Origin of the sequence: Variovorax sp. LjRoot130, assembly GCF_964253755.1 — a bacterium.
Classification (GTDB): Bacteria; Pseudomonadota; Gammaproteobacteria; order Burkholderiales; family Burkholderiaceae_C; genus Variovorax.
On sequence record NZ_CAXURM020000001.1, the window covers coordinates 1,850,223 to 1,903,150 of the forward strand.

At 67.6% G+C, this 52,928-nt stretch carries 62 protein-coding genes (2 of these 62 cut by a window edge); 23 read left to right on the forward strand and 39 right to left on the reverse strand.

What is annotated here, in order from left to right; genetic code table 11:
* The 7 genes from ACSQ86_RS09370 to ACSQ86_RS09400 all read right to left on the reverse strand — a co-directional run.
* Window positions 1–172, reverse strand: partial view of a glycerophosphodiester phosphodiesterase gene (locus ACSQ86_RS09370; protein WP_436303441.1) — the start only. It extends 827 nt beyond the left edge of the window; only the first 172 of its 999 coding nucleotides appear in the window; it begins with the start codon at window positions 170–172; the stop codon falls past the left edge of the window.
* Window positions 169–708, reverse strand: coding sequence for a DUF1439 domain-containing protein (locus tag ACSQ86_RS09375; RefSeq protein ID WP_436303442.1), 540 nt, complete (start codon window positions 706–708; stop codon window positions 169–171). The genes ACSQ86_RS09370 and ACSQ86_RS09375 overlap by 4 nt, the downstream gene beginning before the upstream one ends.
* Window positions 709–814: 106 nt before the next feature.
* Window positions 815–1,582, reverse strand: a complete 768-nt coding sequence (locus ACSQ86_RS09380; RefSeq protein WP_436303444.1) for an amino acid ABC transporter ATP-binding protein — start codon at window positions 1,580–1,582, stop codon at window positions 815–817.
* On the reverse strand, window positions 1,566–2,219 hold the full coding sequence (locus ACSQ86_RS09385) for an amino acid ABC transporter permease (RefSeq protein WP_093102241.1): 654 nt from the start codon (window positions 2,217–2,219) through the stop codon (window positions 1,566–1,568). The genes ACSQ86_RS09380 and ACSQ86_RS09385 overlap by 17 nt, the downstream gene beginning before the upstream one ends.
* Window positions 2,220–2,221: 2 nt before the next feature.
* Complete coding sequence (locus ACSQ86_RS09390; protein WP_093102243.1) at window positions 2,222–2,884, reverse strand: amino acid ABC transporter permease; 663 nt, start codon at window positions 2,882–2,884, stop codon at window positions 2,222–2,224.
* Between the two features lie 12 nt (window positions 2,885–2,896).
* Window positions 2,897–3,688 (reverse strand): transporter substrate-binding domain-containing protein, encoded by a 792-nt coding sequence (locus ACSQ86_RS09395; protein ID WP_436290698.1) that lies wholly within the window; start codon window positions 3,686–3,688, stop codon window positions 2,897–2,899.
* A complete protein-coding gene (locus ACSQ86_RS09400; protein WP_093102671.1) occupies window positions 3,685–4,434 on the reverse strand; it encodes a GntR family transcriptional regulator in 750 nt (249 codons plus the stop codon). Before ACSQ86_RS09400 ends, ACSQ86_RS09395 begins: the two co-directional genes overlap by 4 nt.
* A 154-nt stretch (window positions 4,435–4,588) precedes the next feature.
* On the opposite strand from ACSQ86_RS09400, the gene ACSQ86_RS09405 reads away from it, so the two are divergent.
* Window positions 4,589–7,090: a CHASE domain-containing protein gene (locus ACSQ86_RS09405; protein WP_436308790.1), complete on the forward strand. Its 2,502-nt coding sequence runs from the start codon at window positions 4,589–4,591 to the stop codon at window positions 7,088–7,090.
* 10 nt (window positions 7,091–7,100) lie between these two features.
* Here ACSQ86_RS09405 and ACSQ86_RS09410 read toward each other — a convergent pair whose 3' ends face one another.
* The 6 genes from ACSQ86_RS09410 to ACSQ86_RS09435 form a co-directional block, all read right to left on the reverse strand.
* Entirely contained in the window at window positions 7,101–8,366 is a 1,266-nt protein-coding gene (locus tag ACSQ86_RS09410; protein WP_436308791.1) for a glycosyltransferase family 2 protein, read from the reverse strand.
* Between the two features lie 125 nt (window positions 8,367–8,491).
* Window positions 8,492–9,556, reverse strand: a complete 1,065-nt coding sequence (locus ACSQ86_RS09415; RefSeq protein WP_436303448.1) for a HEAT repeat domain-containing protein — start codon at window positions 9,554–9,556, stop codon at window positions 8,492–8,494.
* Entirely contained in the window at window positions 9,537–10,295 is a 759-nt protein-coding gene (locus ACSQ86_RS09420) for a YaiO family outer membrane beta-barrel protein (protein WP_436303449.1), read from the reverse strand. The genes ACSQ86_RS09415 and ACSQ86_RS09420 overlap by 20 nt, the downstream gene beginning before the upstream one ends.
* A complete protein-coding gene (locus ACSQ86_RS09425; RefSeq protein ID WP_436303450.1) occupies window positions 10,292–10,687 on the reverse strand; it encodes a response regulator transcription factor in 396 nt (131 codons plus the stop codon). Before ACSQ86_RS09425 ends, ACSQ86_RS09420 begins: the two co-directional genes overlap by 4 nt.
* A 212-nt stretch (window positions 10,688–10,899) precedes the next feature.
* Window positions 10,900–11,865, reverse strand: coding sequence for a Bug family tripartite tricarboxylate transporter substrate binding protein (locus tag ACSQ86_RS09430; protein ID WP_436303451.1), 966 nt, complete (start codon window positions 11,863–11,865; stop codon window positions 10,900–10,902).
* A gap of 55 nt (window positions 11,866–11,920) precedes the next feature.
* Entirely contained in the window at window positions 11,921–12,361 is a 441-nt protein-coding gene (locus tag ACSQ86_RS09435) for an OsmC family protein (RefSeq protein WP_436303452.1), read from the reverse strand.
* Between the two features lie 150 nt (window positions 12,362–12,511).
* On the opposite strand from ACSQ86_RS09435, the gene ACSQ86_RS09440 reads away from it, so the two are divergent.
* Complete coding sequence (locus tag ACSQ86_RS09440) at window positions 12,512–14,212, forward strand: long-chain fatty acid--CoA ligase (RefSeq protein WP_436308792.1); 1,701 nt, start codon at window positions 12,512–12,514, stop codon at window positions 14,210–14,212.
* Here ACSQ86_RS09440 and ACSQ86_RS09445 read toward each other — a convergent pair.
* From ACSQ86_RS09445 to ACSQ86_RS09480, 8 genes are read right to left on the reverse strand one after another with little or no spacing between them, the layout of a single operon-like run.
* The gene (locus ACSQ86_RS09445; protein ID WP_436303454.1) at window positions 14,209–14,694 is read right to left on the reverse strand and encodes a RidA family protein; all 486 of its coding nucleotides are present in this window, start codon (window positions 14,692–14,694) and stop codon (window positions 14,209–14,211) included. The two genes, ACSQ86_RS09440 and ACSQ86_RS09445, sit on opposite strands and share 4 nt — an antisense overlap.
* Window positions 14,691–15,113 (reverse strand): GNAT family acetyltransferase, encoded by a 423-nt coding sequence (locus ACSQ86_RS09450; RefSeq protein ID WP_436303455.1) that lies wholly within the window; start codon window positions 15,111–15,113, stop codon window positions 14,691–14,693. The genes ACSQ86_RS09445 and ACSQ86_RS09450 overlap by 4 nt, the downstream gene beginning before the upstream one ends.
* Entirely contained in the window at window positions 15,110–15,676 is a 567-nt protein-coding gene (locus ACSQ86_RS09455) for a GNAT family N-acetyltransferase (RefSeq protein WP_436308793.1), read from the reverse strand. The genes ACSQ86_RS09450 and ACSQ86_RS09455 overlap by 4 nt, the downstream gene beginning before the upstream one ends.
* A 14-nt stretch (window positions 15,677–15,690) precedes the next feature.
* A complete protein-coding gene (locus ACSQ86_RS09460; protein ID WP_436308794.1) occupies window positions 15,691–16,110 on the reverse strand; it encodes a PaaI family thioesterase in 420 nt (139 codons plus the stop codon).
* A 27-nt stretch (window positions 16,111–16,137) separates the two neighbouring features.
* Window positions 16,138–16,545 carry a VOC family protein gene (locus ACSQ86_RS09465; RefSeq protein WP_093102268.1) on the reverse strand — a complete coding sequence of 136 codons (408 nt, stop codon included), beginning with the start codon at window positions 16,543–16,545 and terminating at the stop codon, window positions 16,138–16,140.
* The gene (locus ACSQ86_RS09470) at window positions 16,542–17,096 is read right to left on the reverse strand and encodes a GNAT family N-acetyltransferase (protein ID WP_436308795.1); all 555 of its coding nucleotides are present in this window, start codon (window positions 17,094–17,096) and stop codon (window positions 16,542–16,544) included. The genes ACSQ86_RS09465 and ACSQ86_RS09470 overlap by 4 nt, the downstream gene beginning before the upstream one ends.
* Window positions 17,077–17,559 (reverse strand): NUDIX hydrolase, encoded by a 483-nt coding sequence (locus ACSQ86_RS09475; protein WP_436308796.1) that lies wholly within the window; start codon window positions 17,557–17,559, stop codon window positions 17,077–17,079. The genes ACSQ86_RS09470 and ACSQ86_RS09475 overlap by 20 nt, the downstream gene beginning before the upstream one ends.
* A 22-nt stretch (window positions 17,560–17,581) precedes the next feature.
* The gene (locus ACSQ86_RS09480) at window positions 17,582–18,928 is read right to left on the reverse strand and encodes an NAD(P)/FAD-dependent oxidoreductase (RefSeq protein WP_436303458.1); all 1,347 of its coding nucleotides are present in this window, start codon (window positions 18,926–18,928) and stop codon (window positions 17,582–17,584) included.
* A 137-nt stretch (window positions 18,929–19,065) separates the two neighbouring features.
* Here ACSQ86_RS09480 and egtB point away from each other — a divergent pair, with 137 nt between their 5' ends.
* The 5 genes from egtB (at window position 19,066) to ACSQ86_RS09505 (ending at window position 22,903) form a co-directional block, all read left to right on the forward strand.
* Window positions 19,066–20,316, forward strand: coding sequence for an ergothioneine biosynthesis protein EgtB (gene egtB, locus ACSQ86_RS09485; RefSeq protein WP_436308797.1), 1,251 nt, complete (start codon window positions 19,066–19,068; stop codon window positions 20,314–20,316).
* Window positions 20,316–21,302: an L-histidine N(alpha)-methyltransferase gene (gene egtD / locus ACSQ86_RS09490; RefSeq protein WP_436303460.1), complete on the forward strand. Its 987-nt coding sequence runs from the start codon at window positions 20,316–20,318 to the stop codon at window positions 21,300–21,302. Before egtB ends, egtD begins: the two co-directional genes overlap by 1 nt.
* A 37-nt stretch (window positions 21,303–21,339) precedes the next feature.
* Entirely contained in the window at window positions 21,340–21,621 is a 282-nt protein-coding gene (locus tag ACSQ86_RS09495; protein WP_436308798.1) for a DUF427 domain-containing protein, read from the forward strand.
* Window positions 21,618–22,361, forward strand: coding sequence for a 2OG-Fe dioxygenase family protein (locus ACSQ86_RS09500; RefSeq protein ID WP_436290683.1), 744 nt, complete (start codon window positions 21,618–21,620; stop codon window positions 22,359–22,361). The genes ACSQ86_RS09495 and ACSQ86_RS09500 overlap by 4 nt, the downstream gene beginning before the upstream one ends.
* A gap of 104 nt (window positions 22,362–22,465) precedes the next feature.
* The gene (locus ACSQ86_RS09505; RefSeq protein WP_093102281.1) at window positions 22,466–22,903 is read left to right on the forward strand and encodes a universal stress protein; all 438 of its coding nucleotides are present in this window, start codon (window positions 22,466–22,468) and stop codon (window positions 22,901–22,903) included.
* Between the two features lie 22 nt (window positions 22,904–22,925).
* Here the strand turns inward: ACSQ86_RS09505 and ACSQ86_RS09510 are convergent, their stop codons facing one another.
* Window positions 22,926–23,567: an RluA family pseudouridine synthase gene (locus ACSQ86_RS09510; RefSeq protein WP_436290682.1), complete on the reverse strand. Its 642-nt coding sequence runs from the start codon at window positions 23,565–23,567 to the stop codon at window positions 22,926–22,928.
* Window positions 23,568–23,615: 48 nt separating this feature from the next.
* Between ACSQ86_RS09510 and ACSQ86_RS09515 the strand changes: the two genes are divergently transcribed.
* Window positions 23,616–24,854, forward strand: a complete 1,239-nt coding sequence (locus ACSQ86_RS09515; protein ID WP_436290681.1) for an MFS transporter — start codon at window positions 23,616–23,618, stop codon at window positions 24,852–24,854.
* On the opposite strand, the gene ACSQ86_RS09520 is transcribed toward ACSQ86_RS09515, so the two are convergent.
* Genes ACSQ86_RS09520 through ACSQ86_RS09530 form a run of 3 tightly spaced genes read right to left on the reverse strand, consistent with a single transcriptional unit; the run spans window position 24,843 to window position 25,524 of the window.
* Window positions 24,843–25,124, reverse strand: a complete 282-nt coding sequence (locus tag ACSQ86_RS09520) for a 2Fe-2S iron-sulfur cluster-binding protein (RefSeq protein WP_436290680.1) — start codon at window positions 25,122–25,124, stop codon at window positions 24,843–24,845. The two genes, ACSQ86_RS09515 and ACSQ86_RS09520, sit on opposite strands and share 12 nt — an antisense overlap.
* Complete coding sequence (locus tag ACSQ86_RS09525) at window positions 25,121–25,381, reverse strand: VF530 family DNA-binding protein (protein WP_093102286.1); 261 nt, start codon at window positions 25,379–25,381, stop codon at window positions 25,121–25,123. Before ACSQ86_RS09525 ends, ACSQ86_RS09520 begins: the two co-directional genes overlap by 4 nt.
* Window positions 25,378–25,524, reverse strand: coding sequence for a hypothetical protein (locus ACSQ86_RS09530; protein WP_170855465.1), 147 nt, complete (start codon window positions 25,522–25,524; stop codon window positions 25,378–25,380). Before ACSQ86_RS09530 ends, ACSQ86_RS09525 begins: the two co-directional genes overlap by 4 nt.
* Before the next feature lie 94 nt (window positions 25,525–25,618).
* On the opposite strand from ACSQ86_RS09530, the gene ACSQ86_RS09535 reads away from it, so the two are divergent.
* Window positions 25,619–26,134 (forward strand): GNAT family N-acetyltransferase, encoded by a 516-nt coding sequence (locus ACSQ86_RS09535; protein ID WP_093102287.1) that lies wholly within the window; start codon window positions 25,619–25,621, stop codon window positions 26,132–26,134.
* A 12-nt stretch (window positions 26,135–26,146) separates the two neighbouring features.
* Window positions 26,147–27,052: a DUF808 domain-containing protein gene (locus ACSQ86_RS09540; protein ID WP_436303462.1), complete on the forward strand. Its 906-nt coding sequence runs from the start codon at window positions 26,147–26,149 to the stop codon at window positions 27,050–27,052.
* On the opposite strand, the gene mnmH is transcribed toward ACSQ86_RS09540, so the two are convergent.
* Both mnmH and ACSQ86_RS09550 read right to left on the reverse strand, forming a co-directional pair.
* Window positions 27,039–28,100, reverse strand: a complete 1,062-nt coding sequence (mnmH, locus tag ACSQ86_RS09545; protein ID WP_436308799.1) for a tRNA 2-selenouridine(34) synthase MnmH — start codon at window positions 28,098–28,100, stop codon at window positions 27,039–27,041. The two genes, ACSQ86_RS09540 and mnmH, sit on opposite strands and share 14 nt — an antisense overlap.
* Window positions 28,100–28,321 (reverse strand): hypothetical protein, encoded by a 222-nt coding sequence (locus tag ACSQ86_RS09550; RefSeq protein WP_093102292.1) that lies wholly within the window; start codon window positions 28,319–28,321, stop codon window positions 28,100–28,102. Before ACSQ86_RS09550 ends, mnmH begins: the two co-directional genes overlap by 1 nt.
* A 130-nt stretch (window positions 28,322–28,451) precedes the next feature.
* On the opposite strand from ACSQ86_RS09550, the gene ACSQ86_RS09555 reads away from it, so the two are divergent.
* The 3 genes from ACSQ86_RS09555 (at window position 28,452) to ACSQ86_RS09565 (ending at window position 32,713) form a co-directional block, all read left to right on the forward strand.
* Window positions 28,452–31,400 (forward strand): autotransporter outer membrane beta-barrel domain-containing protein, encoded by a 2,949-nt coding sequence (locus ACSQ86_RS09555; RefSeq protein ID WP_436308800.1) that lies wholly within the window; start codon window positions 28,452–28,454, stop codon window positions 31,398–31,400.
* A gap of 81 nt (window positions 31,401–31,481) precedes the next feature.
* Window positions 31,482–31,901, forward strand: coding sequence for a hypothetical protein (locus tag ACSQ86_RS09560; protein WP_093102295.1), 420 nt, complete (start codon window positions 31,482–31,484; stop codon window positions 31,899–31,901).
* 14 nt (window positions 31,902–31,915) lie between these two features.
* Window positions 31,916–32,713, forward strand: coding sequence for an enoyl-CoA hydratase/isomerase family protein (locus ACSQ86_RS09565; protein ID WP_436303465.1), 798 nt, complete (start codon window positions 31,916–31,918; stop codon window positions 32,711–32,713).
* Here the strand turns inward: ACSQ86_RS09565 and ACSQ86_RS09570 are convergent.
* Both ACSQ86_RS09570 and ACSQ86_RS09575 read right to left on the reverse strand, forming a co-directional pair.
* Complete coding sequence (locus ACSQ86_RS09570) at window positions 32,710–33,828, reverse strand: M14 family metallopeptidase (protein ID WP_436308801.1); 1,119 nt, start codon at window positions 33,826–33,828, stop codon at window positions 32,710–32,712. The two genes, ACSQ86_RS09565 and ACSQ86_RS09570, sit on opposite strands and share 4 nt — an antisense overlap.
* Window positions 33,794–35,134 carry an MFS transporter gene (locus tag ACSQ86_RS09575; RefSeq protein ID WP_244503702.1) on the reverse strand — a complete coding sequence of 447 codons (1,341 nt, stop codon included), beginning with the start codon at window positions 35,132–35,134 and terminating at the stop codon, window positions 33,794–33,796. Before ACSQ86_RS09575 ends, ACSQ86_RS09570 begins: the two co-directional genes overlap by 35 nt.
* A 111-nt stretch (window positions 35,135–35,245) precedes the next feature.
* On the opposite strand from ACSQ86_RS09575, the gene ACSQ86_RS09580 reads away from it, so the two are divergent.
* Window positions 35,246–35,908: an alpha/beta hydrolase gene (locus ACSQ86_RS09580; RefSeq protein WP_093102299.1), complete on the forward strand. Its 663-nt coding sequence runs from the start codon at window positions 35,246–35,248 to the stop codon at window positions 35,906–35,908.
* Window positions 35,909–35,911: 3 nt separating this feature from the next.
* On the opposite strand, the gene ACSQ86_RS09585 is transcribed toward ACSQ86_RS09580, so the two are convergent.
* Window positions 35,912–37,132, reverse strand: coding sequence for a DUF2252 domain-containing protein (locus tag ACSQ86_RS09585; protein ID WP_436303467.1), 1,221 nt, complete (start codon window positions 37,130–37,132; stop codon window positions 35,912–35,914).
* A 144-nt stretch (window positions 37,133–37,276) separates the two neighbouring features.
* On the opposite strand from ACSQ86_RS09585, the gene gshA reads away from it, so the two are divergent.
* Window positions 37,277–38,857 carry a glutamate--cysteine ligase gene (gene gshA, locus ACSQ86_RS09590; RefSeq protein WP_436308802.1) on the forward strand — a complete coding sequence of 527 codons (1,581 nt, stop codon included), beginning with the start codon at window positions 37,277–37,279 and terminating at the stop codon, window positions 38,855–38,857.
* Here gshA and ACSQ86_RS09595 read toward each other — a convergent pair.
* Entirely contained in the window at window positions 38,835–39,866 is a 1,032-nt protein-coding gene (locus tag ACSQ86_RS09595) for an ornithine cyclodeaminase (protein WP_093102304.1), read from the reverse strand. The two genes, gshA and ACSQ86_RS09595, sit on opposite strands and share 23 nt — an antisense overlap.
* A 128-nt stretch (window positions 39,867–39,994) precedes the next feature.
* Here ACSQ86_RS09595 and ACSQ86_RS09600 point away from each other — a divergent pair, with 128 nt between their 5' ends.
* The 3 genes from ACSQ86_RS09600 (at window position 39,995) to ACSQ86_RS09610 (ending at window position 41,337) form a co-directional block, all read left to right on the forward strand.
* Window positions 39,995–40,375 carry a response regulator gene (locus ACSQ86_RS09600; RefSeq protein WP_093102305.1) on the forward strand — a complete coding sequence of 127 codons (381 nt, stop codon included), beginning with the start codon at window positions 39,995–39,997 and terminating at the stop codon, window positions 40,373–40,375.
* Window positions 40,376–40,478: 103 nt separating this feature from the next.
* Entirely contained in the window at window positions 40,479–40,892 is a 414-nt protein-coding gene (locus ACSQ86_RS09605; protein WP_436308803.1) for a nuclear transport factor 2 family protein, read from the forward strand.
* Window positions 40,882–41,337 carry a MerR family transcriptional regulator gene (locus ACSQ86_RS09610; protein WP_093102308.1) on the forward strand — a complete coding sequence of 152 codons (456 nt, stop codon included), beginning with the start codon at window positions 40,882–40,884 and terminating at the stop codon, window positions 41,335–41,337. Before ACSQ86_RS09605 ends, ACSQ86_RS09610 begins: the two co-directional genes overlap by 11 nt.
* Window positions 41,338–41,346: 9 nt before the next feature.
* On the opposite strand, the gene ACSQ86_RS09615 is transcribed toward ACSQ86_RS09610, so the two are convergent.
* Entirely contained in the window at window positions 41,347–41,703 is a 357-nt protein-coding gene (locus ACSQ86_RS09615) for an HPF/RaiA family ribosome-associated protein (RefSeq protein WP_093102310.1), read from the reverse strand.
* Between the two features lie 108 nt (window positions 41,704–41,811).
* On the opposite strand from ACSQ86_RS09615, the gene ACSQ86_RS09620 reads away from it, so the two are divergent.
* A complete protein-coding gene (locus tag ACSQ86_RS09620; RefSeq protein WP_436303470.1) occupies window positions 41,812–42,720 on the forward strand; it encodes an aminotransferase class IV in 909 nt (302 codons plus the stop codon).
* Window position 42,721: 1 nt separating this feature from the next.
* Here ACSQ86_RS09620 and bamE read toward each other — a convergent pair whose 3' ends face one another.
* Entirely contained in the window at window positions 42,722–43,312 is a 591-nt protein-coding gene (gene bamE / locus ACSQ86_RS09625) for an outer membrane protein assembly factor BamE domain-containing protein (RefSeq protein WP_436303471.1), read from the reverse strand.
* 83 nt (window positions 43,313–43,395) lie between these two features.
* Window positions 43,396–44,571, reverse strand: a complete 1,176-nt coding sequence (locus tag ACSQ86_RS09630) for an acyltransferase family protein (protein WP_436308804.1) — start codon at window positions 44,569–44,571, stop codon at window positions 43,396–43,398.
* 153 nt (window positions 44,572–44,724) lie between these two features.
* Between ACSQ86_RS09630 and ACSQ86_RS09635 the strand changes: the two genes are divergently transcribed.
* Both ACSQ86_RS09635 and ylqF read left to right on the forward strand, forming a co-directional pair.
* On the forward strand, window positions 44,725–45,594 hold the full coding sequence (locus ACSQ86_RS09635; protein ID WP_436308805.1) for a LytTR family DNA-binding domain-containing protein: 870 nt from the start codon (window positions 44,725–44,727) through the stop codon (window positions 45,592–45,594).
* A 59-nt stretch (window positions 45,595–45,653) separates the two neighbouring features.
* A complete protein-coding gene (gene ylqF, locus ACSQ86_RS09640; RefSeq protein ID WP_436290666.1) occupies window positions 45,654–46,604 on the forward strand; it encodes a ribosome biogenesis GTPase YlqF in 951 nt (316 codons plus the stop codon).
* Here the strand turns inward: ylqF and ACSQ86_RS09645 are convergent.
* The 3 genes from ACSQ86_RS09645 to ACSQ86_RS09655 are packed head-to-tail and all read right to left on the reverse strand — an operon-like array spanning window position 46,601 to window position 49,198.
* The gene (locus tag ACSQ86_RS09645) at window positions 46,601–47,521 is read right to left on the reverse strand and encodes an RNA polymerase sigma factor (RefSeq protein WP_436308806.1); all 921 of its coding nucleotides are present in this window, start codon (window positions 47,519–47,521) and stop codon (window positions 46,601–46,603) included. The genes ylqF and ACSQ86_RS09645 overlap by 4 nt on opposite strands.
* On the reverse strand, window positions 47,502–47,807 hold the full coding sequence (locus ACSQ86_RS09650; protein ID WP_139191611.1) for a hypothetical protein: 306 nt from the start codon (window positions 47,805–47,807) through the stop codon (window positions 47,502–47,504). Before ACSQ86_RS09650 ends, ACSQ86_RS09645 begins: the two co-directional genes overlap by 20 nt.
* Entirely contained in the window at window positions 47,804–49,198 is a 1,395-nt protein-coding gene (locus ACSQ86_RS09655; protein WP_436308807.1) for an MFS transporter, read from the reverse strand. The genes ACSQ86_RS09650 and ACSQ86_RS09655 overlap by 4 nt, the downstream gene beginning before the upstream one ends.
* 117 nt (window positions 49,199–49,315) lie before the next feature.
* On the opposite strand from ACSQ86_RS09655, the gene ACSQ86_RS09660 reads away from it, so the two are divergent.
* Together ACSQ86_RS09660 and ACSQ86_RS09665 are read left to right on the forward strand one after the other, a co-directional pair.
* Window positions 49,316–50,476 (forward strand): DUF4172 domain-containing protein, encoded by a 1,161-nt coding sequence (locus tag ACSQ86_RS09660; RefSeq protein ID WP_436308808.1) that lies wholly within the window; start codon window positions 49,316–49,318, stop codon window positions 50,474–50,476.
* A 123-nt stretch (window positions 50,477–50,599) separates the two neighbouring features.
* Window positions 50,600–50,887, forward strand: a complete 288-nt coding sequence (locus tag ACSQ86_RS09665; RefSeq protein ID WP_093102325.1) for a putative quinol monooxygenase — start codon at window positions 50,600–50,602, stop codon at window positions 50,885–50,887.
* On the opposite strand, the gene ACSQ86_RS09670 is transcribed toward ACSQ86_RS09665, so the two are convergent.
* Together ACSQ86_RS09670 and ACSQ86_RS09675 are read right to left on the reverse strand one after the other, a co-directional pair.
* Window positions 50,884–52,092: a restriction endonuclease subunit S gene (locus ACSQ86_RS09670; protein WP_436303477.1), complete on the reverse strand. Its 1,209-nt coding sequence runs from the start codon at window positions 52,090–52,092 to the stop codon at window positions 50,884–50,886. The two genes, ACSQ86_RS09665 and ACSQ86_RS09670, sit on opposite strands and share 4 nt — an antisense overlap.
* Window positions 52,089–52,928 carry the 3' portion of an HsdM family class I SAM-dependent methyltransferase gene (locus ACSQ86_RS09675; protein ID WP_436308809.1) on the reverse strand. 828 nt of this gene lie beyond the right edge of the window, so 840 of the gene's 1,668 nt are visible here — the last part of the coding sequence; the start codon falls outside the window, past its right edge; it ends in the stop codon at window positions 52,089–52,091. The genes ACSQ86_RS09670 and ACSQ86_RS09675 overlap by 4 nt, the downstream gene beginning before the upstream one ends.

The following is a 52,928-nucleotide window of genomic DNA, read 5'->3' on the forward strand; positions in this document are numbered from 1 at the left end:
CCAGGTCCATCGCGTTCGAGAAGGCGGCCAGCGTGTTCTCGGGTGCGAGGGCGCGGCCGCCGCGATGGGCTTGCAGGTCGAAGGCGCGCTTCGCGCCGGGGCCTGGCGAAACGCAGGCCGTGAGCAGCGAGGCCGCGATCAGCCAAGGCGCGAGGCGAGGGGTGAACTTCATTTGAGTTCTACCTTGATGCCGTCCTGTTGCACGGTGATGTCACCGATCTCGTAGGTCTTGCGGCCCACGGTCAGCTCCTCGGCGGTGAAGGTGCGCAGTGGCTGGCCATGCAGCAGCTCCTGCGCGACCAGCGCGCCGATCTGCTGCAGGCGTTCGGCGTCGCGCCCGGTCACGCCCTGCAGTTCGAGCCGTTCGGCCTTGGGCCGGTCGAGCCGCAGCGCACGCGTCGGTGCGTCGTACTTGAGCGCACTGCTGACCGAAACCACGCCTTCGACGGTGGACGGGCGCAACAGCGGGCTTGCAATGGAGAGCACGGCAGTGATCGCCGCGCGATTGGCACTCGCATCGAGGCCCAGCTGCGGGTCGCGCAGGCCGACGGTGAAGATCTCGGCATAGCGCTGCTGCACCGGAAAGCGCTTTGCGATCTGGGCCTGCAACTCCTCGCGGCTCGCGGTGTACTCGCTGGTGAAGAAGTTGAAGCCGGCGAGCACCGCGAAAGGCGCCGGCACTGCGGCGGCACCCAGCAGGGCGCGCAAGAGAAGGCGGCGGGAAACGAGTGAAGAGCGGTTGCGCATACCGCTCGGAGCTTGCCACAGGCGGGAGGGTTCCCTCCGCGCCCGGCCTAGGGCCTGTTAACAGGCCCTAGTCGTGCAGCGAGGAAAGGAACTGTTTCAATTCCGCCGTCTGCGGATTGCCGAACAGATCGGCCGGCGGCCCCATCTCGTGCACGCGCCCCTGGTGCATGAAGATCACGCGGTCGCTGACCTTGCGCGCGAAGCTCATCTCGTGCGTCACCATGAGCAGGGTCATGCCCTCGTCGGCCAGCGATTCGACCACGCGCAGCACCTCGCCCACCAGTTCGGGGTCGAGCGCCGAAGTGATCTCGTCGCACAGCAGCACGGCCGGCTCCATCGCGAGCGCGCGCGCGATCGCCACGCGCTGCTGCTGGCCGCCGGAGAGCTGGTCGGGCATGGCGTCGAACTTCTCGGCCAGGCCGACGCGCGCGAGCAGCTTGCGCGCCTGCGATGCGGCTTCCATGCCGCTGCGCTTCTTGACCAGCGTGGGCGCGAGCATCACGTTCTTGCCGACCGTCAGGTGCGGAAAGAGGTTGAAGCTCTGGAAGATCATGCCCACGTGCTGGCGCAGCTCGCGCATCGCCATCGCGCTCTCGTGCAGCAGCGGCTTGCCGTCCACCGTGAGTGAGCCGTCCTGGAACACCTCAAGGCCGTTGATGCAGCGCAGCAGCGTGCTCTTGCCCGAGCCGCTCTTGCCGATGATGGCGATCACCTCGCCGCGCTTGACGTCGAGGTCGATGCCTTTCAGCACCTCGTTGCTGCCGTAGGACTTGCGCAGCGCGGTGATGCGCACGATGGGCGCCGCGAGGGCAGGAGCTTCAGCGACGAGCGCCATGGATCTTCCTTTCGAGGTTCTTGGCGTACAGGCTCACCGGGAAGCACAGCACGAAGTAGAGCAGGGCGACGCAGCTGAACACCACGAAGGGCTTGAAGGTTGCGTTCGAGATCATGCTCCCGGCCTTGGTGAGTTCGACGAAGCCGATCACCGAGGCCAGGGCGGTGCCCTTGATCACCTGCACCAGGAAGCCCACCGTAGGCGCGACCGCGATGCGCGTGGCCTGCGGCAGGATCACGTGGCGCATCTGCTCGCCGAAGCTCAGCGCGAGGCTGCCCGAGGCTTCCCATTGGCCCTTGGGAATGGAGGCCACGCAGCCGCGCCAGATCTCGGTGAGGAAGGCGCTGGTGTAGAGCGTGAGCGCCACCGCAGCGGCGGTCCAGGCCGACACCTCGATGCCGAAGAGCGCGATGCCGAAGTAGGCCAGGAACAATTGCATCAGCAGCGGCGTGCCCTGGAACAGCTGCACGTAGAGACCGATCAGCCGCTCGGCGAGGCGCCCGCCCGACAAGCGTACGAAGAGCAGCACGGCGCCCACGAAGCCACCGCCGACGAAGGCGATCAGCGACAGCACCACGGTCCAGCGCAAGGCCAAGAGCAGGTTGCGCAGGATGTCCCAGAGGGAGAACTCGACCATGGCTACTTTCCGAAGAAGAACTTCGGCCCCGCCCAGTTGAGCAGCCGACGCGCGCCCACCGAGAGCGCCAGGTAGATCGCCGTCGCGATGATGAAGGCCTCGAAAGCGCGGAAGTTGCGGCTCTGGATCAGATTGGCCGCATAGCTCAGCTCTTCGGTGGAAATCTGGCTGCATACGGCCGAGCCCAGCATCACGATGATGATCTGGCTCACCATCGCGGGCCATACCTTCTTCAGCGCGGGCGGGAGCACCACGCGGGTGAACACCTGCACCTTGTTGAGCGCCAGGCTGACCGCCGCTTCGATCTGCCCGCGCGGCGTGGCCTCGATGCCGGCGCGAATGATCTCGGTCGCATAGGCGCCGAGGTTCATCACCATTGCGATGACCGAGGCGACTTCGGGCGAGAGCTTGAATCCCGCCGCCGGCAGGCCGAAGAAGATGAAGAACAGCTGCACGATGAAGGGCGTGTTGCGGATCAGCTCGACGTAGCTGCCCACGATCCAGCGCAGCCAGGCCGGCCCGCTCGCGCGGGCCCAGGCGCAGGCGATGCCGACCACCATGCCGATGAGCGTGGCGACGAGCGTGAGGCCCAGCGTCCACACGATGCCCTTGACGAGCAGCGGCCATTGGCCGAGCACGGCCCCGAAGTCGAACTCGATGCCCATGGCAGTGCCGTGTCAGAGCGGCAGATCGCCGGCTTCTTTGCCGAGGTACTTCTTCGACAGGGCGTCGAGCGTGCCGTCTTTCTTGGCGGCCGCGATGATCTCGTTGACCTTGGCCTTCAGCGCGTCCTCGCCCTTGGCGATGCCGACGAAGCAGGGGCTGTCTTTCAGCAGCAGCTTGTACTCGGCGCCGAGCTGCGGGTTCTTCTGCATCATGTTGCCGGCCACCGCAGCGCTGGTGGCGATGGTTTGCGTCTGGCCCGCGACGAAGGCCGCGATGGTCGCGTTGTTGTCCTCGAAGCGCTTGTAGTCGACGTTGGCCGGCGCCACCTTGGCGAGCTCCTGGTCTTCCATGGCGCCGCGCGTCACGGCCACCGACTTGCCGCCCATGTCGGCGAAGCTCTTGATGCTCAGGCTCTTGGCGGCGTACACGGCCTGGAAGAAGGGCGCGTAGGCGGCGCTGAAGTCGATCACCTTTTCGCGCTCGGCGTTCTTGCCCAGCGTGGAAATCACGAGGTCGGCCTTCTTGGTCTGCAGATAGGGAATGCGGTTGGCGCTGGTGACCGGCACCAGCTCGACCTTGACGCCCAGCTTGGCGGCGATCAGCTTGGCCATCTCCACATCCAGGCCCTGCGGCGCCATGTCGGGGCCGACGAAGCCGTAGGGCGGGTAGTCGGTGGGAACCGCGACCTTGAGGGTCTTGGACTTGAGCACGTTGTCGAGCGCGCTCTGGGCCTGGGCGGCACCGGAGGCGAGCAGCGCGGCCGATGCCAGGGCCAGCGCGAATTGGCGTTTGGAAAATTTCATAACAGGGCTCCTAGGTAGGTCGATGAATCGGGATCACGCAAAAGCTGTGCCTTGGTCTTGTCGTCGGCAGGCGCGTGGCGCAGCGGTGCGAGCGCGTCGCGCAACTGGGCCAGCGGGTCGGTGGGGTGCTGCACGCGCAGCGCGGACTGCACCGTGCCGATGTGCTCGGTCATCAGCGCCTCGGCGCCAGCGGTGTCGCCGCGCTCCAGCGCCGCGACGATGCGCACGTGGTCCTCGCAGGACTGCGCCGCGTCGTGCGAGGACTGGTAGAGCATCGCGATCAAGGTGGTGCGCGCGGTGAAGTCGCGCAGCGTGTCGGCCAGAAGCGAATTGCCCAGACACTCGGCCAGGCAGACGTGGAAGTCGCCCAGCAGGTAGCTGCGGTTGCCGATGTCGCTGTCCTTGAGGGCGGCCTTCTCGCGCTTCAGATGTGCCTTGAGCGCGCGCAGGGCCTCCTTGTCGATCGGGCCGGCGCTGCGGATCAGGCCCGACTCGATCACGCGGCGCGCCTCGAAGGCTTCGCGCGCCTCGGCCTGCGAGGGCTCGATCACGAACCAGCCGCGGCGTGCGCTCACGGTCACGATGCCGCGCGCCGCCAGCCGCGTGAGCGCCTCCCGCACGATGGTGCGGCTGCAATCGAACAGCATCGCGAGTTGCTGCTCGCCCAGGCGCGAGCCGGGGGCGAGCTTCTGCGCCATCACCGCTTCAACGATGCGCGCACTGATCTCGGGAGCGGAAATGGCCATGGCTTGCATATCAGCAGTTTTCATGCCAACTGGTATGCAAGATCTGTGCACCAAATCGGGTGCTTGGCCCCCGGTTTGGTCAGGCTGGCCGTCGGAAACGGCCGTTTTGGGTGCATCGCTCCGGCAGAATGCGGTCGATGTCGTGGAGTCCAGAGTGAACAGGCCTTTTCGTGTGCGAGTGCTGTTGACCGGGGCGGTGCTCGCGCTTGGGCTGTTCTTGACCTTTGCCGCGGCGCGTTTGCAACAGCAGAACATCGACGCAGCCACCAGGGCAAAGTTTGAGCGCCAGGTGGAACTCGTTGAAGCAGAAATCGAGCGGCGGTTCCGGCAGCCGGTGCATGGACTCAATGGAGCGCGCGGGATCTTTGCCGTCAATCCGGCAGTCAGCAGAAACGCTTTTCGCGCCTACGTGAACTCCCGCAACCTGCAGGAGGAGTTTCCTGGTGTCCGTGGATTCGGCTTTGCTCAGCGTGTGAGCCGGGACGACTTGCCCGATTTCGTCGCCGCCGAGCGACGCGACGAAGCTCCCCATTTCACCGTGCGGACCGTCGGCAATGCGCCCGATCTGTACGTGATCAAATTCCTTGAACCCGTCGCGATCAGCCAACCGGCTCTGGGGTACGACATCGGGTCCGAAAGCACGCGCAGACAAGCGATCGAGCGTGCCGTGTCGACAGGGAGCCCCACGCTCAGCGGTCGCATCTTCCTGCAATCCGAAAGACAGCGCCCTGGCTTCCTCTACATGACGCCGGTGTATCGAAGCGGGAAGGATCCTGGCGTCATGCAACAGCGTCAGGCCGAATTGCTCGGGTTGCTGTTTTCCCCCATCGTGGCCGAAGACCTGCTCGCTGGCAGCGCGGGCGGCTCGGATCGGCAGATCGACTTTTCGTTGTACGACGGAGCTGCGGAGCCTGGCAATCTTCTCTTCGCCAGCAAATCTCTTGCTGGCACTCCCGGGGGGAGCACCCTGCACGCCGACGAAAGCACTTCGCGCAAGGCCGTGCAAGAAATGACTGCGCGGCTGCCGATCGGTGGCAGGCAGCTGACCCTTCGCGTGAACACCACGCCCGCCTTCGAGCACGACCTGGATCGCTGGATTCCGACGTCATTGCGCGTGGGCGGCGTGCTCGTGAGCCTTTTGTTGGCGCTCACCATGTGGTTGCTTGCCACAGGACGCGCACGTGCCTACGCACTGGCACAAGCTATGACGACCGATCTGGAGCGACTGGCGGCTGTCGTGCGGCACACCTCCAATTTGGTGGTGATCACCGATCGGGATTGCAAGATCCAGTGGGTCAATGACGCGTTCGCGAGCTTCTATGGCTATACGTTCGAAGATGCGCGCGGTCAAACACCGCTTCAGCTTCTGGGCAGCGGCAGGACCGATCCCGAGACTTACGCCGTCATGAATCGCGCTGCCGAGGCGCAGACGAGCTGTCGCGTCGAAGTCGTCAATCGATCGAAGGACGGGACGCACCACGCCATCGAACTGGAGGTGCAGCCCCGCCACGACGCCCAGGGTCGCTTGACGGGATTCATGGAAATCGGCCTTGACGTCACCACCCGAAAACACGCTGAAGAGCAGCTGCGCCGCAATCACGCGATGCTGAAAAGCATCATGGAGAACCTGCCTTGTGGCCTGAGTGTGTTTGACGGCCAACTGCATCTCGCCGCCAGCAATCAGCAGTTTCGCGAGCTGCTCGATCTGCCGGACGAACTCTTTTCAGGGCGATCGGTTCGCTTCGAGGACGTGGTTCGCAACAACGCCGCGCGCGGCGAGTACGGCCCCGGACCCGTCGAGGACATCGTGGCTGGAATGCTCGAACGTGCGCAGTATCCGACGCGCATGGTGTTCGAGCGAGAGCGGCACGACGGCAGACCGCTCGAAGTGCGCAGTGCACCGATGCCTGGAGGCGGGTTCGTCACGACCTACATGGACATCTCGGAGCGAAAGAAGATCGAGCGGATGCAGCATGAGTTCATCTCGACCGTCTCGCATGAACTGCGTACGCCGCTGACGGCGATCTACGGTTCGCTCAGCCTGCTGGGTTCGGAAACGGCGGGTCCGCTGCCGCCCGATGTCCAAGAGCTTGTCGCCGTCGCACACAAGAGCTGTGAGCGATTGATGCGCCTGATCAGTGATGTCCTCGATGTCGAGCGTATCCAGGCGGGGCTTATGCACTACGCGAAATCAAGGCAAGCGCTGGCGCCGCTCGTCGACCAGGCCGTTGGGGCCATGCGGGCCTATGCCGATCAGTTCCACGTATCGCTCGAATTTGAAAGCCGTCTCGACAATCTGTACGTCGAAGTGGACCCGGACCGCATCGTTCAAGTCCTGGTGAACCTCATTTCCAACGCGGTCAAGTTCTCCAAGCCCAACCATCCGGTATCCGTTCGGATGTCCATGGTCGACGGGCAAATCCGTGTCTGCGTGTCGGATCAGGGTATCGGGATCCCGGCGGAGTTCCGCCCGCGAATCTTCGATCGATTTGCTCAAGCCGACGGGTCGGACCGTCGAGCACAAGGGGGAACCGGTCTTGGCCTGAACATCTGCAAGAGCATCGTCGAGGCCCACGGCGGGCGTATCGACTACATCAGCACCGTGGGTGTCGGCACGGAGTTCTTCTTCGACCTGCCTGGGGTTTCCGGCCCCTGAGCGGCCGGTCTCATTGATCCTTCCAGTGGGCCTTGCGCTTCATCGTTCCCCAGCGGGCCTTGTGCCGCACGGCCCATCGAACCAGCCCAATGAATCTCCAGGTCGTGTTGAGCTGACGATAGCCGAAGTTTTCCAGAAGAGCGACCAGGCCCAGCAGCGCCACTTGCCGAAGCTTCGGGTACAGATGGAAAGACATCTCCTCGAGCAAGAGGCCTGATGCTGAAAGCAGGACGCCCAATCCCAGCGCCAGGAACATGAATGCGCCGAACGCGGCCCAAGAAACCAGCCCCTGCAGGGCTGCAAAAAGCAGGAGGACGCAGCCGGCGACTTCGATCAAAGGTCCTAGCCATTCAAACAGGACCATGAATGGAAAAGCAAGCCATCCGGGTGCCCCGCCGCGCGAGCTGAACATCAGGCCCCAGTTGCTGGTGAGGCTTTCGCAGAGGCCATGCTGCCATCGGATGCGTTGGTTTCGCAAGGTGGCCAAGTCTTCCGGGGCCTCGGTCCAGCAAACGGGCTCCGGGACGAATTCCATCCGGTAGGGCTGGCCGCGCTGGCGCAGGATGCGGTGCATGCGCACCACAAGTTCCATGTCTTCGCCGATGGTCCGCGTTCGGTAGCCACCCACTTCAACCACGGTGTTCGTGCGAAACAGCCCGAATGCGCCGGAGATGATCAGCATGGCGTTCAACTGTGACCACCCGAGCCGTCCGAACAGGAACGCGCGCAGGTATTCGACCACTTGGCAGAGTGCCAGGAAGTTGCGCGGCAACGCGACGCGTGTCAAGACGCCGTCTTGCACTTCGCAACCGTTCAATATCCGCACCGTTCCCCCGCTCGCCACCATCCGGGGATCACGCAGGAATGGTTTGACCACCCGCTGCAGGCTGTCTCGCTCGAGCACGGAGTCGGCATCGACGCCGCAGAACAACGGATAGCGTGCGGCGTTGATGCCTGCGTTGAGCGCATCCGCCTTTCCGCCGTTTTCCTTGTCTACCACGCGCAGGTTGCGAAAGCGCGGGGAACGATAGACCGCACGTATCGGTGCGGTCTGGAGGCGCAGTCGATAACTTTCGGGGAACGGGACGAGCGAAAACTCCTGCACCAGCATTTCCAGGGTCGCATCGCTCGAACCGTCATTGATGACGATCACCTCGAACTCCGAGTAGGTCAGCTGAAGCATGGAGCGCACCGACGCCGCGATGCTGGCCTGCTCGTTGAAGGCCGGCATCAGGATGCTGATGGCCGGCTCCAGTCCGGAGTAGATTTGCGGCAAGTCATCGAGCAGCTTGGCCTGGTTGTCCCGGTGGAGCCTGACGAGGCTCAGGAAATTGAGCGCGAGATAGGAGCCGTTCAGCAGAACGAAGTAGCCAAAGATGAACCACGTCGCGAGTTCAACGATCAGCTGCTGTGTGATAGGAGACCTCGTTCGGCAAAGACATGATCGAGCGCCAGTCGGCCCAACCGATCGTCGCTGAGGCGCTTGAGCCCGTCGAGACTTTCGTGTGCGAGGAACGGCAGGCTCACCAGCGCATGGGCTGCTCGGTAGCGGACCCACCATTCGCTGTCGCCGAGCATCGCAGCGAGTTGTGGAACGTCTGACGGGACGGCCACGTGAGCCAGGGCATGGACAGCCCGCACCCTGACACGCCAGTCGGTGTGCGCCAGATGCGAGAGCACGGCGGGCCGGACAGCGAAGGTATTCGCCAGGCGCAGCGCGGCCGCAATGATGGTGGGCTCTTTCTCCGAGTTGAGCAGGCCCAGCAGCGCAGCGTCGGGCAGTTGGGTGCGCAGCACTTCGAGCAACTGGAGGCCGCGCAGCTTCTGGGCGGACGGCAGCGCGGCGACCCTTGGAACAAGAAGCGACTCGAATGTGACGCGCGCTTCGCCCAGCATCCGCGCCAGCCGGGGAATTTCCCAATCCGGGCGATTCAGCACCGACGGCATGAGGTGGTGTGCTCCGGCGATGGGATCGATTTGAATCATCGCCCTGGCCGCGGTCAGCGATGCAATGGTTTCTTTAGTTTGGACAACGATCTGCAGCGCGGCCCAGGCCCTGCTATCGCGCAGATGGCCCAGCGTCAACATGGCGAGCAGGCGCTCGGTTGGATTCCCGTCCCGGAGCAGGCGGCGGGCCAGCTCATCGCAGCGCAGTTGAAGAGCGATCTCGTTCAAACGGACTGTGGCATCGCCACGCAAGGACTCCTGCATGTAGTTCCACAATTTGAGAAAGGCCATCTGATCTTGCAATCTAAGCGGCGGCAGCAAGTACTGCGCAGGGCCTGATAAGGCACCCAAAAGCGCGGGCTGCCAAATCGCCTTGAACTCCTTCTGCTCCCTCTCTTGCCGCTTCAGTCGTTCGCGCAGAGCAATGATCAGCCCGGCCAGCACCAGGTTAAGACCCAACACGGCAACTCCGGCGATGAGACCGAAGGCCACCAGCGGCTCAAAAGCTGTATTGAACACCGAGTCGAATTCCGCTTCGGGAGTAGAAGGTGCCCTGGCGAATTCGCTCCAGCGAGTACGTCAGGGCCCAGGCTGGATCGAACCAGTGCCGACCGGTCAAAGCCACGGTGCGGACGTCCGCCAATACCACGCGCTGCTCGCCGATCGCAGTCGCCTCCCGACCGGCCGCGAGGATCAGTCCCACGACATTCTTGTCTCCGTAGTAGTAGCTGCCCCGCAACTCGACCCCCTGCGCGTAGGTGCCCAGCGCTTGAGTTGGCCGCCATGCGACGGACCAGCTGAACGACGACACGTAGCGCTCCAGCCGCACGAGGCCCTGGCGGACCGTGGTGTTGTCATACGCGGTGGTCTTGAAGCCCCCGTGCAGCAGCCACGCGGGTGCGAACTCGTACTGGATCGCCGCCCCCAGCTCATGCCTGGGCAAGACGCGATGCGAGGGACTGAAGCTTGCTTCCATCGAGGCGACGAAGCGCGGGTCGAGCGGCACTGTGTAGGCCAGACCGGCCGAGGTGTCGTCAAGGCCGAACCGGTCTGTCCGCCTGACATTCATGGAGAGGAGTTCGCGCGGGCCGTACGCGCGGGCGAGCCGCAGCGACGTTTCCCGCCAGTCCGCGAATCCCTTGCTCAATGATTGGTGCTCGGCCGCGACTTCGATCGAATCCCCGTGATCGACGGGTCCGGCCCAGGCGGCGACGAGTGGCCCGGCAAACAGGATGCCGGCGACCGCACCACGCCTCACGAGGGTGCCTTTGCGTACCGGCGAACGCGCGCCAGCAGTTCGTTGGGAGCGAATGGCTTCTGGACGTAGTCGTTGGCACCTGCATCCAGCGCCCGCACCACGTCCTGCTCTTGCGTCTTGGCACTCAGCATCAAAATGGGGACGGACCGCCAGGTGATGCTGCCGCGGATCAGCCGGATGAGTTCGAAGCCGTCCACGAAGGGCAGCATGACGTCGAGCAAGGCGATGTGCGGCGGCGATTGAGCTTCGATGAACTCCTTGGCCTTGCGGCCGTCCCGCGCCAGGGCAACCTTGTACTGCTCCCGCTCCAGCATGAACTTCAACAGGTACGCAATATTCTCATCGTCCTCAACAACGAGAACCGAGGCCTGCTTCGTAGTCGGAAGGTTCATAAGAGATGGCGGATGTTTGGATCAGCGCTTGCAGTGGACGTCGATCTTCCAGCGATGGAAATTCTCCGCAGATTGTGCGGCCAAATAGCGCCCTCGCGCGCTGTCCGAAGCGCGCGCGAGTCGCGGCTCGCATTGCGAGTCCGCCGACGTGGAACACCGAGTTCCAGGGTAACGTCCAAATGAAAACTAATGCGCTATCTGCGACTCAACACCTAGTCCATCTTTGCACCGGAGGCCTTGACTGCCTTTTCCCAGCGCGGGGTTTCAGCCGCGAGGAACCTTGCGAAGTCCTCGCTATCGAGGAAAGCTGGGTCGGCGCCCTGACTCACCATGCGATCGCGCACCTCGGGGCTGGTTAGCACCTGCTTGAAGGCGTCGCTGAGCTTGGCCACCACGTCCTTCGGCGTGCCGGCCGGCGCAAGAAAACCGTAGAAGCCGACCACCTCGAAGCCCTTGATGCCGCTCTCGATCACGGTCGGGATATCGGGCAGGGCGGGATTGCGCGCGGCGCTGGTGACCGCGAGCGCGCGCACCTTGCCCTGCTTGTGATAGTTGGCTGCCTGCGGGATCGACTCGGCCATGAACTGGACCTGGCCGCCCATGAGGTCGGTGAAGGCCGGCGCGCTGCCGCGGTAGGGGATGTGGACCATGAAGAGGCCGGTGGCGGTCTTGAACATCTCCGGCACCAGGTGGCTGATGCCGCCGTTGCCGGCCGAGCCGTAGTTGATCTGCCCCGGGCGTGCCTTGGCATAGCGCACGAACTCCTGCAGGCTGTTGACCGGCAGCTTGGGCGTGACGAGCAGCGCCAGCGGCTGCATCGCGGTGCGCGCGATCGGCGTGAAGTCCTTCAGCGTGTTGTAGGGCAGCTTGCTGTAGAGCGCCCCGTTGATCACCGCCACGCCCGTGTTCGCCAGCATCAGCGTGTAGCCGTCGGCCGGACTCTTGGCCACCGCGTCGGCGCCCACCGATCCGCCCGCGCCGGGCTTGTAGTCGACCAGCACCGGCTGGCCGAGCACGGCCTGCAGCTTGTCGGTGAGCAGGCGCGCGTGCTGGTCCAGCGGACCTCCGGCCGGAAAGCCGATCACGACCTTGATGGGTTTTTCCGGAAAGGCGGCGGTGGCGTGGGCCGACGCCGCCATCCACAAGGCCGCGATGAGCGTCCTGGTGCTGCTGTTCATGTTCGTCCCCTCGTTGTGGCGGACGATCATAAACAGCGGCCCGCCGCCGCAGGCTTCAGCTGCGCAGCTTCGCCTTCAGGGTGATCTCGGGCACGCTGGCGAGCGCCTTGGAGAGCGGGCAGCCGGCCTTGGCGCCGGCCGCCAGTTCCTGGAACTTGGCGTCGTCGATACCGGGAATGGTGGCTTCGAGCTCGAGCTGGATGCGGTCGATCTTGAAGCCCGCGCCGTCGCGGGCCAGGCGCACCGCGGCCTTGGTGTCGATCGCGTCGGCCGTGAAGCCCGCGCCTTCGAGCGCGAAGGCCAGCGCCATCGTGAGGCAGCCGGCGTGTGCCGCGGCCAGGATCTCTTCGGGGTTGGTGCCGCGCTTGTCGTCCTCGAAGCGGCTGGTATAGCCGTAGGGGTAGTCCTTCAGCGCGCCGGTTTCGGTGCTGATCTGGCCCTTGCCGGCCTTGCCGGCGCCTTCCCAGTGAACGCTTGCGTGCTTGTCTGCTGCCATGTGAGCTCCTTTGGTGGGTGGGGTGGAACGACCTGCCGTTGTACGGCAGAACGCGCCGGGAGTCACCCAGGTGACGCCGTCGGGGCTTCCCCGATGCGAGGCGCGCGCCCGGCATCGTAGGCTCGGCGCTGATTGGAGACTGACCACCGTATGTACCGCCCGCACTACAAGTTCTGGCCAGAGCGCCTGCCTCGTTCGATCACCGTTCCCGCCACCTCGCTGTGGCACAACCTCGCCACTTCCGCGGCGCGCTTTCCGGACAAGGCGGCCATGGTCTTCTTCGGCCGCGAGACCCGCTACCGCGAGCTCGCCGACCAGGTCGAGCGCCTGGCCGGCACGCTGCATGCGCTGGGCGTGAAGCGCGGCGACCGCGTGATCCTCGACATGCAGAACTGCCCGCAGCTGGTGATCGCGCATTTCGCGATCCTCCGCGCCAATGCGGTGGTGGTGCCGGTCAATCCGATGAACCGCGCCGAGGAGCTGAAGCACTACATCACCGATCCGGATGCCAGGGTCGCCATCACCACCGGTGACCTGGCGCCCGAGCTCGCCAAGGCGAGCGACGCGCTCGCGCCCAAGGACCGGCTGGCGCACATGATCGTCACCCAGTTCACTGACGCCTTCGATGCCGACACCGGCGGCGACGAGGCGCCGCCGCCGGTGTGGCGCGACTGGCTGCTGGCGCGCCATCCGCTGCCCGCGCTGGCGGACGGCGCCGTCATGGCGTGGACCGATGCGCTGAACTCCGGGCATGCGCCGCCCGAGCACGTGGTCGGCGCCAACGACATGGCGCTCCTGCCCTACACCAGCGGCACCACGGGCCTGCCCAAGGGCTGCATCCACAACCATTCGAGCCCGATGCACAACGCCTTCGCGGGCCAGCTCTGGGGCCTGGGCTCGTGCGAGGCGGTGGTGCTGGCTGTGGTGCCGATGTTCCACATCACCGGCGTGGTGAGCATGATGCACACCACGATCCTGGTCGGAGGCACGCTGGTCATCATGCCGCGCTGGGACCGCGAGGTGGCGGGGCGCCTGATCTCGCGCCGCAAGGTCACGAGCTGGACCAACATCCCGACCATGGTCATCGACCTGATGGCCAGCCCCAACTTCGCGAACTTCGACCTCAGCAGCCTCACCTACATCGGCGGCGGCGGCGCGGCGATGCCGCAGGCGGTGGCGCAGCGGCTGCTGGAGCAGTACGGGCTGAAGTACCAGGAGGGCTACGGCCTCACCGAGACCGCGGCGCCCTCGCACACCAACCCTTTCGAGAACCCCAAGCAGCAGTGCCTGGGCATCCCCTACCTGAGCACCGATGCGCGCGTGGTCGACCCCGACACCTTGAAGGAGATGCCGATCGGCGAATCGGGCGAGATCATCATCCACGGCCCCGAGGTGTTCAAGGGCTACTGGAAGCGGCCCGACGCCACGGCCGCGGCCTTCGTCGATTTTGAGGGCAAGCGCTTCTTCCGCTCCGGCGACATGGGCCGCATGGACGAGGACGGCTACTTCTTCATGACCGACCGACTCAAGCGGATGATCAACGCCAGTGGCTTCAAGGTCTGGCCGGCCGAGGTCGAACTGCTGATGTTCCGCCACCCGGCGATCCAGGAAGCCTGCGTGATCTCCATGAAGGACGACTACCGCGGCGAGTCGGTCAAGGCCGTGGTGGTGCTGCGCGCCACGCACAAGAACACCACCGAAAAGGACATCATCGACTGGTGCCGCGAGAACATGGCGGTCTACAAGATTCCGCGCGCGGTGCAGTTCGTCGATGCGCTGCCCAAGAGCGGCAGCGGCAAGGTGATGTGGCGGCTGCTACAGGAGGCGCAGAGCAGGGGAACGGGGTCCTAGTCGCGGATTTCGACCTCGGCTTCGATCTCCACCGGAATGTCGAAGGGCAGCTCGGCCATGCCGACTGCGCTGCGTGCGTGCGCGCCGACCTCGCGCCCGTAGAGCTCGAGGATCAGGTCGGAGAAGCCGTTGATCACGGACGGCATGCGGTCGAAGCCCGGTGCCGCGTTGACCATGCCGAACACGCGGACCCAGGCCGTGATGCGGTCCAGGTCGCCGAGCGCGCGCTTCAGGCTGCCGAGCATGCCCAGCGCGGTCAGGCGCGCCGCCTCGTAACCATCTTCGAGCGTGAGCTCGCGCCCGACCTTGCCGAGCGGCTCGGCGAGCGAGCCGTCGGCATGCTGCGGTCCGTGGCCCGAGATCAGCGCCCGCTGTCCGACGATGCGCACCCAGGGAAAGGGCAGCACCGCGCCGGCGGGCATTGCAATCGGCGGCGGGAGAACCAGGCCCAGGGATTTGAGTTTGTTTTCGATGTGCGTCATGGGGTGTCGTGAATGAGCCGTCGTCCGAGGCTGACCACGTCGTCCCGCGTGTACCCGAGCTTGCGGTAGAACGCGATGACCTCGGCATTGGACGAGCGGATCAGCAGGTTGATCTTGGGGCAACCGCGTTCGATGAGCAACTGTTCCGCTTCCTGCATCAGCGCCCGGCCGATCGACAGCCTGCGATGCTGCGGCGATACCGCAAGGTAGTAGACCCAGCCGCGGTGGCCGTCGAAGCCGACCATCGCGGAGCCGAGCAGCGCGTCGTTCTCGGTGGCGACCAGAAAGAGCTCGGGCTGTTCGCCCAGCTTGCGCTGGATGTCGCGGTGCGGATCGTTCCACGGGCGCGTGAGGCCGCATGCGTGCCAGAGTGCGACGACGCTGCCTTCATCGGAGGGCTGGAAAGGGCGAATCTTCATTTATTCGAACGGCGTGGTGATGAAAGTTTGAGGCGCATCACGTGGCGGCGTTTGCCTTCGCGCCCCACCTCGGCGAAGCCTGCCTCCGCGAACACAGGCACGAAGCCCATGAAACGGTAGCTTGGCGAGTCGGCGTCCACGGGATAGGCTTCGATCATCTTCGCGCCATGCGACCGCGCGTGGCGCACCGCGGCGGCGATGAGCTGTCGCGAAATCCCCGTGCCGCGCAGTCTTCGGACGACGAAGAAGCAGGCGATCGACCAGATGCCGTCGTCGGCGCTCTGGTCGCCGACCAGGCGCCGGTAGGTCGAGCGCGGCGCAATGGAACACCACGCCACGGGCTCCTCGCCGGCATAGGCCAGCAGGCCCACCGGTGTGCCCGAGCAGACGCGCTCTTTCATCGCCGCCTTGCGGCTGGCGTCGTCCGCTTCCTTGGCTTCCGCGGACGATGCGCGCCAGGCCATGCACCAGCAATACTTGGGGCTTCCCTTGGCTTCGAACAGGCGCTCGAAGTCCGGCCAGCGCTCGGCGGAGACCTCGTGGAAGGCGAGCGGCTTTTCCACGGGGCTTTCGGCGCTCAGCCGCTCAGCTTGGCGTACAGAACCATCTGCGTACAACGGAAGAGGGCGATGGTCTTGCCCGTCTCCCGGTGCTTCACCACGGCATCCCATACCTGCGTCGTCTTGCCGAGATGGGCCGCGGTTGCCGTGCATTCGATGGTGCCGTCGCGCGCGGTGCCGAGATGGTTGGACTTGAGCTCGAGGGTCGTGAAGCCCGTCGCGCCTTCGGGCAGGTTGGCGACGCAGCCGTAGCCGCAGGAGGTGTCGGCCAAGGTGACCACGCTCCCCGCATGGAGGTAGCCGTTGGGCGCCATGAGCGATGTCTTCACGGCCAGTTCGGAACGCACTTCCGAGAGGCTCGCGTGCGTGATGACGATGCCGAGATGGCCGGGCAGGTTTTCTGCGCCGCGCTGGTTGAGTTGTTCGGGAGTCAACATGGGATGAACGCGATTCGATGGAAAGGATCAATTGTCGGGCGGTCCCTTGAGTTCGATCACGTTGCCCTCCGGATCGGTGATATAGATGGAAGGCCCCTCGCCCTCGGCGCCGTTTCGGGTCGCCAGCGGGCCGGCTTCGACCTTGTGGGCTTCGAGGTGGCGGCGAATGGCGGCCTCGTCGAAGGGCTCGACGCGAAAGCAGAAGTGATCGAGGTTGCGCCCCTCCTTGCCCGGCGCAGCACCGCCGGCGCGGCCGAGTTCGCCGTCCACCGGAACGAGGTCGACGAGCGAGCGCCCGGCGCGGAGCTGAACGAGGCCGATGGCATCCTGCCGCCGCTCGATCGTGCAGCCGAGCACCTCGCAGTAGAAGCGAAGCATCCGGTCGAGATCGATGACGCGCAGGACGAGGTGGTCGATGTCGCGGATGTGGATCATTGTGTGCTCCAGGTGGATGGGTCGCCGGTCGATCGCGTGCGCAGCATCAGCAGGGCAGGGCCGTCGGGCGTCATGACTTCTCCGTGCGCAACGAAGCCGGCCTTCGCGTAGCTACGGATGGCGCGCCCGTTGTCCGGCGAAGGATCGGTTTGCACTTTGCTGACCTCGGGGTCCAGAAACAGGCGGTCGACGAATGCGCGCACCATCGCGCTGCCGAGGCCCGCTCCGAGCTCTTCCGCGTTGGCAAGGAACTGGTCGATGCCGCGCGCACAGGGGTCGGTTTCTTCCTCCCACCAGCCGTCGCCGGAACCCATGACTACGTAGCACTGGATGAAGCCGATGGGGCGAGCTCCGAGCAGGGCGATATAGCCGTGCGTCGTGTCGCGGCCGGCGTCGGTCAACGGCGCGAACTCCTCTTCGACCTCGGCTCGCGTGGGGGAGGGCTGCCACCATTCGCTGACGTGCGGACGGCACAGCCATTCGTGAAGCATCGGAAGGTCCGTCATCTCGAGCGGCCGGAACGACAGGGATTCAGGCGGTTTCTCGCTCATGGTGGACCACATGTTCGAACGGAAGCGCAGGCGACGCCAGCGCGCGCGCCAGGAACGACGGCCGGATATCGAGTTCGCCGAGCCTTGCGCAGTCGAACCACTCGAAGGTCAACGCGAGTTCGCCCTCGCTGCCCATGAAGGGCCCGGGTCCTGCGAGCAGGCGCGAACCCGGGGAGAGCTCCGCCAGGAAGTACAGGCCGATTTCGTGGTGCTCCCGCCCGCGGTAGTTGAAGAAGTTCTCCACCACCCACAGCATGCGTTCGCAATGCACGGTCTCCGCCAGTTCTTCCTGCAGCTCGCGCACGACTGCGGCGGCAGCGGTTTCGCCGGGCTCGACCCGTCCGCCGGGCACCGACCAGAACGGATCGCCCTCGATGCGGTGCAGCAGCACAGCGCCCTCGTGCAGCACGACCGCTGCGGCTCGCAGGTTGAAGCGATGCGTGTCGGCGTCGAAAGAGATCATGGCCGCCGGCGGAACCGTCCGCTCAGGACTCTCCCCTGCCCCTGACCTCCGCCACCACCCGCGCATGCCGCTGGAAGCTCCAGTACGCGCTGGCCCAGTCCATCAGCACCACGATGCGATTGCGGAAGCCGATCAGGAAATAAGCGTGGGCGAACAGCCAGAACAGCCAGGCCAGCCGGCCCGAGAAGCGCAGCGGCCCGAAGGGCGTGCCGAGGTCGACCACGGCCGAGTTGCGGCCGATGGTCGCGAGGTTGCCGTAGTCGCGGTAGCGGAAGGGCACCGTTTCCTTGCCCGCGATGCGGCGCAGGATGTTCACCGCCGCGGCGCGGCCCATCTGCTTGGCGCCGGGCGAGACGCCGGGCACCGGCTTCGGCTCCTTGCCCGGCCGGTGGCTCATGGCGGCCGCGAGGTCGCCGACCACGCTGATGTCCGGATGGCCCGGCACGTTGAGGTCGGGCAGCACCTTGACGCGGCCGGCGCGGTCGGTCTCGGCCCCGGTCGCGGCGGCCAGCAGGCGGCCCAGCGGCGAGGCGGCCACTCCGGCAGCCCAGATCACGCAGTGGCAGTCGATGCGGTGGCTGCCGGTGCCGGCGCCGCCGTCGCTGAAGGGCGATTCGACCGTGAGCCCGGTCTCGTCGATGGCCGTGACCTTGGCGTTGAGGCGCACCTGCACGCCGAGTTTCTGCAACTGCTCCAGCGCGCGCTGGCTCAGGCTTTCGGGCATGGCCTGCAGCACGCGCGGGCCGCCCTCGATCAGCAGCACCTCGGCGCTGCCCGGGTCGATGCGACGGAACTCGCCTTCCAGCGTGTGGCGCGCGATCTCGGCCAGCGTGCCGGCCATCTCGACGCCGGTGGGGCCGGCGCCGATCACCGCGAAGGTCAGCAACGCGCGGCGCCGCGCCGGGTCGGGCTCGATCTCGGCGGCCTCGAAGCTCATCAGCACGCGGCGGCGGATCTCGAAGGCATCGGCCAGCGTCTTCAGGCCCGGTGCCATTCGCGCCCAGCCGTCGTTGCCGAAATAGCTGTGGGTGGCGCCGGCGGCCACGATCAGGTGATCCCAGCCGAGGCGGGTGCCGCTGGCCAGCTGCACCTCGCGCGCAACCGGATCGATCTGCGTGACTTCGCCGAGCAGGGTGGTGATGTTGGGCTGGCGGCGGAACAGGAGGCGCACCGGCGCTGCGATCGAGGGCGCCGCCAGCCCGGCAGTCGCCACCTGGTAGAGCAGCGGCTGGAACAGGTGGTGGTTGGTCTTGTCGACGATGGTGACGTCCACATCGGCGCCTTGCAGCTTTCGCGCCGCCTCCAGGCCCCCGAATCCGCAGCCGACGATGACGATACGGGGGCGCTGGGAGGGGGTAGTCGTACTCATCCGCCGGATGATACGCAGGGCTCTGGCACGCACCAGCGTCTTGTGCCAAAGTGTCGCGTTCGACTGCGCGGGCTTGTCCTACGGCACCCGCCTGTCTCCATGGGCTAAAACCTTTCGATCCAAAAATTGGAGACCCCATGAATCTCATCCGGCCGGCCGCGCCTGCTGCAGACGAGTTGCGCGATCGTTTCCAGGCGGTGCGTGCGCAAAGCCTCGCTCTCGCGGCGCCCCTCTCGGCCGAAGACCAGTGCATCCAGTCGATGCCCGATGCCAGCCCGACCAAATGGCACCTGGCCCATACCACCTGGTTCTTCGAGACCGTGCTGCTGCAGCCGCATGCCACGGGCTACCGCGTCTTCGATCCGCGTTTTCACTATCTCTTCAACTCCTACTACGAGGCGTTGGGCCCGCGCCATCCGCGGCCGCAGCGCGGGCTCCTGACGCGGCCTTCGCTCGATGAGGTGCATGCCTACCGCCGCCACGTCGACGAAGCGGTGGAGGCGCTGCTCGAGACGGCGGGCGAGGGCCGGGACTGGGATGCGATCGCGGCGATCGTCACGCTCGGGCTGCATCACGAACAGCAGCACCACGAGCTCATCGTCACCGACATCCTGCATGCCCTGTCCTGCAACCCGCTGCTGCCCGCGTACCGGGCCGCGGCAGGGCCGGCGCTTCGGCTGGCCTCGGTACCGCCGCCGATGCAATGGCTGCCGCAGTCCGGCGGCCTGGTCGAGGTCGGCCATGGCGGCGCAGGCTTCGCCTTCGACAACGAGACGCCGCGCCACGCGGCGCTGCTGCGGCCCTATGCCATCGCCGATCGGCTCGTGAACTGCGGCGACTATGCGCAGTTCATTGCCGACGGCGCCTACCAGCGGCCCGAACTCTGGCTGTCCGACGGCTGGGCCGCGGTACAGGCCCAGGGCTGGCGCTGCCCGGCCTACTGGCTCGCGCCCGACGATCCGCGGCTCGCCCACCAAGGTGCGACGGCGGGCTGGCATGTCTTCGGCCTGCACGGCGTGCGGCCGCTGGAGCCCGAGGCGCCGGTGGCCCAGCTGAGCTTCTACGAAGCGGCCGCGTTCGCCGAATGGGCCGGCGCGCGGCTGCCGACCGAGTTCGAATGGGAGGCCGCACACGACGCGCCCGGCATCATGCAGATGAGCGGCCATGTGTGGCAGTGGACGCGTTCTTCCTACGACCCATACCCGGGCTTTCGCCCGCTCGCGGGCATCGCGGCGGAATACAACGGCAAGTTCATGGTCGGCCAGCTGGTGCTGCGCGGCGGCAGCGTCGCCACGCCCGAAGGGCACATGCGCCCCAGCTACCGCAACTTCTTCCCGCCGGCCGCGCGCTGGCAGTTCTCGGGGCTGCGGCTCGCGAAGGAGCTCTGATGGGCAATCCTGCATTCAACCTTCACGCGTTTCGCACCGCGCAGCGGGCCGCGCCGCTTTCCAATTTCGGCCGCGAGCTGTTCGCGGGCCTGAGCCGCGGCGCGCGCAGCATCCCGCCGAAGTTCTTCTACGACGTCGCGGGATCGGCGCTGTTCGACCGCATCTGCGAGCTGCCCGAGTACTACCCGACGCGCACCGAGCTGCGCATCCTCACCGAGTGCGCCTCCGAGATCGCGGCCCAGATCGGCCCGAAGGCCGAGATCATCGAATTCGGCGCCGGTTCGCTCACCAAGGTGCGGCTCTTGCTCGACGCACTCGACGCGCCGAAGCGCTATGTGCCGATCGATATTTCCGGCGAGCACCTCGAAGCGGCGGCACAACGCCTGCGCGACGACTATCCGCGGCTGGTGGTGCAGCCCCTGGTGGCCGACTACACCATGCCGCTGGTGCTGCCCGCGCGCGGCGAGGGCATGGGCCAGCGCGTTGGCTTCTTTCCCGGCTCGACCCTGGGCAACTTCAGTCCCGATGAAGCGCTCGCCTTCCTGCAACTGGCCCAGCGCCTGCTGCGCGGCGGCGGCTTGCTGCTCGGCGTCGACCTGGTCAAGGACCCGGCGCTGCTGCATGCGGCCTACAACGATGCGCAGGGCGTGACCGCGGCCTTCAACCTCAACCTGCTGCGCCGCGCCAACGCCGAGCTCGACACCGATTTCGACCTCGACGGCTTCACGCATGCGGCCTTCTACAACGCGCCGCTGCGGCGCATCGAGATGCACCTGGTGAGCCGCCGCGCGCAGACCGTCACGCTCGACGGCCAGCGTTTCGCTTTCGACGAGGGCGAAACCATCCACACCGAAAACTCGCACAAGTTCACCGCCGAAGGCCTGCGTGCGCTCGCGGTGAAGGCGGGCTTCAGGCCGGCCGCGGTGTGGACCGATCCCGAGCGCCTGTTCAGCGTCCACTGGCTGCAATCGCCCGCGGCACAATAAGGTGCTGCCCGCGTTCTGCGGGCATGGAGACCTTGTCATGAAAGCAACCTGGAACGGCGTCACCATCGCCGAGAGCGACGACACCGTGCTCGTCGAAGGCAACCACTACTTCCCCATGAGCTCGCTCAAGCGCGAGCACGTGACCTTCAGCAACCACAAGACCACCTGCCCCTGGAAGGGCAGCGCAAGCTACTACTCGCTGCTGGTCAACGGCGAGCTCCACACCGATGCCGCCTGGTATTACGTCGACCCCAAGCCCGAAGCGGAGATGGTCCGGGACCGCGTCGCCTTCTGGAAGGACGTGAAGGTGACGGAGTGAGCAGCGGCCTCTTCAATCCGCCGTTCACGCCGCCCGATCGACTCGTCGCCGCATTGCGCCAGGACGGCTACGTCGTCCTGAGTCCGCAAGGCGTGGCCGAGTGGCTGGGTACCTCGCTGACCGAATTCGACGCGTTGCACGGCGACTGGGACCAACTGCCGCCCGACGAATACCTGAAGGACGGCGGCCGCTATCGCACGCGGCGCCATGCCTGCTTCACGGTCGAGGATGCGGCGCTCGAACAGGTGCCGCACCGCGCACACTGGCAGCCGGTGGAATACAACGCGCTGCATGGCGGCATGCAGCGCTGGTTCGCGCCGATGGAAGCGGGAACGTTGGCGCAGCCCGCATGGCAGCGGCTGCTGCGCGGCCTGGGCGGCGTGGCGAGCGGCCTGCGCGGCACGCAGCGCTGGTACGTGGAGGCGCACCAGTTCCGCATCGACACCGCCGATGGCATCGGCCGGCCGACGCCGGAGGGCGCGCACCGCGACGGCGTCGACCTGGTGGCGGTCGCGCTGATCGGGCGCCACAACATCAAGGGCGGCGAAACGCGCGTGTTCGAGGCCGCGGGCCGTCGCGGCGAACGCTTCACGATGACCGAGCCCTGGACGCTGCTCCTGCTCGACGACGCGCGCATGATCCACGAGTCGACGCCGATCCAGCCGCTGGTCGAAGGCCAGCCGGGCTGGCGCGACACGCTGGTCGTGACCTGCCGAGCCGACGCATTTCAAGGCGATTGACGCCACTTGCCGGACCGTAGCCGTCCTACAGTCCGGCCCTCTCCCTGGATGTAAATTCGGGGTCCGGCTCGCCCTGCGAGCCCTGCGAACGAAAGAGGTCTGCCATGTTCAATCACATCCTGGTCCCGATCGATGGATCCGAAACGTCGATGCTTGCGGTCAGCAAGGCCAGCGGACTGGCGCTGGCATTCGGCAGCCGCATCACCCTGATCCACGTGGTGGACAACTATCCTTTCATCGGCGTGGGCGCCGACTATGCGCTCGGCCAGAACGAATACCTCGCAGCCGCCACCAGCAGCGCCAACGCGGCGCTGGCGCGCGGTGTCGCGGCGCTGGCGGCGGAAGGGCTGCACAGCGACCAGCGCGTGATCGACGGCCACGTGGTGCACGAAGGCATCGTCGATACCGCCGAGGCGATCGCGGCCGACCTGATCGTGATGGGCTCGCACGGGCGCTCCGGCATCGAGAAACTGCTGCTCGGCAGCGTGACGCAGCGGGTGCTGCAGGATTCGAAAGTCCCCGTGCTGGTGGTCAAGGGCTGAGGGCCGGAGGCAAAGGCTTTTTTCAGGCAAACGGCGGCGGACTCTCGAAACGCCGTACTCGCCCGTCGGCAGGGTGCATGAACTCGAGCGCGCTCGCGTGCAGCAGCAGCCTCGGCGCGCGTTGCCGCACTTCCTCGCTGCCATAGAGCGCATCGCCGAGGATCGGGTGGCCGATCGACAGCAGATGAACCCGCAACTGATGGCTGCGGCCGGTCAGCGGCTCCAGCCACAGGTGGCTCGCATGGCGCTCGGGCAGCTGGCGCTTCACGCGCCATCGCGTCTGGCTCGGCTTGCCTGATTCGGGATCGATCTTCTGCAGCGGCCTTCGCGGCCAATCGGCTGCCAGCGGCGCATCGATCAGCGCCCATTCGTCGGTGAGCGGCAGCAGCCCGTCGACGATCGCTTCATAGCGCTTGCGCATTCGCCGCTGCGCGAAGGCATCGCCGAGCGCGCGCTGCATCGCGGGGCTGCGTGCCATCAGCACCAGGCCGCTGGTGGCCATGTCGAGCCGGTGCACCACCAGCGCATCGGGCCAGCGCTGCAGCGCCCGCGCACTGAGGCAGTCCTGCTTGTCCTCGCCGCGCCCGGGCACGCACAGCAGGCCGGCGGGCTTGTCGAGCACCAGCAGATGGGGGTCTTCGTGGATCACGCGCAGCGAAGTCATGGGCCTAGCAAGTCTAGAAGCCTTTGATGCTCAGCTATCCTCGATGCAATGTCCGCCCGCGCCGCCTCGCCGAATTTTTCCGATCTCACGCGCGAGCGGCCCTTCATGCGGCTGTGGACCGCGCGGCTCTTCGGCTCGGCCGCCGCCCAGATGCTGCTGGTCGCGATCGGTTGGCACATGTACGAGCTCACCGGCAGCGCCTGGGATCTCGGCCTGGTCGGGCTCTACCAGTTCGTGCCGGCGCTGCTGCTGGCGTTGCTGGCGGGCCACATCGTCGATCGCCACCATCGCGGCCGCATCGTCGCCGCCTGCCTCGCGGTGCAGGGCGCGGTCGCGCTGCTGCTCCTCGGCGCCGTCTACACGCATCAGGACTCGCGCGGATTGCTGCTCGGCCTGTCGCTGGTGCTGGGCGCGGTGCGCGCCTTCCAGATGCCGGCGCAGCAGGCGCTGACGCCGCTGCTCGTGCCACCGCTGATGCTGCCGCGCGCGATGGCCTTCAGCTCGGCCGGCATGCAGGGCGCGATCATCGGCGGGCCGGCGCTGGGCGGTCTGCTGTTCGCGGCGGGCACGGGCGTGGTGTACGGCGCGAGCCTGCTGTTCTTCGCCGTCGGCAGCCTGCTGCTGATGCAGCTGCGCTACGACCACATGCCGGCGCCGCGCGAGCCGGTCACGCTGGCGACGGTGCTGGCAGGCGTGGACTTCATCTGGAAGCGCAAGCCCGTGCTCGGCGCCGTCTCGCTCGACCTGTTCGCGGTGCTGCTCGGCGGCGCGGTCGCGCTGCTGCCGATCTTCGCCAAGGACATCCTTCACACGGGGCCCTGGGGCCTGGGCCTGTTGCGCAGCGCGCCGGCGGTCGGTGCGCTGGCGATGTCGATCATGCTGACGCGCCGGCCCATCGAGCGGCACGTGGGGCGCACGCTGCTGATGGCGGTGGGTGCCTTCGGCGTCTGCATGGTGGTGTTCGGCCTCTCGCGCAGCTTCCTCGTCTCGCTGATCGCGCTTGCGGTCTCGGGCGGCGCCGACATGGTCAACGTCGTGATCCGGCAGACGCTGGTGCAGCTCGAAACGCCGGACGCGATGCGCGGCCGCGTGAGCGCCGTCAACTCGATCTTCATCGGCGCCAGCAACCAGCTCGGCGAGTTCGAGTCGGGCGCCACCGCGGCACTGCTGGGGCCGGTGGGCTCCGTGGTGACGGGCGGCGTCGGCACGGTGCTGGTGGCGCTCGCCTGGTTCCGGCTCTTTCCCTCGCTCGCGCAGCGCGACCGGATCGTTCGGTCAGAAGTGTGAAAACGCGTACGGCACGTCGAGCGTGACATCGCCCAGCGGCTCGGCCACGCAGGGCAGGATCCAGCCCTCGGCCTTCTCGTCGGCGCTCACGCCCGGCCACTCGATGCGGTAGCGCACCTCGCCGGCCCTCAGCTTGCTGATGCAGGTCCGGCAGGTGCCGTTGCGGCAGGAACTCGGCAGCTCGATGCCGGCCGCAGCGGCGGACTGCAGCAGCGTGAGCCCGGGCTCGGTGTCGAAGTCGAACCCGCCGGGCTCGATGCGCGCCTTCATGGCGGCGTGCCGCGCGAGGCCTGTCGCCGCTCTTCGCGCAGCATGAAGAGGTAGAGGCTTTCGACCTTCTCGCGCGCCCACGGCGTCTTGCGCAGGAACTTGAGGCTGGAGGCCACGCTCGGGTCGCTGGTGAAGCAGCGCAGCGGGATGCGCTCGCCCAGGCCCTGCCAGCCATAGTGCGCCGCCAGCGCCGTCACGATGGCCTCGAGCGTGAGCCCGTGCAAGGGGTTGCGGGGCTGCTGCGGCGCCGTCGTCACTTGTTCTTGAGCTTGCCGCGCGGGATGACCGCGGTGGTGATGGTGCGCACCGGTTCGATGCCTGCGCCTGGCGGTTTCGGCGGGGAGCTGTCCTTCTTGGGTTTCTTGGCTTCCTTGTTGCTGCGCTGTTGACTCTTGGCCATGGTGATTCTCCGGATAGATGCGAATGCAGCAGGAAGTTTAGGGCCTGCCGGCGCGGCGACAATACGGCCCTTTACCGTTTGTTCCCCCGCATCCATGTCCGACTACGAAGTTCGCCCCGCCACCATGCGCGATGCCAAAGCCATCGCCGAAGTTCACGCCGCCGCCGCCCGGGCCGCCTACACGGGCATCCTGCCCGAAGACCAGCTGCGCGCGCTGGCGCCGTCCACGCGCGAAGCGAAATGGCGCGAGGCGATCGAGTTCAGCGAGCCGCAGGTGCATGTGGCGGTGCTGGGCGAGGAGGTGGTGGGCTTCGTCGGCTTCGACCGTTCGCGCGATGCCAAGACACCTTCGACCACCGGCGAAATCTGGGCCATCTACGTCAAGCCGGAGCACTGGGGCAAGGGCGTCGGCGTCGCGCTGTGGGATGCCGCGCGCGACGGCCTCGAGGAAGAGGGCTGCACGCTGGTCACCATCTGGGTGCCGCTGCGCAACGACCGTGCGATGCGCTTCCACGAACTGGCCGGCTTCAAGCGCGAGATGAAGACCGCCAAGACCACCTCGATCGGTGGTATCAAGATCGAAGAGATCCGCCTCAAACGCAACGTCTAAAAATAAATCACGATGGCGACCAGTCTGCTGCTTCTGCTCGACGACATTGCGACCGTTCTCGACGACGTTTCCATCCTCACCAAGCTTGCCGCCAAGAAGACCGCCGGCGTGCTGGGCGACGACCTGGCGCTCAACGCGCAGCAGGTCTCGGGCGTCAAGGCCGAGCGCGAGCTGCCGGTGGTGTGGGCGGTGTGCAAGGGCTCCTTCATCAACAAGGCGATCCTGGTGCCGGCGGCGCTGGCCATCGGCACCTGGCTGCCCTGGCTGGTGACGCCGCTCCTGATGATCGGCGGCGCCTTCCTGTGTTTCGAGGGCTGCGAAAAGCTCGCGCACAAGTTCCTGCACAAGGACGAACACGCGGCCGACACGGCGCGCCACGAGCATGCGGTTGCCGACCCCGGCGTTGACGTGGTCGCGGCCGAGAAGGACAAGATCAAGGGCGCGGTGCGCACCGACTTCATCCTGTCGGCGGAGATCATCGCGATCACGCTGGGGACGGTGCAGGGCCAGCCCTTCGTGACGCAGTTGAGCGTGCTGGTCGGCATCGCGCTGGTCATGACCGTCGGTGTCTACGGCCTGGTGGCGGGCATCGTGAAGCTCGACGACGCCGGGCTCTATCTGAGCCAGCGCGAAGGCGCGGGCTCGCGAGCGCTCGGCCGCGGCATCCTCGCGACGGCGCCCTGGCTCATGAAGGCGCTCTCCATCGCCGGCACCGCCGCCATGTTCCTGGTCGGCGGCGGCATCCTGGTGCACGGCGTGCCGGCCCTGGGCCATGCGGTCGAGGCCTGGGCGCTGAACGCAGGCAGCCTGGTCGGCGGCCTCGGTTCGATGGGCGCCAATGCGGGCGTCGGCATCGTGGCCGGCGCGATCGTGCTGGGCGTGGTCGAGCTCGTGAAAAAAGCGCTCAAGAAGCGCTGAGTTCCTGGCCGGCCGCGGCCACGCGGCGCGCGATCGCCTCGACGCCTTCGTCCGAAAGGTCGTCGACGCGCAAGACCTGCCGTTCGTCCCAGCGCGCGAAATGGCTGGCCTGCGATCGCTTGTAGGCCGGGTCGTAATGCAACGCGGTCAGCTCCGCGAACAGCGAGGGCAGGTTGCGCTCGGCGGCCCATTGCTGCCAGCGCGCGATCACGACCTTGCCGTGCAATTCCTTCAGCATGGCGAGCTGGCGCGAAAGCGCCTCCGGGTCGTCGCCGAGGTAGGCGTAGTCGCGCAGCAGGTAGGCCAGGCGCGCTTCGGGCGTGGCGTCGATTTCGATCACGCGGCTCGCGCGCATGCGCTCCACCAGCGCCGTGGGTACGTTGAGGCGGCCGATGCGGCGGCTCTCGCCCTCGACGTAGAGCGGCTTTTGCGGATCGATGCGGTCCAGCAGCTCGGCGATGCGCGTCTCGAAGGCGGTCTGCGAAGGTTGCGGAACGCCGGGCAGGGCGCCGAGCAGCGAGCCCTTGTGGGCGGCGAAGCCTTCGAGGTCGAGCACCTGCTCGCCCTGCGCCGCCATGGCCTGCAGCACACGCGTCTTGGCGCTGCCGGTGGCGCCGCACAGCACGCGCAGCTCGAGCCGCGGGCACAGGGTTTCGATCTGCGTGATCACGTGGCGGCGCCAGCTCTTGTAGCCGCCGGCGAGCTGCTGCGCGTCCCAGCCGACGAGGCGCAGCCAGGTCGTCATCGAGCCGCTGCGCAGGCCGCCGCGCCAGCAATAGATGAGCGGCTTCCAGTCGGCTGGCCGGTCGGCGAACTGCGCCTTCAGGTGCCGGGCGATGTTCGCGGCCACCATGGCGCCGCCGACCCGGCGCGCTTCGAAGGCGCCCTGTTGCTTGTAGAGCGTGCCGACTATGCGGCGCTCTTCGTCGTCCAGCACCGGGCAGTTGATCGCGCCGGGGATGTGGTCGATCGCGAACTCGGCCGGCGAGCGCGCATCGATGAGCGTGTCGAAGCGTTGGCGGTCGCCCACGCGCACCGGGTCGCGCATCAGCGGCCTCCGGACTTTTTCGCGCGCTGGAACAGGTCGACCGCGACCAGCGCCACGCCGAGCACCAGCGCGAACCAGCCGACCACGTAAGCCCCGCCTATCGTCTCGCGCCAGGCGGGCGACTGCAGGAAGTGCGGCGCGAGCAGCACCGCCGCGCCGATGAGGATGCACATGAGGCCGCGCTCGAGCATGCGCGGCGCTCTGGGGGATCTGGAAGCCATGCCCGAGTTTACGGGGCGGCACTGCGCACCAACTTCGGGCGATCCACGCTGATTCCGTGAATTATTTCCTTAGGACATGTAAACCTAAGAACTACATTCTTAAGTATTCATTTTCATAAGAAAGAAGCGCATGAACCGCGTTTTCCGGGTGGTCTGGAGCCCCTCGCAAGGGATCTGGGCCGTGGCCTCCGAACTGGCGCGCGGCGTTGGCAAGTCGAGCACGAAGGCGCCCGCCTTGGCCATGGTTCTGTTGGGCCTGGCCGGCACTGCCGCCGCCGATTGCGCCAGCAGCGGCAGCAACACCATCACCTGCACCGCCGGCACCCCGCAGACCTTCGTCGTCATCGGCGGCTACGACGCCACGCCCGGCGGCTCGGTGGACGTGCAGCAGAACGCGGTGATCAGTACCGTCGACCTGCCCGCCATCAGCATGGGCGACAACGGCACGATCCTGATCCAGCGCAATGCCACGGTGCAGAACCACGCGGCGGGCAGCGCCAACGGCCACTACGGCACCGGCGCCAACACCATCGAGTTCCGTTCGGGCAACACGCTCACGATCGAGCAGGGCGCCAAGCTGCTGTCCAACGGCACCGCCTACAACGCGGAAGCCGTCAACGCGCACGGCAGCGGCAACCTGATCGTCAACCACGGCGAAATCCGTTCGCAGGCCGGCGGCGCCGCCATCTGGTTCGAATCGTCGAACGGCGCGAACACGGTGATCAATGGCGAAACCGGCGTCATCGAATACCAGGGCGGCGCGGGCAACATCATGGGCGTCGCCGGCACGATGGCGATCGCTTTCACCAATCAGGGGCGGCTCGTCGGATCGCTGAACTTTGCCAATGCGAACGACACGTTGAACGTCTACACCGGCTCGTCGATCACCGGCGGCATCAACGGCGGCGGCGGCAGCAACCTGCTGACCCTGAACGGCAGCGGCACCGACACCTTCGCCCAGACGCTGTCGAACTTCCAGACGCTGGTGAAGAACGACAGCGGCACCTGGACCTTCAACAACGCGCTGCCCGGTTCGGGCATCACCAGCACGCGGGTCGCCGGCGGCACGCTGATCCTCGGCGCCAACGCCAGCAGCTACACCGGCAGCATGACGGTGGATGCGGCCGGGATCCTGCAGACCAGCGCGCAGTTCGCGCCGCTGGCCATCACCGACAACGGCCTGGTGCGCTTCGCGCAGCCCGATGATGCGAGCTACACCGGGCTGCTGTCCGGCACGGGCGGCATCGAGAAGACCGGTGCCGGCAGGCTCACGCTCACACTCGACCAGGCGATCACGGGCACCACCACCATCAGCGCCGGCACGCTGGAATTGGGCAACGGTGGCACGAGCGGCAGCGTGGTGGGCGACATCGTCAACAACGCGACGCTGATCGCGAACCGCTCGAACACGCTGAACCTCGCCGGCGCCATCAGCGGCAGCGGCGCGCTGCGCCAAGTGGGCAGCGGCACCACGGTGCTCTCGGGCGCCAGCAGCTACAGCGGCGCGACCACGGTCGCGGCGGGCACCTTGAAGGCGGCCGCGGCCAACACCTTCAGCGCTGCTTCCGCGCACACCGTGGCCTCCGGCGCGACGCTCGATACCGCAGGCTTCAACCAGCGCATCGCCTCGCTGAGCAATTCGGGCACCGTCAACCTGCTGAGCGCCGCCGCCGGCAGCACGCTCACCGTGACCGGCGCCTACATCGGCAACGGCGGCGTGCTGAAGCTCGGCACGGTGCTCGGCGGCAGCAACAGCCTGAGCGATCGCCTGGTGCTGAGCGGCCCGGGCGCCAGTGCGAGCGGCAAGACCACGGTTCGCATCACCAACCTCGGCGGTCTCGGCGCGCAGACCACCGGCAACGGCATCGAGGTGGTGAGCGCGCGCAACGGCGCCACCACCACCGCTCAGCGCACGCGCGACGCCTTCGCGCTGGCCAATGGCCACGTCGATGCCGGCGCCTTCGAGTACCGCCTGTACGCGGCCGATGTCCAGGGCGCCGGCGAGAACTGGTACCTGCGTTCCGAGACGACCCTTGCGTCCCCGGTGGCGCCTGTCAATCCGGACGCGCCCACCACCACGACCGCGGACACGACCGTCAAGCTGGCCCTGCCGCTGGTGACCGTGCCGACCTACCGCGCCGAAGTCCCGCTCTTCGCGGCACTGCCGGCGCAACTGCGCCAGGCCGACCTCGGCATGCTGGGCAACCTGCACCGCCGTATCGGCGACGAGGCGGCCCCGGCGGCCGGCGACGCGCCGCGCCGCGCCTGGGCCCGTGCCGTCTACGGCGACCTCGATATCGGCCAGGACAGCGTCGCTCGCGCGCACAGCCGCGGCCACGTGAGCGGCCTGCAGGCCGGCACCGATCTGCTCGCCGCCGGCAACTGGCGCGCCGGCCTCTACGTCGGCTTCCTGGACGGCGGCGCCGATGTGAGCGGCAATGCGCGGGGCACCCTCGGGCGCGTCGGCAGCACCGACTTGCAATCGCGCTACCTGGGCGGCTACGCCACCTGGATGGACGCAAGCGGCCTCTATGCCGACGCCGTGCTGCAGGCCGGCCGCCACCGAACCACCGTGCGCCCCGACGGCAACCCGAACGCATCGGGCAGGGCCGAGAGCCTGACGGCCTCGATCGAAGCCGGCCAGTCCTTCGCCCTTTCCGAAAGCTGGCGCATCGAGCCGCAGGCGCAGCTGATCTATCAGCGCGCCCGCTTCGACGATGTGCTGATCGGCGGCGCGACTGTGCGGCAGGACGCCGACGGCGGCTGGATCGGCCGCCTGGGCGTGCGCATCAAGGGCGAACTCGCCACCGGCGCCGGGCGGCTGCAGCCCTATGCGCGCGCGAACCTGTACCGCGCGAGCGGCGGCACGGACGTGGCCGAGTTCATCGGCCCGGCGGCCACGACGCGCATCGCCAGCGGCGTCGGCTACAGCTCGGGCGAAGTGGCGGGCGGCTTCACGCTGGCCGTGACGCCGGCCACCAGCGTCTACGGCGAAGTGGGGCGCGTCTTCGCCCTCGGCGGCGAGGCCCGGGTGAAGTCCTCGGTGCAGGGTTCGGTGGGTGTCAAGCTGCGCTGGTAGGCGGGTTTTCGCGCGCCGGCGGCGCGTGGCGGTGTTTGGGTTCAAATATCGCTTCCGCGACCACTCGCCATACCGCCGACCATGGGATCCATCCGCCATCGCCTCCTCGCCGCTTCCGCACGAACCATCGCCCCTTTTCTGCTGACCGTCGCCGCGACGGGCGCAGCCGCTCAGCAGCAGGATGCGGACCGCTTCCCCGCGGCCGCCATGGGCTTCCTCGGCACCGAGCTTCCCGCGATGGATGCGGCCATCGCCAACAAGGACCGCGACTACTTCGAGGATGCGATGGGCCGCATGCTCGACTTCTCCGACAGCTGGGGCTTCAAGACGCGCGCCAACCCGGCGCTGGCGCGCTATCCGATGTGCACCGAGGCGGTGACGGATTTCCTCGTCGTGGGCCTGTGCCGCTTCAAGCTCTCGGCCGACACCTGCCAGCCGACGCTCACCACGAACTTCAACACCAACCTGCAGCGCTGCCGCGAGCTGGCCGCGCGCAACTGAAGAAAGGCTGCGCCATGGACTACGCCCGCTACCAGACCCTCGCGATCACGCGCCGCGGCGAAGGCGGCGCGGTGCTCGACATCCAGATGCGCGCGCAGAACGGCAAGCTGCCCACTGCGGGCCATGACGGCCACCGCGAGCTGGCCGAGATCTGGCGCGACGTGTCGGCCGACGACACGGTGCGCTGCGCCGTGCTGCGCGGCGAGGGCATGGGCTTCTCGGGCGGCGGCGACCTGGCGATGGTCGAGCAGATGAGCACCGACGACGCCACGCGCGTGCGCGTCTGGAAGGAAGCGCGCGACCTGGTCTACAACCTCGTCAACTGCGACAAGCCGATCGTCAGCGCGATGCACGGGCCGGCCGTGGGCGCCGGCCTGGTGGCGGGCCTGCTGGCCGACATCTCGATCGCGAGCAAGAGCGCGAAGATCGTCGACGGCCACACGCGGCTGGGCGTCGCGGCCGGCGACCATGCGGCGATCGTCTGGCCCCTCTTGTGCGGCATGGCGAAGGCCAAGTACTACCTGCTGCTGTGCGAACCGGTGAGCGGCGAGGAGGCCGAGCGCATCGGCCTGGTCTCGCTCGCGGTGGAAGAGGCCGAGCTGCTGCCGCGCGCCTACGAGGTCGCCGACAAGCTGGCCGCCGGCAGCCAGAGCGCGATCCGCTTCACCAAGTACGCGCTCAACAACTGGCTGCGCCTGGCCGGCCCGAGCTTCGACGCCTCGCTGGCGCTCGAGTTCATGGGCTTTGCGGGGCCCGACGTGCGCGAGGGCATCGCTTCCCTGCGCGAGCGCAGGGCGCCGCGCTTTTCCTAGGCCGTCTTGAGACCCTGCACCGTCTGCAGCAAGGCCGTGCGCGCCTGGCCCAGCACCATGCCCTTCCACTCGTCGTTGTCGCAATAGAAGGCGTCGCGCAGCTGCTGGCGAATGGCGCGCTGCTGTTCGGCCGGCGCTTGCGCGTGACTGCGCAGCCAGGTGTCGGCACGCAGGCGATTCAGCACTTCGAGGTCGGGCAGGGTGCCGAACTCCAGGCCCATCGGCGCCACGCTGGCCTGCGGGCATTCGTCGTAGACGGCCGAAACCACCGGCCCCGACACGTCGGCCGAGGCCGACTGGCCGTCGAAGGGCGCGAACACGTCGGCGCCCCACCAGGCGCGCGCCTGGGCGAGGCCGTCCGGGCGGCCCGGGTAGATCTTCTCGCCGTGGCCGTAGGGACCGAGCCCGGTGTGGATGTCGGTCCAGCCGATGTGCGTCGCGGCGGCGCCGAACTTGCGCAGGATGCCGCGCATGGTGCGGTTGCTCCATGACGGCGCCTTGCCGCCATAGAACACGCCGTCGGGCGCGACGTACTGGCCGGTCGTGACGGCGGCGCGCCAGGCGCGCATGCCGTGCTTGTCGATGTAGGCGGCCATCGCCGCCTCGTCGTCGGCGCTGGGCGGCCAGGTCGCCGGCAGCACGAAGGGCTCGACCTCCGCATAGGCCGCATTGACCGGCAGCGGCGCATCGAAGTCGATGTGGTTGCGGTTCAGGTCGATGTTGTCTTCATTGGTGCGGTGCAGGTGCGAGAAGCCGTGCGGATTGACCGCGTGCACCAGCAGCAGGCCGATGCCCGCCTGCTCGAGGCGCGAGAGCAGGTCGTCGTCGTGCAGCGTCGCGATCTGGCAGCCCGAGCCGCAGAAGCCCTCGGGTCCGTGTGTCCCGGAGCTGACGATCAAGAGCCTGGCCGCGCCGGGCGTGCCGAGGTAGGCCGTGTCGGTCGCCAGCGTTTCGCCCAGGGCGCCGCGATGGGTTTCGAGCACGAAGGATTCGAGGGCCGCGCCGCGCGCCGCGGCGGCATCGAGGAACTTGCGGCGGGCTTCGGCGTAGGTGCCGGAGAAGTATCGAGCGGCAGGGCTGCTATGCACGGGCAGTCCTTGAAGAGGGCTCGGCATCCGGCCGGTGGGCCGAGGCGTCGTCGATGTCCTTGCCGGTGAAGTCCTTGAGCCAGAGCAGGCCGAGGAACGACACCAGCGTCATTCCCAGCAGATACCAGGCCGGCGCCAGCTTGCTGCCGGTGGCGTTGACCAGCCAAGTGCTGACGAAGGGCGAGAAGCCGCCGAATATCGAAACGCCCACGCTGTAGACCAGCGACATGCCGCTCGCGCGCACGTGCTTGGGAAACATCTCGGGCAGCATCGTGATGGCGGGCACGGTCTGCACCACCAGCGCGATGCTCAGCAAGCCCACCACGGTGAACAGCACGGCCGGCGTGGGCGAGAGGTTGAGCCACAGAAAGCCCGGATAGATCAGCACCATCATCGCGATGCGGCCCCAGACGATCAGTCGCTTGCGGCCGGCGCGATCGGACAGGAGGCCCACCAGCGGCGCGAGCCCGAAGGACAGGAGCCCCGTGAGCGCGGCGCCGAACAGCGCCACCGTCGGCGGCAGGCCCAGTTGGCGCACCGCATAGGTGGGCATGTAGAAGGTCACGACATAGGCGGCCGCGGTGCCGCCGGTGATGGCGAGGATGGCCGACAGCACGGTCTTCCCGTGCTCGCCGCACACTTCAGCGAGGCTGCTCCTGCGCGGCGCCGCACCGGCCGCCGGCTCGGCCTTGACGTCGAGCGATTCCTCGAGATGGCGGCGGATGTACATGCCCACCGGCGCGATCAGCATGCCGATGACGAAGGGCACGCGCCAGCCCCAGCTCTCCATGCCCTGCGGCCCGAGCGCGAACGAGAGCCCGCCCACCACCGCGGCGCCGAGCAGGATGCCCAGGCCCTGGCTCGCGAACTGCCAGCTCGCCAGGTAGCCGCGGTTGGCCGGCGTGGCGTGCTCGACCAGCAGGGTGGTGGACGCGCCCACCTCGCCGCCGGCCGAGAAGCCCTGGATCAGCCGCGCCAGCACGATGAGCACGGGCGCCGCGACGCCGATCTGCGCATAGGTGGGCGCCACCGCGATCATTGCGCAGCCCAGCGCCATCAGGAAGATGGTCAGCGTCATCGCCTTCTTGCGCCCGGCGCGATCGGCATAGGCGCCGATCACGATGCCGCCCAGCGGCCGCATGATGAAGCCGACGCCGAAGCTCGCCACCGTCAGCAGCAGCTGGCCGTAGCTGTCGAAGGTCGGGAAGAAGAGCTTGCCGATCACCAGGGCCAGGAAGCCGTAGACGGTGAAATCGAAGAACTCGAGGGCGTTGCCGATGGTGGTGGCGACGATGGTCCTGCGCCGGCTGATCGGCGTGATGGGAGAGGTCACGAGAATTCCTGTTCTTGTTGGCGCGTCGCGCCGGATGCTAGCAGCCGATGGCGACAAGCGCCGCAGGCAAGGCACACTCGCGTCATCCAATCCCAAGCCAGACCCTTCATCATGTCCCTTGCCCCCATCGAAATCGAAACCGGCCCCCACCCCACCGCCACCGTGCTCCTCATGCACGGCCTCGGCGCCGACGGCAACGACTTCGTGCCGATCGCCAACGAGCTCGACCTGTCGGCCGTCGGGCCGGTGCGCTTCGTGTTCCCCAATGCGCCGGTGATTCCGGTCACCATCAACGGCGGCTACCGTATGCCGGCCTGGTACGACATCGCTGCAGCCGATCTCGTGAAGCGGGAGGACGAAGCCGGACTGCGCCGCTCGCAGGCCGCGATCGAGGCGCTGATCGCGAACGAGAAGGCCCGCGGCATCGCGGCCGGCCGGATCGTGGTCGCCGGCTTTTCGCAGGGCTGCGCGATGGCGCTCCTGACCGGGCTGCGCCATGCCGAGCGGCTGGCCGGCATCGTCGGCCTGTCGGGCTACCTGCCGCTGGCCGCGACCACGGCCGCCGAGCGCCATGCGGCCAACCACGACACGCCGGTCTTCCTGGGCCACGGCACGCGCGACGGCGTGGTGCAGATCGAACGCGCCCGGGCCTCGCGCGATGCGCTGGCCGCGCTCGGCCATGCGGTCGAGTGGCACGAGTACCCGATGGAGCACTCGGTGTGCATGGAAGAGATCGCCGATCTCAACCGCTTCCTGCTGCGCGTGCTGGGCTGAAGATCAGCGCGTGAATGCGCCGTCGTCGAAGGCTTCGCCGTAGGCCTTCCAGTCGGCGGCGACATCGGCGGCGCAGTCCCGCGACGCATCGAGCAGCGGCTGGCGCCACTTGCGGCTGTGGCCATGGGCGACGAGTTCGTCGGCGATGGCCGAGCCTTGCCGCCCAGCGCTGCGCAGCTGGCCCCACGCGACCATACGGCCCATGGTGCGCAGCACCTGCTCCAGCGTCTTCAGCTTCTGCGCCGAGCGATCCAGTGTCACGCGGTCTTCCGAAGGCTGCAGGTGGCGCAGCACGAAGGGCGCGCGGCCCATGTGCAGCGGCTGCAGCAGGCCGGCCGACACCGCCTGCACGCGCTGCTGCAGCGCCACCGCGCGCTGGGCTTCGTTCTTCCATGCCGGCTGGGTTGTCTTCAGGTGCGGCAGCAGCGAAGAGGCGTTGACCTGCTTCAGGTCGAGCAGGCCGTTGCCGCCGGGCGAGCCCTTGCCGTTGACGAGGATCACATAGCGCTCCACGCCCAGGCTGCCGGTGCCGGCGATGCGTCGCGCCACATCGAGCACCCGGTAGTAGTCCGGGTTCGGCTGCTTCTCGGCGAAGCTGCGGATGGCTTCGGTGACGCGCTCGCGCTGCTCGCGGCTCGCGGGCAGCGCTTTCTTGCCGTCGGTGCGCAGCTTGCGCCGGAACCGGCTGCGCTTGCCTCCTGTGCGTTTGAGCTTGGTGCGTTCGTCGAGGAAGGGCACGCGCTTGCGCTCGCGCAGGCCGCGCAGCAGCGCACCCACCAGCCCGTCGGCCGTGTCCCGCTCGACCCAGCGCACCTCGCCCTGCGCCAGCGTCTCGGCGTAGGCGTCGAGGAAAGCGCGGCACAGCTGCTGCGCTTCCTGGCGACGCAGCGAGAGGGTGGCGGCGCCGACGCGCACGCTGGCCAGGAAGCGCACCAGGTCCCAGGCGGTCGGGGCGAGGGCGGACTCGTCGAAGTCGTTGATGTCGAAATACACCAGGCCGTTGTCTCCCTTGAAGCTGCCGAAGTTCTCGAGGTGCAGATCGCCGCACACCCAGCCGAGCGGCGAGGCGGGTAGGGCGCCGGGCGCGAGGCGTTCGTAGAAGCGGTGGCAGCTGCCGCGCAGGAACACGAAGGGGCTCTTGCGCATGGCCTCGTACTTCATCTGCAGGCGCTCGGGATCGCGGCCCGCATTGAATGCCTGTACGCTGCGCACGACGTCGATCATGGTTTCCCCTGAGTCGCCGGAGGGATGGCCGGCACCGTCGCGGGGTATAGCAGAAACGGCGTTTTCGCTTCAAATACCGAGGCCAGCAAGCCGTTCGCGGCCGTGCTACCTTCCGCCCCACAAAGATTCACGGGTCATAACGACATGAGCAAACTGCACGAGCGCCTGGGAGCGCTCACACCCGCGCGACTGAAGGGAGTCCGTAGAGGCATCGAGAAGGAGAGCCTGCGTGCCCAGCCCGACGGCACGCTGGCGCTGACGCCGCATCCGGCGGCGCTCGGTTCGGCGCTCACCCACCCGCACATCACCACCGATTTCAGCGAGTCGCAGCTCGAGCTCATCACCGGCGTGCACACCGACGTGGAGGCCTGCCTGGCCGAGCTCACGCAGGTGCACCAGTACACCTACCGCGTGCTTCATGAAGCCGGCGACGAACGGCTCTGGGTCTCGAGCATGCCCTGCGGCCTGCCGGCCGACGAGACCATTCCGATCGGGCGCTACGGCGCCTCCAACGTGGGGCGCGCCAAGAGCGTCTACCGCATGGGCCTGGGCCACCGCTACGGCCGGCGCATGCAGACCATCTCGGGCATCCACTACAACTGGTCGCTGCCCGAGGTGTCGAGCGAGCAGTACTTCGCACTGATCCGCAACTTCCGCCGCCACGCCTTTTTGCTGCTCTACCTGTTCGGCGCCTCGCCGGCGCTGTGCTCGAGCTTCGTGGCCGGGCGGCCGCACGAGCTACAGCCGCTGGGCGAAGGCAGCATGCACATGCCGCACGGCACCTCGCTGCGCATGGGGCGGCTGGGCTACCAGAGCGAGGCACAGGCCTCGCTGGCGGTGAGCTACAACAGCCTCGACGGCTACGGCGCCTCGCTGCAGGACGCGCTCACGCGGCCCTGGCCGGCCTACGAGGCGATCGGCATCCGCAATCCCGGCGGCGACTACAACCAGCTCGCCACCAGCCTGCTGCAGATCGAGAACGAGTTCTACGGCACCATCCGTCCCAAGCGCGTGATCTACCCCGGCGAGCGGCCGCTGCATGCGCTGCGCGAGCGCGGTGTCGAGTATGTGGAAGTCCGCCTGATGGACCTCGATCCCTTCGAGCCGATCGGCATCGCCGCGCCCACCATGCGCTTTCTCGACGTGTTCCTGCTGCATTGCCTGCTGGCCGACAGCCCGCCCGACACGCGCGAGGAGATTGCCGAGTTGGCCCACAACCAGCACCTCACGGCTGCACGCGGCCGCGAGCCCGGCCTCAAGCTGCAGCGCGGCGGGCGCGACGTTGCGCTCACCGAATGGGGCGCCGAGCTGCTGGAGCAGTTCGGCCCGATCGCCGCCGCGCTCGACGCCGCGCACGGTGGCACCCGGCATGCCGAAGCGGTGCGCGCGGCAGAGAAAGGCCTGGCCGACCCGGCCACCCTGCCTTCTGCGCGCGTGCTCGAGGCGATGGCGCGCGCGCACGACAACTCCTTCATCAGCTTCGTGCGGGCGCAGTCCGAACGCACGTGCACCGAGCTGCTGGCCTTGCCCTTTTCCGCCGAAGAACGCGCGAACTTCGAACGCATGACGCAGAGTTCGATCGATGCCCAGAAGGAGATCGAGGCGAACGACAGCATGCCCTTCGAGATCTACCGCGAGCAGTACGTCTCGCCGGCGCGCCTGGGCTTCAAGAACCACTGGGCGGAAATGCCGCCGCTCGCCGTCAGCCAGCCCGCGGCCTGGTGAGGCGGAACAGGTTCTTGGGGTCGCCCGCGGACGGCACGAGCGCGATGTCCTGTCCTGCGCCATGCTGCAGCGCGAGCGCGTGGATCAGGCGCAGCGCGGAGTAGTCCTCCAGCGCGAAGCCCACCGAGTCGAACACCGTCACCTGGTCCTCGCTCTGCCGGCCGGCCTCGGCGCCGGCCAGCACGCGCCACAGCTCGACCACCGGAAAATCGGCCGCCATCTGCTGGATCTCGCCCTCGATCCGGGTCTGCGGCTCGTACTCGACGAACACGCGCGCGGCGCGCAGCACTTCCGCATGCAGCTCGGTCTTGCCCGGGCAGTCGCCGCCGATCGCGTTGAGGTGCATGCCGGGTTCGAGCATCTCGGGCGTGACGATGGTGGCGCGCGCCTTGCGCGCCGTCAGCGTGCTGACGATGTCGGCGCCGCGCACCGCTTCGGCGACGCTCGCGGCACGCCGCACGCGCAGGGCCGGCCAGGCCGCCAGGTTGCGCTCCAGCTTGTCCATCGCCTGGGCGTCGATGTCGTAGATCCGCAGTTCGTCGATGCCCAGCAGCGCGTGGAAGGCCAGGGCCTGGAACTCGCTCTGGGCGCCGTTGCCGATGAGGGCCATGCGGCGCGATCCCGGCCGCGCCACGGCCTGCGCGGCCAGGGCCGACATGGCGGCGGTGCGCAGCGCGGTGGTCAGCGTGAGCTCCGACAGCAGCACAGGCAGGCCGGTCTGCACCTCGGCCAGCACGCCGAAGGCCATCACCGTCGGCAGGCCATGGGCCGTGTTGCCGGGGTGGCCGTTGACGTACTTGAAGGCGTAGCGCTGTCCGTTCGACACCGGCATCAGCTCGATCACGCCGAGCGCCGAATGGCTGGCCAGCCGGGCCGACTTGTCGAACTCGGGCCAGCGCAGGAAATCTTCCCTGATGGTGTCGGCCAGCGCCTCCAGGAAGCGGGATGTTCCGAGTGCCTGAACCAGGCCGGAAAGCGCCTGGACATCTACGAAGCGTGTTGTTGCCATGCTTATTGAAGAACTTCCGTGCTAATCGGGTAGGTCTATGCCTACCTGCATTGGCCGAGATGGCTCACCGCGGCGCTGAAATCGCAGCTCATCATGACATCAAGCATCCATATTCACATGTGCCCCCAATGACAACGAAGACCTATCTGGTCGAAGACAACGCCGTGATTCGCGAGAACCTCGTCGGATTCCTCGAAGACATTGCCGATGCCACCGTCGTCGCCCATGCGAGCGGGGAGGCCGAGGCGGTGGACTGGCTGCGCAATCATCGCGACAGCTGGGACGTGGCCATCGTCGACCTGTTCCTGGACCAGGGCAACGGCCTTGGTGTCGTCAGTGCCTGCCGCGAGAGGGCCAGGCATCAGAAGGTGGTGGTCCTGAGCAACTATGCGACGCCCGACATGCGGGCGCGCACCAAGGCGCTGGGCGCCGACGCCTTCTTCGACAAGTCGGCAGAAATCGAACTGCTGCTCGACTACTGCGAGAAGCTGAGTCGCCGCAACGACTGAGGCCCGGCTTCCGCCCTGGCGGAAAAATCGCTCTTGACCTAGAGTGCGCTGGAGCATTTCCAATGGTTTCGCCGGGTCGTCCGGTGAACACGGGAAATACGCCATGAACGCCATCGAGAACAAGAGATTCATCCAGGGCATCCACGCCGAGCTCGCCAAGGGCAACGGCAAGCCTTTCGTCGACAGCCTCGCCGAGGACTTCAGCTGGATCATGAAGGGGCGCACGTCCTGGTCACGCACCTACAAGGGCAAGCAGGTCGTGCAGAACGAACTGCTCAAGCCCCTGTACGCGCAATTCGAAGGCCGCTACCTCAACACGGCCGAGCGCTTCATCGCCGAAGACGACTTCGTGGTCGTGCAGTGCAACGGCGAGGTCGCCACCAAGCTCGGCAAGCGCTACGACAACCAGTACTGCTTCATCTACCGGCTGGCCGGCGGCAAGGTGATCGAGCTCACGGAGTACCTCGACACTGCGCTCGTCGACGAAGCGCTGGAGGCGCCGGCGCGTGCCGGGTAGCGCCTTTCGCATCGGCGAGCTGGCCACGCGCACCGGCCGCAGCGTGCATGCCATCCGCTGGTACGAGGCGCAGGGCCTGGTGCCCGGCGTGGCGCGCGACGAAGGCGGGCGGCGCGTCTACGGCGAGCTGCACGTGAGTTGGCTCGACCTGATGGAGCGGCTGCGCGCGACCGGCATGTCGATCGCCGAGATGCGCGAGTACACCGCGCTGGTGATGCAGGGCAGCCGTACGCTGCGCCAGCGCCGCGACATGCTGGCCGGCCACCGCGAGCGCGTGAACGCCACCATCGCCGAATGGCGGCGCGCGCTGACGCTGGTCGACAAGAAGATCGACTTCTACGATGCCTGGATGCAGACGGGCCAGCGGCCGCCGCTGATCCCGGCCGACACGCCGCGCGCCGTGCGCAAGAAGGCGCTGCCCGCGCCCGCGATCAGGAAGCGATGAAGCTGGCGCTCATTCGACGACCGCGCCGCCGTCCTTGCGGATCGATTCGCGCCCGTGCTTGCTGAGGCGGCCCAGCGCGCTGTCCAGTGCGCGCTTGAGCTTGTCGGCCGCGCCGCGGAAAGCCTCGTCGAGATTCGGCGCGTGCTGCGTCACGGCCACCGGCTGATGGCGCGCGAGGCGCGCCTCCATCGCGCAGCGCTTGTCCCCGCCGCCGCTGGCATCATGGTTCTGGTCGCTCAGGTGCACTTCGACCCGCGTCACGTCGGCCGCGAAACGGCTCAATGCATGCCTGATCTCCTCATTGGCCCAGCGTTCCAGGGCATCCTTGTTCTCGACGCCGTTGCTGGTGTTCACTTGTATCTGCATGTCAGGTACCTTTCGCGCTCATCTGCTGATGAACAAGACCGACTTTGCGCCCAACCCAGGCTCCGTGCGTAAGCATTTGGAGCATGCGACCGAAGGAGTTTCCAAGTCATGCCCTCCGTGCCCGACCTTTCCGGCGGTGTTGCCTTCGTACGCGGCAACTACGTGCCCATCGCCGAGGCCGCCATCCCCATCACCGACTGGGGCTTTCTGCGCTCCGACGCCACCTACGACGTGGTCACCGTGTGGGAAGGCGCCTTCTTCCGGCTCGATGCGCATCTGGAGCGCTTCATGTGCAGCTGCGAGCGCTTCCGGCTCGACCCCGGCCTCACGACGGCGCAGATCACCGAGGTGCTGACCGAATGCGTGCGCAGAAGCGGCCTGCGGAATTCCTATGTCGAAATGATCGTCACGCGCGGCCAGCCGCCCTGGGGCTCGCGCGATCCGCGCCAGGCGGTCAATCGCTTCTACGCCTTCGCCGTGCCCTTCGTGTGGATCGCCAACGAGGTGCAGCGCGAGCGCGGCCTGCACCTGAAAGTGAGCGAGGTGCAGCGCATCCCGGCGAGCTCGGTCGATCCGAAGGCCAAGAACTACCACTGGAACGACCTCACCATGGGCCTCCTGGGCGCGCTCGATGCGGGCGCCGACACCGTGGTGCTGACCGATGCGGCCGGCAACGTGGTCGAAGGTCCGGGCTTCAACGTCTTCTGCGTGCGCGGCAGTACCGTCGTCACGCCGAAGGACGGCGTGCTCGAAGGCATCTCGCGGCGCACCGTGATCGAGATCGCAGAGACGCTCGGCATGCGGGTCGAGCTGCGTGACCTGCCGGCCGAGGAGTTGCGCAGCGCCGACGAAGCTTTTCTGAGCACCTCCGGTGGTGGCGTGCTGCCAGTGACGCGGGTGGACGACCAGGTGCTGGGCGACGGCGTGCCCGGCCCGGTGACGCAGCGCCTGCTCCAGATCTACTGGGACTGGCACCGCGACCCGGCCTACAGCCGGCCCATCGACTACGGCCGGTGAATCATGGCAGCGAGACCCGGTTCAGCGTCGCCGGATCGCCCACGATGCTCTTCACCGTGCCGCCCGACTCGAACATCACCTGGTATTCGGCCCAGGTATCGAGCCAGTAGCGCCACACGGGGGCGTCCAGCTTCGGGTTCTCGCTGCTGACGGGGTAGCCCAGCGCCATCAGCACCTGCTCGCGCGTCATGCCGGGCGTCACCTTCATCGCCGCGATGGCTGCGCGCGTCTTCTCCGGGTAGCCGACCAGCTTGATCTTCGGGTCCTCGGTCACGACATAGCGCTGCCCGAACGCGGTGGTCGGGATGTCGCGGCTGTAGTCGTTCTTGAGCCGTTGCGGGCGGCCGCCGATGTCCAGGTCGACCCAGCGGAAGTCGTAGCCGGTGATGCGCGCGGGCGTGCCCGCGGCCACGATGCTCATGCCCTGCTCGTCGTAGTTGATGTCGCTGATCTGCTTGCCGTAGCTGCGCATGTTGCAGCACAGGTAGCCCTGGATCATCGGACCCTGCGGCGGCGCAGGACGCTGGGCGTGAGCGGCGGACAGGGGAAGGGTGGCCGCCAGGACGGCGGCCAGGGCGAAGCGCTGGAACATCGGAACTCCCTCGTTGGATGTTGTTGGGCGCTGCGAGCCGGGGTGGCGCGCAGCGCGAGGGATTCTAGAGACGTTGTTACAACTCAGCGTGCTACAAAGTCTCGAAATCGTGGCCGATCGCCGGCCGCAGGGGCGCGCTGCTTGAGCCCGAACAGCGGCCGCAGCCAGCCGACGCGGCGGATCAGCCCGTCGCTCAGCGCCCAGCAGCCGAGCACCGTCAGTGCCACCAGCAAGACCGGCTCCAGCACCGGGCCGAGCCGCCATGACGCGAGCGCGACGGCGCCGGCGACGATCAGCGTCTGGTGCAGCATGTACCAGGGGTAGACCGACTCGTTGGCCCAGCCCAGCCAGGGCCAGGGGCGGTCGAGGTAACGATGGGCGAAGCCCAGGATGGCCGCGAGCGCGCTCCACAGGTAGAGCGCGCGCAGCACGCGCAACAGCCGAATATCGGCGCCGGCCAGCTTCAGCGCGAAGTAGGCGACGAGGAGGGCCGCCGCCAGCGCCAGCGCCCAGCCGCGCACCCGCGCCAGCTCGCGCCAGAGGCCGGCATCGATGCCCATCCAGTAGCCGTAGAGAAAGACCGTGAAGTAGAGGGCATGCAGGTACCAGTCGTGGATCAGGTCGTGGGTGGCCGGGAAGCGCGGCCCGAGCACCAGCGTGAAGAGCACGAGCGGCAGGGCCGGCAGCACCAGCAGCCGCCAGCGCCGCAGACCGGTGAAGGCGACGCGCAGCCTCTGTCCGGCGGCTGATCGCAGCACCGGCAGCAGCAGCGCCACCAGCGCCGTGTAGGCGAAGAGGTAGGGCAGGTACCACAGGTGGTTCCAGGTCATGCCGAAATCGGAGCCGGCGAAGGCGCCCTTGGGCCAGGGCCCCATCGCGAGGTAGCGTGCCATGAAGGCGCCGAATCCCGGCGCCACCAGCCCCTTGGCCACGGCTTCGGCGTAGGCCTGGTAGGGCACCACCACCGTCATGCCGATCGCCAGCGGCAGCAGCAGCCGCAGCGCACGCTGTCCGACCAGGCGCAGCGGCTCCTGGCCGCGCAACAGAAAACCCAGCGCCACGCCCGACACCAGGAACACCAAGTCCATGCGCCAGATGTTGACGGCCTGCATCGGCCATTGCAGCCAGTGGGCGGCATGCGGGCTCTTGAGGTGCCACGGCCAGTCGGCCACGTAGTACATCGCCACGTGGTAGAGGATCAGCAGCAGGAAGGCCAGCGCGCGCAGCGCATCGATGTCGTGTCGTCGGTCGGTGCTCATGGTCCGGCTCCTTGGATGGCAAGGCGGCCATGGTGGCGTGCGGTTCGGTGCGCAGGGGCGGCCAGGGGACGATCCGCCGGCGCTTTGTGACGAGCGGCGGCTCCGGAGGGACGAAATTCGGCCGTCCCGATCCGGATTCACGAGAATCCCGCCATGCCGAAGAACCTGTTCGAACGCTACCAGCCCTATCGGCGGCGGGCCGAGATCGCCTTCTGGGTGATCGTGATGGTGCTGCAGGCGGTCTTCAACACCGCCGTCGCCGTGGTCGACGCGGGCAAGTTGGCACGCGAGGTGCCCCTGTGGCAGCCGGTGGCCTGGGAGCTTTCCAGTCATCTTGTGCTGCTCTCGCTGGTGCCGGCGGTGTTCGCCTTCGAGCGCCGCTTCCCGCTCAACCTGGCCACGCTCGGCCGCAACTGGGCCTGGCACTTGGCCGGCAGCGTGGTCTTCAGCCTGGTGCATGTGGCCGGCATGGTGGCGCTGCGCCATGCGGTCTATGCGCTGGCCGGCAGCCAGTACGACTTCGGCCCCTGGGCCGAGAAGTGGTTCTATGAGTACCTCAAGGACGTGCGCACCTACGCGCTCTTCCTCGTGACCTTGCTGGGCTACCGGCTTTTCATGCTGCGGCTGCAGGGCGAGGCGCGCGTGCTCGATGCGCCGGAGGGTGCGGCCGAGCCCGCGCCGCCCGCGCCGGAGGCGGCGCCGCAGCGGCCCGAGCGCTTTTTGGTGCGCAAGCTCAGGCGCGAGTTCCTGATCGCGGCCAGCGACATCGACTGGCTGCAGGCCCAGGGCAACTACGTCGGCCTGCGCGTCAACGGGCATGACTACCTGCTGCGCGCCACGCTGACCGACTTCCTGGCCCAGCTCGATCCGGCCCGCTATGCGCGCGTGCACCGCAGCTACGCGGCCAACCTGGACCGGGTGGCCGAGATCGAGCCGCTCGACGGCGGCGACGCCCGGCTGCACATGCGCGACGGCACGCAGATCCCCTGCAGCCGGCGCTACCGCGACGCGCTGCGGGCCTGAGCTTCGGGCCCGCGGCGACAATCGCAGGCCTTCCCGCAGCAAGAGAAAGAACATTCCCGATGGCCATCCAGTGGTTCCCCGGTCACATGCACTTGACCCAGAAGGCCATCGCCGAACGGATCAAGGACATCGACGTCGTCATCGAGCTGCTCGATGCGCGCCTGCCGGGCTCCAGCGCCAACCCGATGCTGGCCGAACTCACCGGCCACAAGCCGGGCCTCAAGGTGCTCAACAAGCAGGACCTGGCCGATCCCGAACGCACCGCGCTCTGGCTGGCCCACTACAACGCGCAGCCGGCCACGCGCGCGATCGGCCTCGATGCCAGCCAGACCGCGCCGGCGCGGCAACTGATCGACGCCTGCCACGAACTCGCGCCGAACCGCGGCGGCATGGCCAAGCCGATGCGCGTGCTGATCTGCGGCATTCCCAACGTCGGCAAATCCACGCTGATCAACACGCTGACCGGCAGCCGCAAGGCCAAGACCGGCGACGAGGCCGGCATCACCAAGCTCGAGCAGCGCATCGTGCTGGCCGACGACTTCTATCTTTGGGACACGCCCGGCATGCTGTGGCCGCGCATCATCGTGGCCAAGAGCGGCTACAACCTGGCCGCCAGCGGCGCCATCGGCCGCAATGCCTTCGACGAGGAAGAGGTGGCGCTGGAACTGCTCGGCTACCTGAAGCGCGACTACGCGGGCCTGGTCGAGGCGCGCTTCAAGCTCGAATCGATCGAGGGCTTCCGCGACGAGCAGGTGCTCGAAGCCATCGGCCGCAAGCGCGGCGCGCTGCTCGGTCGGGGCCGCGTGAACCTGCAGAAGGCGGCCGAGGTCGTGATGCACGAATTCCGCAGCGGCAACATGGGCCGCATCACGCTGGAGACGCCGCAGGAGTTTGCCGGGTGGCTCGCGGCGGGGCAGTTGCTGGATGCGGAGCGCCGGGCGAAGAAGGAAGCGCGCTCGCGCAAGAAGCGCCCTCCCGAGCAGGAAGACAGCCCGCCCGAGAGGCCCTAGTCGAATTCGATCTGCGCTTCCTGTGCGATGTAGCGCACGTAGTAGAAATCGCGGATTGCGCTCACCCGATCGTCCTGCCAGCTCAATTCGATGAAGTAGTTCGGCCGCGCCGCGCCCGGCGGGGAGAAAACCGCCAGCACCTCGCGGCCGTCGAGCCAGCCCGGCACCAGGCGCCAGTCGGGGAGCTTGGCGTAGTTGCCGAAGTAGGGCGCCACGTCGCGCCGGCCTGCCGCCTTGCGCCGCGACACCAGGTCGAGCCGCACTTCGTCGGCGAGCATGGCGCGCACGCCGTCCCAGTCATGGGCGTTGAACAGGCTTGCATAGCGCACCAGCGCCGGCTGGAAGGCGCGCGCCGGCGTTGGCGGCGGCGCGACTTCGGACAGCTCGCGCAGCAGCACGCGCCCGCGGTGCAACGCGGCCTTGACGGCCGGAACGCTCAGTTCGAGCTCGCTGGCGACCTCCTCCAACGAATGGTCCAGCACGTCCTTGAGGATCACGCAGCCGCGCTGCGCCGGCGCGAGCTGAAGAAAGAGAGAGAGGGCGGCATGCACGGCCTGATGCCGCGCCAGCGCCTGGTCGGGCTCGCGCGCCTCGTCGTCCGCGATCTCGGATGCTGCGTCGAGGGGCTCGGTCTTCAGGTACGCATCGTGCCGCCAGCGGTCGACCGCCCGGTTGTGGGCGATGCGAAAAAGCCAGGGGCGCAGCGGTGGCAGCTCCTTCAGTTCCGACAGCTGGTAGTAGGCGCGTGCCAGCGTGTCCTGGACCACGTCTTCGCCGTCGGCGACCGAGCCGGTCATGCGCGTGCAGTAGCGATGCAGCTCGGGCCGCACCTCGTCGACGAGCGCCAGGAACTGCCGGCGCGCCTCTTCCAGCGTGCCGAGGATCGCGTCGTGCGTGTCACTTGCCGAAGAAGCCATAGGACCCGATCTCCTCCAGTTCCGTCGTGACCGGCGGCGTCTCGCAGCGCTCGCGGATCTCCGCCGTGAAGGCCTTGAAGGCGGGAAGCGCCGTCAAGGCATTGGCACCGTCCGCGGCCTCATGCGAAACGAGGTGGACGAAGCTCACGCCATCCGCCAGCTTGAAGGTGGCGTAGTGCAGGCCAGGCGGTCGGGCCTGATGGAGCGCTTCGTACACCGCGCGGACGTAGCTTTCATTCTCGGCCACCCGGTCGGCCTTCACCTTGTATTGCACCATGCGTTTCATGATCGGAGTCCTTTCTCCGGCAGGGGCCGGAACAGCTTGTTTTCTGTCGGGAGCCGCCAGGCCGCGAAGGCGGCCAGCAGCGAAAGCGCGGCAGCAACGCCCATCGCCTGCGTGAAGCCCAGGCTGAAGGCCGGCGGCGAGGCCAGGTTGCCGGCGCGCGCAAACACCTCGACCAGGAGCGCGATGCCGAACATTCCGCCCAGGTAGCGAAACATGTTGAAGGTGCCGGAGGCCTTGCCGATCTCCACGGGCGCCACCGCGCTCAGCACTGCGTTCTGGGCCGCGGGCATGGCCATCGAGACGCCGGCACCGCCGACGATCAGCGGCAGGACGAGCTGGGCATAGGGAAGATCGGGCGCCGCGATCAGCGCGATCCAGGCGCTGCCGATGGCCTGCAGCAGCACGCCGCAGACGACCAGCGGCCGCTCGCCGAAGCGGTTGACCAGGCTGCCCGCCAGGGGCGCGACCACGAACAGCGTGGCCGTCCATGGCAAGAGCCGCAGCCCCGCGCCGAGCGGGCCCGCGCCCTGCGACTGCAGAAACTGCGGCAGGAAGAACACCGTGCCGTACATCGGCGCGTAGAAAAGAAAGCTGGCCGCAATGGCGGATGAGAAGCCGCGCGAGCGGAACAGCGAGAGCGGCAGCATCGGCGCAACTGCGCGCCGCTCCCAGGCCAGGAAGCCGATCGCCAGCAGCAGGCCGGCCGCCAGCGCCCCGGCCACTTCGACGCTGGCCCAGGCGGCCTCGTGCCCGCGCGTCAGTCCCCACACCGCGCCCAGGATCGCGCCGGTGGCGAGCAGCACGCCCGGAAGGTCGAGCGCGGCGGCCGGCCCGCGGCTCTCCGGGATGCGGCGCAGCATGAGCGGAGCGACGACCAGCCCGATCGGAACGTTGATCCAGAAGATCCATCGCCAGTCAAGGCCTTCGGCCACCGCGCCGCCCGCGGCCGGCCCGACGATCAGGGCCAGCCCGGTGACGCCGCTGAAGATGCCGAGCGCCCGGGCCCGCGTCTCCTTGGGAACGGCCGCGCTCAAGAGCGCCATCGCCAGCGGCATCGCCAGTGCCGCGCCGACCCCTTGCAGGGCGCGCGCGGCGATCAGCCAGGCGACGCTGCCCACCATCGCACAGCCGACCGAGGCGAGGACGAAGATCGCGAGGCCCGCGACCAGCATGCGCCGGCGCCCGAAGCGATCGCCGAGCGCCGCGCCGCTCATGAGCAGCACGGCGAAGCTCAGGTTGTAGGCATTGACGGTCCATTCCAGCGCTTCGATCGGTGCGCCGAAATCCTTGCCGATCGCGCTCAGGGCGGTCGTGACCACCAGCGCGTCGAGCGCGATCATGAAAGAGGTCAGCGAGGCCAGCGCGAGAACCCAGCGCGGGGAGGGGGCCACGTGAAATGTCGGGTCGTAGGTCATACGACGAGGACGAACGGGGCGCGGGAAAGGATGCGGTGCGAGGAATCCAATGAAGCGCAAAGCCGTTCTTTACGCTTCAAATTTGAAGCGAAAATGGATAAGATGCGCTTCATGTGGATCTGGCAGGCCGCCGATTGGCCTCATTTCAAGTTCGACGCGCAGGCGCTGCAGCCGGCGCTGGCCGCGGCTCGCGTTGCGCAAGGACGGATGCTCGGCGTAGCGAGCGGCCTTCAACTGGTCGATCTGGGCGAACTGCAGCTTACCGAATGGGCGCAGGAAGCCGTCGCCACCGCGCAGATCGAGGGCGAAATGCTGCAGATCAATTCGGTGCGCGCGTCGGCCGCGCGCCGTCTGGGCTTGACGCAGAGCAGTCGCGCGCGGCTGACCCAGCGCGAACCCCGTGCCGAAGCCACGCTGGATGCGATCGAGGCCGCGGTCGCGCAATGGCAGCAGCCACTGACCGAGGCCAGCCTTTTCGATTGGCATGCTGCGCTGTTCCCCAACGGCCGTAGCGGCATCACGCGCATCGTGACGGGTGCTTACCGCACGCACCCCGAGCCCATGCAGATCGTCACGCCGAGGCTGGGCAAGCCGGACACGGTGCACTACGAGGCGCCGGCCTCGCGCGATGTGCCGTCGCAGATGCGCCTGCTGGTGGACTGGTTCAACAATGCGGAGCTTCGCGCCGGCATGGACGGCATCGTGCGTGCCGCGCTGGCGCATCTCTGGTTCGAAACCATCCATCCCTTCGAGGACGGCAACGGCCGCATCGGCCGGGCGCTGAGCGATCTGGCGTTGGCGCAGGACACGCGCAGCAGCCAGCGCCTGTTCAGCCTCTCCCAGCAGATCTGGCTCGACCGCCAGGGCTACTACGCGCATCTTCACAGTGCGTCCTGCCAAACGCAGATGGACGTCACATCCTGGGTACTGTGGTTCGTGGGGCGCGTCGAACAGGCATGTCTTGCCACGCTGAGCCAGATGCAGACCGCAGCCGACAAGAGCGCGTTCCGGCTCGGCATCCAGGCGGCTCACCCTGAACTTACGCCCAGCCAGCGCAAGGTGCTGAACAAGCTCTTCGACACCCAGCCCGCAGGCTTTGCGGGCGGCATGAGCACGGAGAAGTACGTCGCGATCACCGGCGTATCGCGTGCCACCGCCTACCGCGAACTCACGCGGCTTGCCGAATGGGGGCTGCTTGCGCGAACAGGGCAGGGGCGAGGCACGCGCTACGCACTGGTGCCCGGCGACGCCTAGTCTCACGTCCACAGGCCTCGGAACATGCGCACAGTGCGGTCGCCAGCGGGAAAATCCCGGGCGCGGCGCCATGCCGCCAAGTCAAGATGCAAACTCATCCTTCACTCCAGCCGGAGCCTACCCATGCACTACGTCCTCGCGCGCATCACCGTCAAACCTGAGGTCGTCGAACTCGCCAAGGGCATCCTCGTCGACCTGGCGACCAAGTCGCGACAGGAACCGGGTTGCATGGGCTATGAGCTCTACCAGCAGGCCGAGGCGCCGCACGTGTTCCAGACTGTCGAGCAGTGGCAGGCCAAGGCGCATGCCGATGCGCACATGGCGACCGTGCACGTGGGCGCGGCGATCGCGGCCGCGGGGCCGCTGTTTGCGGCGGCGCCGGAGATCGTGGCCTACAGCAGGTTGGTCTAGGGTCTGAAGGTCCTGGCGAGCAGGGCCTCGAAGGTTGCCTCGGCATTGGCCAGCGCGGCCTGCTGCTGGAGCGAGATCGAGTGCAGGGCCGTCGCATGTTCGGCAAATGCCTGCTGATGCGCGAGCGGCGCAACCATGATCGGCAGCGTACGGAGCCTTTCCTTCGAGATGTTGAGCATCGACGCGGCCGTTCCGCTGGCCATCAATCGAAGCCGTCTTCGGATGGCCGGCGCCGTCAGCAGCGCCCACAGGTAGAGCGGATGCACGCCCGATTCGGGCCGCAGGCAGAGGCGGAAGATCAGGTCGGGCAGGAGGATGCGGCCCTGGGTGTCCCAGACATAGGCCGGCGTGCCCACGAGCTCCAGCGTGTTCTTGCGGCTGAGCAGGAGATCGCCGCGCCGGACCTCGCAGCGCGCATCGGGCACTTCCTTGTCGGGCAGGGTCTTGTGGTCCGACTCGTTGTAGGCGGCATGCTTCAGCGCGCTCAGGCGCAGCACGCCCCATTCGTCGGGCGCCTTCGGCCGGTCGTGGCAGCGCGGGCTCTTGCCGCTGTCGATGCGCTCGAGCACATCGCCCAGCGTCGCCACCGGCCAACTCTTGGGATTGGCGGCGGCGTCGCCGAACATGTCGGCGTGGATGGCGAGGATCAGCTGCTCGGTCTTCTTGCGCGCTTCGCGCCGAAGCCGGACGATGCTTTCCGCGCAGGACAGCACGTCGACCATGCGGCGCTGCTCGGCCAGCGCGGGCACCGGAATGGCAGCGCCCGCCATGAAGGCCGCGGGCACGCGCTGCTGGCCGGCGGTGCCGGTGAAGCTTCTGCGCGCCTCGTGCCGAAAGCGCTGCTGGCGCACGAAGTAGTAGAGCCACTCGGGCAGAACGGATTCTTTCGCGCGCAGCACGTGGAACTCGGTGGAACCGAAGCCGCGTCCACCGGCCAGGCCGCGCGCGATGGCGGCCTTGCCGTTCTCCATGCACGGCGTGATCTTGGCGAACAGCACATCGTCCTCGGCGAAGGGGGTATAGCCCTTCTTCACTTCGGCGAAGCGGCGCATCAGGCGCTGCTCGATGGTGCCGGAAGTCTCGTTCACCGCGGCCATCGGGACGAAGCCGACTTCACTGTCTTCCTGCAGGCCGTGCGACTTCGGCAACCTCGGGTTGATGTCGCAGACCTCGCCGAGCAGCGCGATGCGAGCCGCCGGCATCATGGAATGCGCTCCGCCAGCGCGGCGCGCAGCGCCTCGATCTCTTCCACGATCTCGGCCTCGATCGCCGCCAGTTCGCCGAGCAGCTCGCGCGGATCCTGGTGCTCGACCTGCGCCCGGCTCATCGGCCGGTAGCGGCTGGCCGACAGGTTGAAGTCGTTGGCGCGCAGCGCGGCCGCATCGGCGAACCACCATTTCTCGGTCCACTCGGCGTCCGCATCGCGCGCCTGCCAGCGCGCCCAGGCTGCATCGCGACGCGCGTAGGCCTGCGATAGCGCGGGCAGGTCGTCGGCTTCGATGGGCGTGTCGTGGTTGGCGTCGAGCCGGTAGCCGTCGTCGTCGGCATGCAGGAACTGCACGCGCCCGGTGCGCCCGCCGCGGCGGAAGAACAGCACCGAGGTCTTGACGCCCGAGTAGGGCTGGAACACGCCGCTGGGCAGGCTCAGCACGGCCTCGACACGATGCTGCTCGATCAGCTGGCGGCGCAGCTCGCGGTGTGCGAGCGTGGAGCCGAAGAGCACGCCCTCCGGCACCACCACCGCGGCCCGGCCGTCGGGGCGCAGGCTGTCGAGCATGTACTTGAGGAACAGCAGCTCGGTGGCGCTGGTGCTGCCGATCTTCACCTCGTCGACGATGCGGTCCTTGTCGACCCGGCCCGAGAAGGGCGGGTTCGCCAGCACCACGTGGAAGCCTTCGGCCGGCAGGCCCAGTGCGGCCTTGTAGCCGGCGTCGAGCGAGGTGGTCAGCACGTTGCGCTGCAGGATGCGCACATGGGCCAGGCCGCGCAGCGTGAGGTTCATGGTCGCCAGCCGCACCATCTTCGGGTCGACGTCGTTGCC

Coding starts and splice junctions, on each gene's coding strand:
- ACSQ86_RS09380 (WP_436303444.1), bottom strand. CDS start 1,582: ATGGCGCTCGTCGCTGAAGCTCCTGCCCTCGCGGCGCCCATCGTGCGC.
- ACSQ86_RS09385 (WP_093102241.1), bottom strand. CDS start 2,219: ATGGTCGAGTTCTCCCTCTGGGACATCCTGCGCAACCTGCTCTTGGCC.
- ACSQ86_RS09390 (WP_093102243.1), bottom strand. CDS start 2,884: ATGGGCATCGAGTTCGACTTCGGGGCCGTGCTCGGCCAATGGCCGCTG.
- ACSQ86_RS09395 (WP_436290698.1), bottom strand. CDS start 3,688: ATGAAATTTTCCAAACGCCAATTCGCGCTGGCCCTGGCATCGGCCGCG.
- ACSQ86_RS09400 (WP_093102671.1), bottom strand. CDS start 4,434: ATGGCCATTTCCGCTCCCGAGATCAGTGCGCGCATCGTTGAAGCGGTG.
- ACSQ86_RS09425 (WP_436303450.1), bottom strand. CDS start 10,687: ATGAACCTTCCGACTACGAAGCAGGCCTCGGTTCTCGTTGTTGAGGAC.
- ACSQ86_RS09430 (WP_436303451.1), bottom strand. CDS start 11,865: ATGAACAGCAGCACCAGGACGCTCATCGCGGCCTTGTGGATGGCGGCG.
- ACSQ86_RS09435 (WP_436303452.1), bottom strand. CDS start 12,361: ATGGCAGCAGACAAGCACGCAAGCGTTCACTGGGAAGGCGCCGGCAAG.
- ACSQ86_RS09440 (WP_436308792.1), top strand. CDS start 12,512: ATGTACCGCCCGCACTACAAGTTCTGGCCAGAGCGCCTGCCTCGTTCG.
- ACSQ86_RS09445 (WP_436303454.1), bottom strand. CDS start 14,694: ATGACGCACATCGAAAACAAACTCAAATCCCTGGGCCTGGTTCTCCCG.
- ACSQ86_RS09450 (WP_436303455.1), bottom strand. CDS start 15,113: ATGAAGATTCGCCCTTTCCAGCCCTCCGATGAAGGCAGCGTCGTCGCA.
- ACSQ86_RS09460 (WP_436308794.1), bottom strand. CDS start 16,110: ATGTTGACTCCCGAACAACTCAACCAGCGCGGCGCAGAAAACCTGCCC.
- ACSQ86_RS09465 (WP_093102268.1), bottom strand. CDS start 16,545: ATGATCCACATCCGCGACATCGACCACCTCGTCCTGCGCGTCATCGAT.
- ACSQ86_RS09470 (WP_436308795.1), bottom strand. CDS start 17,096: ATGAGCGAGAAACCGCCTGAATCCCTGTCGTTCCGGCCGCTCGAGATG.
- ACSQ86_RS09475 (WP_436308796.1), bottom strand. CDS start 17,559: ATGATCTCTTTCGACGCCGACACGCATCGCTTCAACCTGCGAGCCGCA.
- ACSQ86_RS09480 (WP_436303458.1), bottom strand. CDS start 18,928: ATGAGTACGACTACCCCCTCCCAGCGCCCCCGTATCGTCATCGTCGGC.
- egtB (WP_436308797.1), top strand. CDS start 19,066: ATGAATCTCATCCGGCCGGCCGCGCCTGCTGCAGACGAGTTGCGCGAT.
- egtD (WP_436303460.1), top strand. CDS start 20,316: ATGGGCAATCCTGCATTCAACCTTCACGCGTTTCGCACCGCGCAGCGG.
- ACSQ86_RS09495 (WP_436308798.1), top strand. CDS start 21,340: ATGAAAGCAACCTGGAACGGCGTCACCATCGCCGAGAGCGACGACACC.
- ACSQ86_RS09505 (WP_093102281.1), top strand. CDS start 22,466: ATGTTCAATCACATCCTGGTCCCGATCGATGGATCCGAAACGTCGATG.
- ACSQ86_RS09510 (WP_436290682.1), bottom strand. CDS start 23,567: ATGACTTCGCTGCGCGTGATCCACGAAGACCCCCATCTGCTGGTGCTC.
- ACSQ86_RS09515 (WP_436290681.1), top strand. CDS start 23,616: ATGTCCGCCCGCGCCGCCTCGCCGAATTTTTCCGATCTCACGCGCGAG.
- ACSQ86_RS09520 (WP_436290680.1), bottom strand. CDS start 25,124: ATGAAGGCGCGCATCGAGCCCGGCGGGTTCGACTTCGACACCGAGCCC.
- ACSQ86_RS09530 (WP_170855465.1), bottom strand. CDS start 25,524: ATGGCCAAGAGTCAACAGCGCAGCAACAAGGAAGCCAAGAAACCCAAG.
- ACSQ86_RS09535 (WP_093102287.1), top strand. CDS start 25,619: ATGTCCGACTACGAAGTTCGCCCCGCCACCATGCGCGATGCCAAAGCC.
- ACSQ86_RS09540 (WP_436303462.1), top strand. CDS start 26,147: ATGGCGACCAGTCTGCTGCTTCTGCTCGACGACATTGCGACCGTTCTC.
- mnmH (WP_436308799.1), bottom strand. CDS start 28,100: ATGCGCGACCCGGTGCGCGTGGGCGACCGCCAACGCTTCGACACGCTC.
- ACSQ86_RS09550 (WP_093102292.1), bottom strand. CDS start 28,321: ATGGCTTCCAGATCCCCCAGAGCGCCGCGCATGCTCGAGCGCGGCCTC.
- ACSQ86_RS09555 (WP_436308800.1), top strand. CDS start 28,452: ATGAACCGCGTTTTCCGGGTGGTCTGGAGCCCCTCGCAAGGGATCTGG.
- ACSQ86_RS09560 (WP_093102295.1), top strand. CDS start 31,482: ATGGGATCCATCCGCCATCGCCTCCTCGCCGCTTCCGCACGAACCATC.
- ACSQ86_RS09565 (WP_436303465.1), top strand. CDS start 31,916: ATGGACTACGCCCGCTACCAGACCCTCGCGATCACGCGCCGCGGCGAA.
- ACSQ86_RS09570 (WP_436308801.1), bottom strand. CDS start 33,828: ATGCCGAGCCCTCTTCAAGGACTGCCCGTGCATAGCAGCCCTGCCGCT.
- ACSQ86_RS09580 (WP_093102299.1), top strand. CDS start 35,246: ATGTCCCTTGCCCCCATCGAAATCGAAACCGGCCCCCACCCCACCGCC.
- ACSQ86_RS09585 (WP_436303467.1), bottom strand. CDS start 37,132: ATGATCGACGTCGTGCGCAGCGTACAGGCATTCAATGCGGGCCGCGAT.
- gshA (WP_436308802.1), top strand. CDS start 37,277: ATGAGCAAACTGCACGAGCGCCTGGGAGCGCTCACACCCGCGCGACTG.
- ACSQ86_RS09595 (WP_093102304.1), bottom strand. CDS start 39,866: ATGGCAACAACACGCTTCGTAGATGTCCAGGCGCTTTCCGGCCTGGTT.
- ACSQ86_RS09600 (WP_093102305.1), top strand. CDS start 39,995: ATGACAACGAAGACCTATCTGGTCGAAGACAACGCCGTGATTCGCGAG.
- ACSQ86_RS09605 (WP_436308803.1), top strand. CDS start 40,479: ATGAACGCCATCGAGAACAAGAGATTCATCCAGGGCATCCACGCCGAG.
- ACSQ86_RS09615 (WP_093102310.1), bottom strand. CDS start 41,703: ATGCAGATACAAGTGAACACCAGCAACGGCGTCGAGAACAAGGATGCC.
- ACSQ86_RS09620 (WP_436303470.1), top strand. CDS start 41,812: ATGCCCTCCGTGCCCGACCTTTCCGGCGGTGTTGCCTTCGTACGCGGC.
- bamE (WP_436303471.1), bottom strand. CDS start 43,312: ATGTTCCAGCGCTTCGCCCTGGCCGCCGTCCTGGCGGCCACCCTTCCC.
- ACSQ86_RS09630 (WP_436308804.1), bottom strand. CDS start 44,571: ATGAGCACCGACCGACGACACGACATCGATGCGCTGCGCGCGCTGGCC.
- ACSQ86_RS09635 (WP_436308805.1), top strand. CDS start 44,725: ATGCCGAAGAACCTGTTCGAACGCTACCAGCCCTATCGGCGGCGGGCC.
- ylqF (WP_436290666.1), top strand. CDS start 45,654: ATGGCCATCCAGTGGTTCCCCGGTCACATGCACTTGACCCAGAAGGCC.
- ACSQ86_RS09645 (WP_436308806.1), bottom strand. CDS start 47,521: ATGGCTTCTTCGGCAAGTGACACGCACGACGCGATCCTCGGCACGCTG.
- ACSQ86_RS09650 (WP_139191611.1), bottom strand. CDS start 47,807: ATGAAACGCATGGTGCAATACAAGGTGAAGGCCGACCGGGTGGCCGAG.
- ACSQ86_RS09660 (WP_436308808.1), top strand. CDS start 49,316: ATGGATAAGATGCGCTTCATGTGGATCTGGCAGGCCGCCGATTGGCCT.
- ACSQ86_RS09665 (WP_093102325.1), top strand. CDS start 50,600: ATGCACTACGTCCTCGCGCGCATCACCGTCAAACCTGAGGTCGTCGAA.
- ACSQ86_RS09670 (WP_436303477.1), bottom strand. CDS start 52,092: ATGATGCCGGCGGCTCGCATCGCGCTGCTCGGCGAGGTCTGCGACATC.